This window comes from Ornithinimicrobium sp. CNJ-824, assembly GCF_001942405.1.
Classification (GTDB): Bacteria; Actinomycetota; Actinomycetes; order Actinomycetales; family Dermatophilaceae; genus Ornithinicoccus; species Ornithinicoccus kibberensis.
Genome location: NZ_MKKA01000004.1, coordinates 1 through 55,246 on the forward strand (window position 1 = coordinate 1; position 55,246 = coordinate 55,246).

The 55,246-nt window shown below is 71.0% G+C and carries 55 protein-coding genes, 3 tRNA genes, 1 rRNA gene and 7 pseudogenes (1 of these 66 cut by a window edge); 5 read left to right on the plus strand and 61 right to left on the minus strand.

The annotated features are described in order from the left end of the window. The 43 genes and pseudogenes from BJF81_RS01575 to rplJ form a co-directional block, all read right to left on the minus strand. Window positions 1–133 (minus strand): 16S ribosomal RNA (locus tag BJF81_RS01575); the annotation flags it as partial. 452 nt (window positions 134–585) lie between these two features. Further along, on the minus strand, window positions 586–1,569 hold the full coding sequence (locus BJF81_RS01580) for a zinc-binding dehydrogenase (RefSeq protein ID WP_075956882.1): 984 nt from the start codon (window positions 1,567–1,569) through the stop codon (window positions 586–588). Between the two features lie 10 nt (window positions 1,570–1,579). Then, the gene (truA, locus tag BJF81_RS01585) at window positions 1,580–2,437 is read right to left on the minus strand and encodes a tRNA pseudouridine(38-40) synthase TruA (protein WP_075956953.1); all 858 of its coding nucleotides are present in this window, start codon (window positions 2,435–2,437) and stop codon (window positions 1,580–1,582) included. A 107-nt stretch (window positions 2,438–2,544) separates the two neighbouring features. Beyond that, window positions 2,545–3,249 (minus strand): 50S ribosomal protein L17, encoded by a 705-nt coding sequence (rplQ, locus tag BJF81_RS01590; protein ID WP_083663916.1) that lies wholly within the window; start codon window positions 3,247–3,249, stop codon window positions 2,545–2,547. Between the two features lie 31 nt (window positions 3,250–3,280). Further along, window positions 3,281–4,303 carry a DNA-directed RNA polymerase subunit alpha gene (locus BJF81_RS01595; protein WP_075956883.1) on the minus strand — a complete coding sequence of 341 codons (1,023 nt, stop codon included), beginning with the start codon at window positions 4,301–4,303 and terminating at the stop codon, window positions 3,281–3,283. Between the two features lie 171 nt (window positions 4,304–4,474). Then, window positions 4,475–5,083, minus strand: coding sequence for a 30S ribosomal protein S4 (rpsD, locus tag BJF81_RS01600; protein ID WP_075956884.1), 609 nt, complete (start codon window positions 5,081–5,083; stop codon window positions 4,475–4,477). 27 nt (window positions 5,084–5,110) lie between these two features. Continuing rightward, window positions 5,111–5,515: a 30S ribosomal protein S11 gene (gene rpsK / locus BJF81_RS01605; RefSeq protein WP_075956885.1), complete on the minus strand. Its 405-nt coding sequence runs from the start codon at window positions 5,513–5,515 to the stop codon at window positions 5,111–5,113. Window positions 5,516–5,624: 109 nt separating this feature from the next. Further along, window positions 5,625–6,002, minus strand: coding sequence for a 30S ribosomal protein S13 (rpsM, locus tag BJF81_RS01610; RefSeq protein WP_075956886.1), 378 nt, complete (start codon window positions 6,000–6,002; stop codon window positions 5,625–5,627). Between the two features lie 213 nt (window positions 6,003–6,215). Next, a complete protein-coding gene (rpmJ, locus tag BJF81_RS01615; RefSeq protein ID WP_022925314.1) occupies window positions 6,216–6,329 on the minus strand; it encodes a 50S ribosomal protein L36 in 114 nt (37 codons plus the stop codon). A gap of 88 nt (window positions 6,330–6,417) precedes the next feature. Continuing rightward, window positions 6,418–6,639, minus strand: coding sequence for a translation initiation factor IF-1 (infA, locus tag BJF81_RS01620; RefSeq protein WP_022925313.1), 222 nt, complete (start codon window positions 6,637–6,639; stop codon window positions 6,418–6,420). A 111-nt stretch (window positions 6,640–6,750) separates the two neighbouring features. Further along, window positions 6,751–7,617, minus strand: a complete 867-nt coding sequence (map, locus tag BJF81_RS01625; protein WP_075956887.1) for a type I methionyl aminopeptidase — start codon at window positions 7,615–7,617, stop codon at window positions 6,751–6,753. Window positions 7,618–7,633: 16 nt separating this feature from the next. Beyond that, window positions 7,634–8,212 carry an adenylate kinase gene (locus BJF81_RS01630; RefSeq protein WP_075956888.1) on the minus strand — a complete coding sequence of 193 codons (579 nt, stop codon included), beginning with the start codon at window positions 8,210–8,212 and terminating at the stop codon, window positions 7,634–7,636. After that, the gene (secY, locus tag BJF81_RS01635; RefSeq protein WP_075956889.1) at window positions 8,212–9,537 is read right to left on the minus strand and encodes a preprotein translocase subunit SecY; all 1,326 of its coding nucleotides are present in this window, start codon (window positions 9,535–9,537) and stop codon (window positions 8,212–8,214) included. Before secY ends, BJF81_RS01630 begins: the two co-directional genes overlap by 1 nt. Before the next feature lie 234 nt (window positions 9,538–9,771). Continuing rightward, window positions 9,772–10,244 (minus strand): annotated as a pseudogene (rplO, locus tag BJF81_RS01640) (50S ribosomal protein L15). A 2-nt stretch (window positions 10,245–10,246) separates the two neighbouring features. Then, window positions 10,247–10,429 carry a 50S ribosomal protein L30 gene (gene rpmD / locus BJF81_RS01645; RefSeq protein WP_075956890.1) on the minus strand — a complete coding sequence of 61 codons (183 nt, stop codon included), beginning with the start codon at window positions 10,427–10,429 and terminating at the stop codon, window positions 10,247–10,249. Further along, on the minus strand, window positions 10,429–11,106 hold the full coding sequence (gene rpsE / locus BJF81_RS01650; protein ID WP_075956891.1) for a 30S ribosomal protein S5: 678 nt from the start codon (window positions 11,104–11,106) through the stop codon (window positions 10,429–10,431). The genes rpmD and rpsE overlap by 1 nt, the downstream gene beginning before the upstream one ends. A gap of 30 nt (window positions 11,107–11,136) precedes the next feature. Then, window positions 11,137–11,511 (minus strand): 50S ribosomal protein L18, encoded by a 375-nt coding sequence (rplR, locus tag BJF81_RS01655; protein ID WP_075956892.1) that lies wholly within the window; start codon window positions 11,509–11,511, stop codon window positions 11,137–11,139. Window positions 11,512–11,514: 3 nt separating this feature from the next. Continuing rightward, window positions 11,515–12,054, minus strand: a complete 540-nt coding sequence (gene rplF / locus BJF81_RS01660; protein ID WP_075956893.1) for a 50S ribosomal protein L6 — start codon at window positions 12,052–12,054, stop codon at window positions 11,515–11,517. A 22-nt stretch (window positions 12,055–12,076) separates the two neighbouring features. Beyond that, window positions 12,077–12,475, minus strand: coding sequence for a 30S ribosomal protein S8 (rpsH, locus tag BJF81_RS01665; protein ID WP_075956894.1), 399 nt, complete (start codon window positions 12,473–12,475; stop codon window positions 12,077–12,079). Between the two features lie 124 nt (window positions 12,476–12,599). Beyond that, complete coding sequence (locus BJF81_RS01670; protein WP_075956895.1) at window positions 12,600–12,785, minus strand: type Z 30S ribosomal protein S14; 186 nt, start codon at window positions 12,783–12,785, stop codon at window positions 12,600–12,602. 2 nt (window positions 12,786–12,787) lie between these two features. Beyond that, window positions 12,788–13,381, minus strand: a complete 594-nt coding sequence (rplE, locus tag BJF81_RS01675) for a 50S ribosomal protein L5 (RefSeq protein ID WP_075956954.1) — start codon at window positions 13,379–13,381, stop codon at window positions 12,788–12,790. A 5-nt stretch (window positions 13,382–13,386) separates the two neighbouring features. After that, on the minus strand, window positions 13,387–13,734 hold the full coding sequence (gene rplX, locus BJF81_RS01680) for a 50S ribosomal protein L24 (protein WP_075956896.1): 348 nt from the start codon (window positions 13,732–13,734) through the stop codon (window positions 13,387–13,389). A 3-nt stretch (window positions 13,735–13,737) separates the two neighbouring features. After that, a complete protein-coding gene (rplN, locus tag BJF81_RS01685; protein ID WP_075956897.1) occupies window positions 13,738–14,106 on the minus strand; it encodes a 50S ribosomal protein L14 in 369 nt (122 codons plus the stop codon). Between the two features lie 76 nt (window positions 14,107–14,182). Beyond that, complete coding sequence (gene rpsQ / locus BJF81_RS20170) at window positions 14,183–14,527, minus strand: 30S ribosomal protein S17 (RefSeq protein WP_269087294.1); 345 nt, start codon at window positions 14,525–14,527, stop codon at window positions 14,183–14,185. 2 nt (window positions 14,528–14,529) lie between these two features. Further along, window positions 14,530–14,787 (minus strand): 50S ribosomal protein L29, encoded by a 258-nt coding sequence (rpmC, locus tag BJF81_RS01695; protein WP_075956898.1) that lies wholly within the window; start codon window positions 14,785–14,787, stop codon window positions 14,530–14,532. Beyond that, on the minus strand, window positions 14,787–15,206 hold the full coding sequence (rplP, locus tag BJF81_RS17120) for a 50S ribosomal protein L16 (protein WP_141339053.1): 420 nt from the start codon (window positions 15,204–15,206) through the stop codon (window positions 14,787–14,789). Before rplP ends, rpmC begins: the two co-directional genes overlap by 1 nt. A gap of 30 nt (window positions 15,207–15,236) precedes the next feature. Continuing rightward, window positions 15,237–15,950: pseudogene (gene rpsC / locus BJF81_RS17125) on the minus strand (30S ribosomal protein S3); the annotation flags it as partial. After that, window positions 15,950–16,318 (minus strand): 50S ribosomal protein L22, encoded by a 369-nt coding sequence (gene rplV, locus BJF81_RS01710; protein ID WP_075956899.1) that lies wholly within the window; start codon window positions 16,316–16,318, stop codon window positions 15,950–15,952. The pseudogene rpsC and the gene rplV, both read right to left, overlap by 1 nt. Before the next feature lie 26 nt (window positions 16,319–16,344). After that, on the minus strand, window positions 16,345–16,626 hold the full coding sequence (gene rpsS, locus BJF81_RS01715) for a 30S ribosomal protein S19 (protein WP_075956900.1): 282 nt from the start codon (window positions 16,624–16,626) through the stop codon (window positions 16,345–16,347). 17 nt (window positions 16,627–16,643) lie between these two features. Continuing rightward, complete coding sequence (rplB, locus tag BJF81_RS01720) at window positions 16,644–17,474, minus strand: 50S ribosomal protein L2 (protein WP_075956901.1); 831 nt, start codon at window positions 17,472–17,474, stop codon at window positions 16,644–16,646. Window positions 17,475–17,510: 36 nt separating this feature from the next. Further along, window positions 17,511–17,810 carry a 50S ribosomal protein L23 gene (rplW, locus tag BJF81_RS01725; protein WP_075956902.1) on the minus strand — a complete coding sequence of 100 codons (300 nt, stop codon included), beginning with the start codon at window positions 17,808–17,810 and terminating at the stop codon, window positions 17,511–17,513. Beyond that, window positions 17,807–18,463: a 50S ribosomal protein L4 gene (gene rplD, locus BJF81_RS01730; RefSeq protein WP_075956956.1), complete on the minus strand. Its 657-nt coding sequence runs from the start codon at window positions 18,461–18,463 to the stop codon at window positions 17,807–17,809. Before rplD ends, rplW begins: the two co-directional genes overlap by 4 nt. 5 nt (window positions 18,464–18,468) lie before the next feature. Further along, entirely contained in the window at window positions 18,469–19,137 is a 669-nt protein-coding gene (rplC, locus tag BJF81_RS01735; RefSeq protein ID WP_075956903.1) for a 50S ribosomal protein L3, read from the minus strand. Window positions 19,138–19,139: 2 nt separating this feature from the next. Further along, window positions 19,140–19,448, minus strand: coding sequence for a 30S ribosomal protein S10 (rpsJ, locus tag BJF81_RS01740; protein WP_006946210.1), 309 nt, complete (start codon window positions 19,446–19,448; stop codon window positions 19,140–19,142). Window positions 19,449–19,822: 374 nt separating this feature from the next. Next, window positions 19,823–20,377 carry a YceI family protein gene (locus BJF81_RS01745; protein ID WP_237769954.1) on the minus strand — a complete coding sequence of 185 codons (555 nt, stop codon included), beginning with the start codon at window positions 20,375–20,377 and terminating at the stop codon, window positions 19,823–19,825. Window positions 20,378–20,551: 174 nt separating this feature from the next. After that, the gene (gene tuf / locus BJF81_RS01750; RefSeq protein WP_075956904.1) at window positions 20,552–21,745 is read right to left on the minus strand and encodes an elongation factor Tu; all 1,194 of its coding nucleotides are present in this window, start codon (window positions 21,743–21,745) and stop codon (window positions 20,552–20,554) included. A gap of 120 nt (window positions 21,746–21,865) precedes the next feature. Next, a pseudogene (fusA, locus tag BJF81_RS01755) lies at window positions 21,866–23,969 on the minus strand (elongation factor G). A gap of 114 nt (window positions 23,970–24,083) precedes the next feature. Further along, the gene (gene rpsG, locus BJF81_RS01760) at window positions 24,084–24,554 is read right to left on the minus strand and encodes a 30S ribosomal protein S7 (RefSeq protein WP_075956905.1); all 471 of its coding nucleotides are present in this window, start codon (window positions 24,552–24,554) and stop codon (window positions 24,084–24,086) included. After that, complete coding sequence (rpsL, locus tag BJF81_RS01765; protein WP_075956906.1) at window positions 24,554–24,928, minus strand: 30S ribosomal protein S12; 375 nt, start codon at window positions 24,926–24,928, stop codon at window positions 24,554–24,556. The genes rpsG and rpsL overlap by 1 nt, the downstream gene beginning before the upstream one ends. Before the next feature lie 436 nt (window positions 24,929–25,364). Then, a pseudogene (locus tag BJF81_RS18450) lies at window positions 25,365–29,289 on the minus strand (DNA-directed RNA polymerase subunit beta'). Window positions 29,290–29,415: 126 nt separating this feature from the next. After that, window positions 29,416–32,889: a DNA-directed RNA polymerase subunit beta gene (rpoB, locus tag BJF81_RS01775; protein WP_075956907.1), complete on the minus strand. Its 3,474-nt coding sequence runs from the start codon at window positions 32,887–32,889 to the stop codon at window positions 29,416–29,418. Between the two features lie 389 nt (window positions 32,890–33,278). Further along, window positions 33,279–33,674 carry a 50S ribosomal protein L7/L12 gene (rplL, locus tag BJF81_RS01780; RefSeq protein ID WP_075956908.1) on the minus strand — a complete coding sequence of 132 codons (396 nt, stop codon included), beginning with the start codon at window positions 33,672–33,674 and terminating at the stop codon, window positions 33,279–33,281. Window positions 33,675–33,744: 70 nt separating this feature from the next. Then, a pseudogene (rplJ, locus tag BJF81_RS01785) lies at window positions 33,745–34,355 on the minus strand (50S ribosomal protein L10). Window positions 34,356–34,687: 332 nt separating this feature from the next. Between rplJ and BJF81_RS01790 the strand changes: the two are divergent. Then, a complete protein-coding gene (locus tag BJF81_RS01790; RefSeq protein ID WP_075956909.1) occupies window positions 34,688–35,647 on the plus strand; it encodes a P1 family peptidase in 960 nt (319 codons plus the stop codon). A gap of 60 nt (window positions 35,648–35,707) precedes the next feature. Here the strand turns inward: BJF81_RS01790 and BJF81_RS01795 are convergent, their stop codons facing one another. The 7 genes from BJF81_RS01795 to BJF81_RS01825 all read right to left on the minus strand — a co-directional run bounded on the left by BJF81_RS01795 (window position 35,708) and on the right by BJF81_RS01825 (window position 40,940). Beyond that, on the minus strand, window positions 35,708–37,114 hold the full coding sequence (locus BJF81_RS01795; RefSeq protein WP_237769955.1) for an MFS transporter: 1,407 nt from the start codon (window positions 37,112–37,114) through the stop codon (window positions 35,708–35,710). Continuing rightward, complete coding sequence (locus BJF81_RS01800; RefSeq protein ID WP_075956910.1) at window positions 37,111–38,136, minus strand: GTP pyrophosphokinase; 1,026 nt, start codon at window positions 38,134–38,136, stop codon at window positions 37,111–37,113. Before BJF81_RS01800 ends, BJF81_RS01795 begins: the two co-directional genes overlap by 4 nt. Before the next feature lie 198 nt (window positions 38,137–38,334). Then, complete coding sequence (rplA, locus tag BJF81_RS01805) at window positions 38,335–39,045, minus strand: 50S ribosomal protein L1 (protein ID WP_075956911.1); 711 nt, start codon at window positions 39,043–39,045, stop codon at window positions 38,335–38,337. A gap of 70 nt (window positions 39,046–39,115) precedes the next feature. Then, complete coding sequence (gene rplK, locus BJF81_RS01810; protein ID WP_075956912.1) at window positions 39,116–39,544, minus strand: 50S ribosomal protein L11; 429 nt, start codon at window positions 39,542–39,544, stop codon at window positions 39,116–39,118. Window positions 39,545–39,636: 92 nt separating this feature from the next. Continuing rightward, window positions 39,637–40,482 (minus strand): transcription termination/antitermination protein NusG, encoded by an 846-nt coding sequence (nusG, locus tag BJF81_RS01815; protein ID WP_075956913.1) that lies wholly within the window; start codon window positions 40,480–40,482, stop codon window positions 39,637–39,639. 68 nt (window positions 40,483–40,550) lie between these two features. Next, a complete protein-coding gene (secE, locus tag BJF81_RS01820) occupies window positions 40,551–40,799 on the minus strand; it encodes a preprotein translocase subunit SecE (protein WP_075956914.1) in 249 nt (82 codons plus the stop codon). A gap of 68 nt (window positions 40,800–40,867) precedes the next feature. Next, window positions 40,868–40,940, minus strand: a tRNA-Trp gene (locus tag BJF81_RS01825). 108 nt (window positions 40,941–41,048) lie between these two features. Between BJF81_RS01825 and BJF81_RS01830 the strand changes: the two genes are divergently transcribed. After that, a complete protein-coding gene (locus BJF81_RS01830) occupies window positions 41,049–42,272 on the plus strand; it encodes a pyridoxal phosphate-dependent aminotransferase (protein WP_075956915.1) in 1,224 nt (407 codons plus the stop codon). A gap of 103 nt (window positions 42,273–42,375) precedes the next feature. On the opposite strand, the pseudogene argG reads toward BJF81_RS01830, so the two are convergent. Continuing rightward, a pseudogene (gene argG, locus BJF81_RS01835) lies at window positions 42,376–43,826 on the minus strand (argininosuccinate synthase). Between the two features lie 85 nt (window positions 43,827–43,911). Between argG and BJF81_RS01840 the strand changes: the two are divergent. Next, window positions 43,912–44,952 (plus strand): adenosine deaminase, encoded by a 1,041-nt coding sequence (locus BJF81_RS01840; RefSeq protein ID WP_075956916.1) that lies wholly within the window; start codon window positions 43,912–43,914, stop codon window positions 44,950–44,952. A 45-nt stretch (window positions 44,953–44,997) separates the two neighbouring features. Here the strand turns inward: BJF81_RS01840 and BJF81_RS01845 are convergent, their stop codons facing one another. The 9 genes from BJF81_RS01845 to BJF81_RS01885 all read right to left on the minus strand — a co-directional run bounded on the left by BJF81_RS01845 (window position 44,998) and on the right by BJF81_RS01885 (window position 51,314). Continuing rightward, window positions 44,998–46,074 carry a UDP-N-acetylmuramate dehydrogenase gene (locus BJF81_RS01845; protein ID WP_237769961.1) on the minus strand — a complete coding sequence of 359 codons (1,077 nt, stop codon included), beginning with the start codon at window positions 46,072–46,074 and terminating at the stop codon, window positions 44,998–45,000. Window positions 46,075–46,163: 89 nt separating this feature from the next. Then, window positions 46,164–46,574, minus strand: a complete 411-nt coding sequence (locus tag BJF81_RS01850; protein ID WP_075956918.1) for a MaoC/PaaZ C-terminal domain-containing protein — start codon at window positions 46,572–46,574, stop codon at window positions 46,164–46,166. Continuing rightward, window positions 46,574–47,020 (minus strand): FAS1-like dehydratase domain-containing protein, encoded by a 447-nt coding sequence (locus BJF81_RS01855; RefSeq protein ID WP_075956959.1) that lies wholly within the window; start codon window positions 47,018–47,020, stop codon window positions 46,574–46,576. Before BJF81_RS01855 ends, BJF81_RS01850 begins: the two co-directional genes overlap by 1 nt. Before the next feature lie 129 nt (window positions 47,021–47,149). Further along, window positions 47,150–47,317: a 50S ribosomal protein L33 gene (rpmG, locus tag BJF81_RS01860; protein WP_075956919.1), complete on the minus strand. Its 168-nt coding sequence runs from the start codon at window positions 47,315–47,317 to the stop codon at window positions 47,150–47,152. A gap of 42 nt (window positions 47,318–47,359) precedes the next feature. After that, a tRNA-Met gene (locus BJF81_RS01865) sits at window positions 47,360–47,436 on the minus strand. 33 nt (window positions 47,437–47,469) lie between these two features. Continuing rightward, window positions 47,470–47,542, minus strand: a tRNA-Thr gene (locus tag BJF81_RS01870). Between the two features lie 165 nt (window positions 47,543–47,707). Continuing rightward, window positions 47,708–48,598: a MaoC/PaaZ C-terminal domain-containing protein gene (locus tag BJF81_RS01875; protein ID WP_075956920.1), complete on the minus strand. Its 891-nt coding sequence runs from the start codon at window positions 48,596–48,598 to the stop codon at window positions 47,708–47,710. Beyond that, window positions 48,598–50,019, minus strand: a complete 1,422-nt coding sequence (locus BJF81_RS01880) for a 3-oxoacyl-ACP reductase (protein ID WP_075956960.1) — start codon at window positions 50,017–50,019, stop codon at window positions 48,598–48,600. Before BJF81_RS01880 ends, BJF81_RS01875 begins: the two co-directional genes overlap by 1 nt. A gap of 2 nt (window positions 50,020–50,021) precedes the next feature. Continuing rightward, window positions 50,022–51,314 (minus strand): acetyl-CoA C-acetyltransferase, encoded by a 1,293-nt coding sequence (locus tag BJF81_RS01885; protein ID WP_075956921.1) that lies wholly within the window; start codon window positions 51,312–51,314, stop codon window positions 50,022–50,024. A 106-nt stretch (window positions 51,315–51,420) separates the two neighbouring features. Here BJF81_RS01885 and BJF81_RS01890 point away from each other — a divergent pair, with 106 nt between their 5' ends. Continuing rightward, a complete protein-coding gene (locus BJF81_RS01890; protein WP_083663919.1) occupies window positions 51,421–52,089 on the plus strand; it encodes a TetR/AcrR family transcriptional regulator in 669 nt (222 codons plus the stop codon). Window positions 52,090–52,118: 29 nt separating this feature from the next. Beyond that, window positions 52,119–54,188: an acyl-CoA dehydrogenase family protein gene (locus BJF81_RS01895; protein ID WP_083663920.1), complete on the plus strand. Its 2,070-nt coding sequence runs from the start codon at window positions 52,119–52,121 to the stop codon at window positions 54,186–54,188. Between the two features lie 74 nt (window positions 54,189–54,262). Here the strand turns inward: BJF81_RS01895 and rocD are convergent. Further along, window positions 54,263–55,246, minus strand: a pseudogene (rocD, locus tag BJF81_RS01900) (ornithine--oxo-acid transaminase) (it continues 239 nt past the right edge of the window).

Genomic DNA, 55,246 nt, shown 5'->3' on the forward strand with positions numbered 1-55,246 from the left:
AGGGCAGGTTACTCACGTGTTACTCACCCGTTCGCCACTAATCCACCCAGCAAGCTGGGCTTCATCGTTCGACTTGCATGTGTTAAGCACGCCGCCAGCGTTCGTCCTGAGCCAGGATCAAACTCTCCGATAAAAACCAAAACTCTTACCAAAGAATCCAGTTTCCTGACAAACAAACCACCACGCCCCACCGGGGGGCAGGAACGCGATGGCCAAACAAATACATGGCATCAATAAACTGACACGCTGTTGAGTTCTCAAGAATCGGACACACACCACCAGAAACCCACACAACCGTGCAAGCCTCATCCGGGGCAACCTCTCCAGCCTACCCGATCTGCGCTCCACCTCCAAATCCGCTCTGCGGACGGGATGAGGTGGGGGGAGACCAAGGGGCTGGTCCGCCGCTCCGCTTGCGCGGTGCGGCGAGGGGATACATTACACAGACCGAGCGGCCAGGTCCAAATCGGACCTGCGGACCCGGAGCGGGAGCGCAGGTCGGCGGGGACGAGGATCGGTCCCGGGCGAGCGTTCCCGCAGGTCAGCCGCCCTCATGGGCCGCGCCCTCGGCCGGTGGCCGGCAGCTCAGGACCCTGCGCGCACCGTGATGCCGACCTTCCCGCGGACGTCCCCCGAGGCGAGGTGCGCGAGCGCGTCGGCGGTGCGCTCCAACGGATACGTGCTGTCCACCGCCGGGCGCAGTCCGGCCGTCTCCACGAAGCGGCACAGCCCACGGAGCTCGTCCAGGGTGCCCATGGTCGACCCCACCACACGGAGCTGCTTGAAGAAGATCTTCGTCAGCTCGGCCTTCTCAGGCGCATCGCCTGAGGTCGCACCGCAGATCACCACGGTGCCGCCCGGCCGGAGCGCGTTGATCGAGTGCGACCACGTCGCGGCGCCGACGCTCTCGAGGACGGCGTCCACCCGCTGCGGCAGCCGCTCCCCGCTCTCGAAGGCACGTGCGGCGCCGAGCTCGACGGCCGCCCTGCCCTTCTCCTCGTCCCTGCTGGTCACCCACACGGTCAGGCCGGCAGCGGACCCGAGCTGGACGAGCGCGGTCGCCACCGCGCCCCCGGCCCCCTGGACCAGCACGGTGTCCCCCGGACGGACCCCGGCGTTGCGGAAGAGCATGCGGTAGGCCGTGAGCCAGGCCGTGGACAACGCCGCCGCCTCGACGGGTGACAGGTGGGCCGGCATGGGGGCCCAGCTTCCGTCGGGGACGGCCACCTGCTCGGCCAGCGTCCCCTGGTGCAGCTCCGAGAGCAGGGTCCGGCGCGGGTCGAGGGTGATGTCCCCGGTCCAGCCGGGGGTCCCGGAGATCACCGGCAGCACCACGACCGGCCCGTCCTCGGGGTGGTCCGCCACGGCGTCGCACCCCAGGGTCATCGGCAGCCGGTCCGCCGGCAGGCCCACGCCCTTGAGCGACCACAGGTCGTGGTGGTTCAGGCCCGCGGCGACGACGTCGAGCACCGTCCACCCGGGTCGGGCCTCCGGTTCGGGCCGGTCCCCCACCACGAGCCCGCTCAGGGGGTCCTCGGCGTTGATGGCGTCGACGTAGGCAGCCAGCATGGCCCCCAACCTAGCGTGCGTCGCCTCCCGACCGGTGGACCGGTCCCCGCAGGGCCCGGGCCTCGTCGGCACGGGACTCCAGCCCCTCCCGGGTGGACGGGTAGTCGATCTGCTCCAGGCACAGCCCGTGGGCGGGCATCACCTGCACGCCCGGGTCGCGCACCCGGCCGTCCAGCACCTCGCGCGGCCAGGCCCCTGACCGCCGCCCCTCCCCCACCGGGACCAGGCCCCCGACGAGGGCCCGGACCATGCTGTGGCAGAAGGCGTCCGCCACGAGGGTGGCCCGGACCGTCCCGTCGGCCTCGCGCGTCCAGTCGAAGGACTTCAGCTGGCGGACCGTGCTCGCCCCCTCGCGCGGCCGGCAGTAGGCGGCGAAGTCGTGCAGCCCCACGAGCGTCTCGGCCGCCGCGGCCATCGCGTCGACGTCCAACGGTCGTCGCCAGACCACGGTGTCCCGCCGCCTCAGGGGGTCCAGACGCGGCGGGTCGTCGCAGATCCGGTAGGTGTACCGGCGCCCCGTCGCGGAGAAACGCGCGTCGAACACCGCCGGCACCTCCGCCGCCCGCCGGACGACGACATCGGGGGGAAGCACCCCACGGAGCCTGCTCACCAGGGCCTCCGACGGCGTCCGTCCAGACCGCCCCGGGACCGCCGCCCACGCGTGGGGATCCACGTCCAGGTGGCAGACGGACCCGCGCGCGTGCACCCCGGCGTCCGTGCGTCCCCCTACGGTCAGCCGGACGTCGGGAGCGCGCAGCACGGTGGCCAGGGCCCGACCGAGCTCGTCCTCGACCGTCCGGCGACCGGGCTGACGGGCCCAGCCGGAGAAGTCCGTCCCGTCGTAGGCCAGATCGATCCTGATGCGCACGCGTCCCATCCTGCCCTGCCCTTCTCCTCGGGACGACGAAGGCCGCCCACCCCGGATCGGGATGGGCGGCCTCGAGGTCGCACGTCAGCGCGGGGAGGGGACGGACCTCACTTGGAGGTGTCGTCCTCCTCGGTCGCGTCGGCGGCGGGCTCCTCGGCGTCGTCGGCGCCGCCGGAGACCATGGCGGCCTCGGTGGTGTCGTCGGCCGTCTCGTTCTCGCTCACCTCGGCGACCTCACCGGCCGCGGCGACGTCCGCGCCCTGCTCGGCGGCGCTGTCCGCGGCCTCCACCTCGGCCTGGGTCTGCTCGACCTCGGCGGCGTCGTCGGTGGTGGGCTCCTCCGCCGCCAGCTCGGCGTCGGTGATCGCCGCAGCGTCGGCCTCGGCGGCCTTGCGGTCCTTGGCGGACCGCTTGGTGGCGCCCTCGGCCTGGGTCACGACCGCCTTGCGGGCGACGGGCTCCCGGACCAGCTCGATCACGGCCATCGGAGCGTTGTCGCCCTTGCGGGGGGCGATCTTGGTGATCCGGGTGTAACCGCCCTCGCGGTCGGCCATGTCCGGGGCGATCTCGGTGAACAGGCGGTGCACGACCCCCTTGTCCCGGATGGTGCTCAGGACCTTGCGGCGGTTGTGCAGGTCACCGCGCTTGGCGAAGGTCACCAGGCGCTCGGCCAGCGGCCGGAGGCGGCGTGCCTTGGGCTCGGTGGTGGTGATCCGGTCGTGCTCGAACAGGGCGGTCGCCAGGTTCGACAGCATGAGGCGCTCGTGGGCGGCTCCGCCGCCGAGGCGCGGGCCCTTCTTGGGTGCAGGCATGAGAATGACTCCTGGGGTGAAAAATGCGGTATCAGTACTGCTCGTCCTCGACGAAGGCGGCGTCGCCGTCGTCGTCGTAGGACCCGTCCTCGTAGGAGCTCGCACCCTCGAACCCGGGCGGGCTGTCCTTGAGCGCCAGGCCCATCTCGGCCAGCTTGTCCTTGACCTCGTCGATGGACTTGGCGCCGAAGTTGCGGATGTCCAGCAGGTCCGCCTCGCTGCGGCCGACGAGCTCGCCCACCGAGTGGATGCCCTCGCGCTTGAGGCAGTTGTAGGAGCGGACGGTCAGGTCCAGCTCCTCGATCGGCAGCGCCAGGTCGGACGCCAGCGCGCCGTCCCCGGCGGAGGGACCGATCTCCACGCCCTCGGCCTCGGTGTTGAGCTCACGGGCCAGGCCGAAGAGCTCCACCAGGGTCTTGCCGGCCGAGGCCATGGCGTCGCGGGGGCTGATCGAGCTCTTGGTCTCGACGTCGACCACGAGGCGGTCGAAGTCGGTGCGCTGCTCGACACGGGTGGCCTCGACCTTGTAGGTCACGGCCAGGACCGGGGAGTAGATCGAGTCGACCGGGATCCGGCCGATCTCCTGCTCTCCGGACTTGTTCTGCTGGGCCGAGACGTAGCCACGACCGCGCTCCACGGTCATCTCGATCTCGATCGTGCCGGACTCGTTGAGCGTGGCCAGGTGCAGGTCGGGGTTGTGCACCTCGACCCCGGCGGGCGGGGCGATGTCGGCGGCGGTGACCGCGCCGGCGCCCTGCTTGCGCAGGTACATCACGACCGGCTCGTCGTGCTCGCTGGAGACGACCAGGCGCTTGAGGTTGAGGATGATCTCGGTGACGTCCTCCTTGACCCCGGGGATCGTGGAGAACTCGTGCAGCACGCCGTCGATCCGGATGCTGGTCAGCGAGGCGCCCGGGATGCTCGAGAGCAGGGTCCGGCGCAGGGAGTTGCCGAGGGTGTAGCCGAACCCGGGCTCGAGCGGCTCGATGGAGAACCGGGAGCGGGAGTCGGTGACGACCTCCTCGGAGAGGATGGGGCGCTGTGCGATGAGCACTGTTCATGTCCTTTCCACGGGCGACCGCTATATGACGCCTCGTGAGTCCGCCGGCCCGAAGAGCCGGCTGTCGGGACCGCCTCGGTCCGTGGTCCCGACGGCGAGGGGGCAGGTATGACGAGGGACGCCATACCTGCCCGCTCAGGTGTCCCGGGGGCGGGCCCCCGGGGATCAGTTCTTCGAGTAGAGCTCGACGATCAGCTGCTCGGTGAGGATCGTGTCGATCTGCTCACGGGTGGGCAGCTGGTGGATGAGGATCGTCAGCGAGCCGGGCAGCACCTTCATCCAGGCCGGGACCGGGCGGTCGCCGTAGGTCTCGCGGGCCAGCTGGAAGGGGAAGGTCTCCACCGACTGCGGGCGGACCTCGATGATGTCGTACTTCTCGACGCGGTAGGACGGGACGTCCACCCGGCGGCCGTTGACCATGAAGTGGCCGTGGGTCACCAGCTGGCGGGCCGCACGACGGGTGCGGGCCAGACCGGCGCGGTAGACCACGTTGTCGAGGCGGGACTCGAGGATGACGAGCAGGTTGGCACCGGTCTTGCCGGGGCGGCGCGCGGCCTCCTCGTAGTACCGACGGAACTGCTTCTCCATGACGCCGTAGGTGAAGCGGGCCTTCTGCTTCTCCTGCAGCTGGGTCAGGTACTCCTTCTCCTGCGACCGGCGGCGGCCGTGCTGCCCCGGGGGGAAGGGACGCAGGTCGAAGTTCTTGTCGCCGCCGACGAGGTCGACCTTGAGCCGGCGGGACTTCTTGGTGATGGGTCCGGTGTAACGGGCCATGTCTGTTTACCTAGATCCTTCCGGGGCTCAGTTGCGGCGCTTCTTGGGCGGGCGGACGCCGTTGTGCGCCTGGGGCGTCACGTCGTTGATCGTCCCGACCTCCAGGCCGGCGGCGGTCAGCGAACGGATGGCCGTCTCGCGGCCCGAGCCCGGACCCTTGACGAAGACGTCCACCTTGCGCATGCCGTGCTCCATCGCACGACGGGCGGCGGCCTCGGCAGCCATCTGCGCGGCGTAGGGGGTCGACTTGCGCGATCCCTTGAAGCCGACCTGGCCCGAGGAGGACCAGGCGATGACGGCCCCGGTGGGGTCGGTGATGGTGATGATGGTGTTGCTGAACGTGCTCTTGATGTGGGCGTGCCCGACGGCGACGTTCTTCTTCTCCTTGCGGCGCACCTTGCGCGCGCCGGCCTGACGGCTCTTGGGGGGCATTGTCTCTCCTGACGAGGAAGCTGTTCTCTAGGCGTGGGGCCAACGGGCCGGACACGGGGTCCGGGGCGCAGCCCCAGCGGGGGCAGTCGGGGGCAGGGCCCCCGACCGGTTACTTGCCGGCCTTCTTCTTGCCGGCGACGGTGCGCTTGGGGCCCTTGCGGGTCCGCGCGTTGGTCTTCGTGCGCTGACCGTGCACCGGGAGGCCGCGGCGGTGCCGCATCCCCTGGTAACTGCCGATCTCCACCTTGCGGCGGATGTCGGCGGCCACCTCACGGCGCAGGTCGCCCTCGAGGCGGTAGGCGCCCTCGAGGTGGTCACGCAGAGCGACCAGCTGCTCCTCCGTCAGGTCCTTGACGCGGGTCGACGGGTCCACACCCGCGGCCGCCAGCGTCTGGTCGGCGCGGGTGCGGCCCACGCCGAAGATGTAGGTGAGGGCGACCTCGACGCGCTTGTCGCGCGGGAGGTCGACACCGATGAGTCGTGCCATGTGGCAGATGCTCCTAGGAATCGTGCGAGAGTCTGGTGCAGCACCGGTCCGCATCCTCTGAAGTGGGCCGGAGCCCGCGGTCCCCGGCTCTCGCGGCCGGGGGTGACGTCCCGTGTCGACGGGGGTCGGGTGCTGCTTGCTGCTTCGGTATGAAGTTGTGTCGCTCTTCTCGACGTGGCGGGAAGCCCTGCGAGCCGTGCGGTCGTGCTCTGCTCAGCCCTGGCGCTGCTTGTGGCGCAGGTTGTCGCAGATCACCATGACCCGGCCGTGGCGGCGGATCACCTTGCACTTGTCGCAGATCTTCTTCACGCTCGGCTGAACCTTCATGGCCTGCCTGCTTTCGGATCTTCGGGTGGTGGATGTGGTGCGGGTGCAGCGGGGCCCGTCCCTGCCGTGACCGGCAGGGCCCGGGACGTCAGCGGTAGCGGAAGACGATGCGTCCACGGGTGAGGTCGTACGGGCTGAGCTCCACCACGACCCGGTCCTCGGGGAGGATCCGGATGTAGTGCTGACGCATCTTCCCGGAGATGTGGGCCAGCACAACGTGTCCGTTGGTCAGCTCCACCCGGAAGTTCGCGTTCGGAAGGGCTTCGACTACCGTGCCCTCGATCTCGATGACGCCGTCCTTCTTCGCCATGTCCTCCACTTTTCGCGTGACTGCACTGCGTCGACCCAGTCCGGGCCGACGCACCATCGTACGGGAACCGGGCAAGGGAAGGCCAATCCGCCCGGCGGACGGGCAGGGCGGTCAGTCGGCGAGCGGGGCGAAGGGGGCCCCGCGGGCGCGCAGCTGCTCCTCGCCGCCGTCGTGCGCGGTCAGCACCCACAGCCCGGCGTCGGTGACGGCCACCGTGTGCTCCCAGTGCGCGGCCCTGGACCCGTCGGTGGTGACGACCGTCCAGTCGTCGTCCAGCGTGCGGGTCTCGATCGTGCCGAGCGTGACCATCGGCTCGACGGCGAACGTGGCTCCGGAGGGCACGGTGGGGCCGGTCGAGGTCACGGCGTAGTTCGGGACGTGGGGGTCCATGTGCATCTGCCGGCCGATCCCGTGGCCGACGTAGTCCTCGAGGATCCCGTAGGCGGACACCCCCTGGTCGGCGCGCCGCGGGAGGGCCGACTCGACGGCCGCCTCCACGGCGTCGCCCACGGCATACAGCCGGCCTCCGGCGCGCAGGGCGGCGATCCCGTCCCACAGGGCGTCCTCGGTGTCGTCCATGAGGGCGAGGTCCTCGGGCCGCCCCCGGTCCCGTCCACCGACGACGAGGGTGATCGCGGCGTCGCCGTGCCACCCGTCGACGATCGCGCCGCAGTCGACCGAGAGCAGGTCACCCTCCCGAAGGACCCGCGACCCCGGGATCCCGTGCACGACCTCGTCGTTGACCGACGTGCACAGGCTCCCCGTGAAGCCGTGGTAGCCGAGGAAGCTGGGCTGGGCGCCGGCGGAGCGGATGAGCTCCTCGGCGGCGGCGTCGAGCTCGCCGGTGCTGACCCCGGCGGCCGCACGTCCGCGGACGAGGGCGAGGGTGTCGGCCACGACCAGCCCGGCGCGACGCATGGCGCGCAGCTGGTCGGGCGTCTTGGCCTCGATGGAGGAACGATGACGGAAGAGCGACATCGGGTGGCGCCGCGGGTCAGGACCGGCCGGCGGAGGAGGGCAGGACCGCCTCGATCCGCGCGGTGACCTCCTCGACGGTCCCCATGCCGTCGACCACCCGGAGCAGCCCCCGGTCGCGGTAGACGGCCGCCAGGGGGGCGGTCTCCTCGGCGTAGATCCGCATCCGTTCCCGGATGACGTCCTCGGTGTCGTCGGCCCTGCCCTGCTCCTGCGCCCGCGCCAGCAGCCGCCCGACCACCTCGTCGGTGTCCACGGTCAGCTCGACCACGGCGTCCAGGGCGGTGCCCTGCTCGGCCAGCATCGCGTCCAGGGCCTCGACCTGGCCGGTCGTGCGCGGGTACCCGTCCAGGAGGAACCCCTGGGCGGCGTCGGGCTCGGCGAGGCGGTCCCGCACGATGGCGTTGGTGATCTCGTCCGGGACGTAGCCGCCGGAGGCCGTGATCTCCTTGACCTGCAGCCCCAGCGGCGTCTCGTTCTTGATGTTGGCGCGGAAGATGTCGCCGGTCGAGATGGCCGGGACGCCGTGGGCGGCGGACACCAGGGCGGCCTGGGTGCCCTTGCCGGCACCGGGAGGACCGAGCATGATCAGACGCATCAGCGGAGGAACCCTTCGTAGTCGTGCTGCTGGAGCTGGGACTCGATCTGCTTGACCGTCTGCAGACCGACACCCACGATGATGAGGATCGAGGCGCCGCCCAGCGGGAAGTCCGCCACCTGGAGCGCGTTGAACGCGATCAGCGGGATGAGGGACAGCCCCGCCAGGTAGAGGGCACCCGGGGTGGTGATCCGGTTGATCACGTACTCAAGGTACTCGGCCGTGGGCCGGCCCGCACGGATGCCCGGGATGAACCCGCCGTAGCGCTTCATGTTGTCCGCCACCTCGGTCGGGTTGAAGGTCACGCCGACGTAGAAGAACGTGAAGAAGATGATCATCGCCACGTAGAGCAGCATGTACACCCAGTGCGTGCCCTGCCCGGTCATCCCCATGGACAGGTAGCGGTCCACGAAGGTCACCCACTCGGGGGCCTGCTGGGCGGGGTCCGTGGGACGGGCGAAGTTCCCGGCCAGCTGCGGCAGCATGAGGATCGAGCTGGCGAAGATGATCGGGATGACGTTGGCCATGTTGAGCTTGAGCGGGATGTAGGTCGAGGTGCCGCCGTACTGGCGGCGGCCGATCATCCGCTTGGCGTACTGCACCGGGATCCGGCGCTGGCACTGCTCGACGTAGACGACGGCGGTGATGATGGCCAGCCCCATGAGCATGACGAGCACGAAGGTCGTCACCGACTTCTGGTAGATGACCGACAGCGAGGAGGGGAAGGTCGCCGCGATCGAGACGAAGATCAGCAGGGACATCCCGTTGCCGACCCCCTTCTCGGTGATCAGCTCGGCCAGCCACATGATCAGCCCGGTGCCGGCGGTCATCGTCAGCACCATGAGGACCAGCACCGGGATGCTGTCGTCGGGCATCACCGTGGTGCAGGTGCCGCCGAACAGCCGGGCCGGGTCGCGGGCGATCACCACCAGAGTGGAGGCCTGCAGCACCGCCAGCCCGATCGTCAGGTAGCGGGTGTACTGCGTCATCTTCGTCTGCCCGGCCTGCCCCTCCTTCTTCAGCTCCTCGAAGCGGGGGATGACCACGGTCAGCAGCTGGGTGATGATGGCGGCCGTGATGTAGGGCATGATGCCCAGCGCGAAGATGGACAGCTGCATCATCGCGCCCCCGGAGAAGAGGTTGGCCATGCCGAGCACGCTGCCCGCGGCCGTCGCGTTCTGCTGGCACTGCTGGACCAGGCCGTAGTCGATGCCCGGGCTGGGGATGTGCGTGCCCAGGCGGTAGATCGCCATGATCGCGAGCGTGAAGAGCAACTTGGTGCGCAGGTCCGGGGTCCGGAACGCACGCACGAAGGCGGAGAGCATAGGGAGGGTCCTCCTGTGGTCCCCGGGGCACGTCGTGCCCGGGGGCGGACTGGCGCCGGGTGCGGGCGTGATCGCCGACGACGATAACACCCGGCGCTGGGGGTGGGAACGGCCGGACCGGGGCGCCCGGCCCGCCGAACGCGTCGGGCCCCGGGCCGCTGACAGCGACTCGGGGCCCGACGTGTGGGGGGCGGAGCGATCGAGGTCGCCCCGCGGTTCCCCGCGGGGAAAGGCTCAGGCCTCGGTGGCGCTGCCGCCGGCGGCCTCGATCTTCGCCCTGGCCGAGGAGCTGAACCGGGTGGCGGTGACGTCGACCTTCACGTCGATCTCGCCCTCCCCCAGCACCTTGACCGGCTGGTTCTTGCGGACCGCACCGCGGGCCACGAGGTCCTCGACGGTCACGGTCCCGCCCTGGGGGAACAGGGCCGCGATGTCGGCGACGTTGACGACCTGGAAGGTCGTCTTGAACGGGTTCTTGAACCCGCGCAGCTTCGGCAGCCGCATGTGCATGGGCGTCTGGCCACCCTCGAAGGTCTCGGGCACCTGGTAGCGGGCCTTGGTGCCTTGGTGCCACGACCGGCGCTCTTGCCCTTGGACGCCTCGCCACGCCCCACGCGGGTGCGGGCGGTGCGGGCCCCCGGGGCGGGGCGCAGGTGGTGGACCTTCAGCGCGGCGCCACCCTCGGTGGGCTTCGTGCTGTCAGCCATGGTCAGTCAACCTCCTCGACGGTCACCAGGTGGGCGACCGTGCGGACCATCCCGCGGAACTCGGGGCGGTCCTCCTTGATGACGGTGTCACCGATGCGCTTCAGGCCGAGGCTCCGAACCGTCTCCCGGTGCATGTGCTTGGTGCCCACCGTCGACTTGCTCTGGGTCACCTTCAGACGTGCCATCACGCACCTGCCTTCTGCTCGGCACGCGCGGCGGCGCGGGCACGGAGCATGGCGGCGGGGGCCACGTCCTCGACGGACTTGCCCCGTCGGGCGGCCACGGCCTCCGGCTGCTCCAGCCCCTTGAGGGCGGCCACGGTGGCGTGCACGATGTTGATCGAGTTGTCCGAGCCGAGCGACTTGCTCAGCACGTCGTGGATGCCCGCGCACTCCAGGACCGCACGCACCGGACCACCGGCGATGACACCGGTACCGGGGCTGGCCGGCCGGAGCATGACCACGCCTGCGGCGGCCTCGCCCTGGACCGGGTGCGGGATGGTGCCGCCGATGCGGGGGACGCGGAAGAAGTTCTTCTTCGCCTCCTCCACGCCCTTGGCGATCGCCGCGGGCACCTCCTTGGCCTTGCCGTAGCCGACACCGACGGATCCGTCGCCGTCACCCACCACGACGAGCGCGGTGAAGCTGAACCGACGGCCGCCCTTGACGACCTTGGCCACGCGGTTGATGGTGACGACCCGCTCCAGGTACTGGTTGCGGTCGTCGTCACGGCCCCCGGAGCGCCGCGAGTCGCGGTCGCGTCCGGTGCTGCGGTTGTCGCGGTTGCCGCCCCGACGGTTGTCGCGGGCGTCGCCGGCGGTGTTGCTGTCGCCGGTGCCGCGGCGCTGGAAGTCACCAGCCATGGTTGTTCCTCTTTCCGTTCGTCGGGGTGGTCACAGGGACAGGCCGGACTTGCGGGCGCCGTCGGCGATCGCGGCGACGCGACCGGCATACCGGTTGCCGCCGCGGTCGAAGACCGCGGAGTCCACGCCGGCCGCCTTGGCACGCTCGGCGAGCAGCTCGCCCACGCGCCGGGCCTTGGCGGTCTTGTCACCCTCGAGCGCGCGCAGGTCGGCCTCCATCGTCGAGGCGGAGGCCAGCGTGCGGCTCGCGGTGTCGTCGACCAGCTGGACGAAGACGTGGCGCGAGGACCGGTTGACGACCAGGCGGGGGCGCTCGGCGGTGCCGGTGACCCGCTTGCGCAGGCGCACGTGGCGACGGTTGCGCGCCGCGAGCTTGGTCTTGGAACGCTTGACGATCTGTGCCATGGCTTACTTACCAGCCTTTCCGACCTTGCGGCGGATGTGCTCACCCTCGTAGCGCACGCCCTTGCCCTTGTAGGGGTCCGGCCTGCGCAGCTTGCGGATGTTCGCAGCGACCTCGCCGACCTGCTGCTTGTCGATGCCCGTGACCGAGAACCGGGTGGGGTTCTCGACCGCGAAGGTGATCCCCTCCGGGGCCTTGATCAGGATCGGGTGCGAGTAACCGAGGGCGAACTCCAGGTCGCTGCCCTTGGCGGTCACGCGGTAACCGGTGCCGTGGATCTCGAGCTTCTTGGTGTAGCCGTTGGTCACACCCTCGACCATGTTGGCGATGAGGCTGCGCGTCAGGCCGTGACGGGAGCGCGAGTCGCGCTCGTCGTCGGGACGGGAGACCTGGAGGGCCCCGTCCTCGGCCTTGGCCACGGAGATGGGCTCGACCACGTCGAGCGCCAGCTGGCCCTTGGGGCCCTTGACGGTGACGGTGGACCCGTCGATGGTCACGTCCACACCCGAGGGGATGGTGACGGGGAGTCGTCCGATACGAGACATGTCTGTGGAGCTCCTTCCCTGCTCACCAGACGTAGGCGAGGACTTCCCCACCCACGCCCTTCTGGGCCGCCTGCCGGTCCGTCAGCAGACCGGAGGACGTGGAGATGATCGCCACGCCCAGGCCGCCGAGGACACGAGGCAGGTTGGTGGACTTGGCGTACACGCGCAGGCCCGGCTTGGACACCCGGCGGACGCCGGCGATGGAACGCTCACGGTTCGGCCCGTACTTCAGGTCGATGACGAGCGTGCTGCCAACCTCGGCCTCCTGCTCGGACCAGGAGGCGATGTAGCCCTCGGCCTTGAGGATGTCGGCGATGTTGGACTTGAGCTTGGAGTACGGCATGCGGACCTGGTCCTTGTGCGCCGAGTTGGCGTTCCGGATCCGGGTCAGCATGTCCGCGATCGGGTCGGTCATGGTCATGGGGCTTCAGGCCCTTTCTCATCGCGGTTTCCCCACGGCCGGCGGAGCCGGTCGGGCGACCTTCGATGTTCCAGGTGGTGCGTGATGAGGTTTCGGGTATGCCGTGCGTCAGCGCTGCCGACGGTCACCAGCTCGACTTGGTCACGCCGGGCAGCTCGCCGGCGTGCGCCATCTCGCGCAGGCAGATCCGGCACAGGCCGAACTTGCGGTAGACCGAGTGGGGCCGGCCGCACCGCTGGCAGCGGCTGTAGGCGCGGACCTTGAACTTCGGCTTGCGGTTGGCCTTGTTGACGAGTGCGGTCTTCGCCATGGTCAGTTCTCCTTGAACGGGAAGCCCAGCCGCTTCAGCAGCGCCCGGCCCTCGTCGTCGGTGGTGGCGGTGGTCACGACCGTGATGTCCATGCCGCGGACCCGGTCGATCCTGTCCTGGTCGATCTCGTGGAACATGGACTGCTCCGTCAGACCGAAGGTGTAGTTGCCGCGACCGTCGAACTGCTTGGGCGAGAGCCCGCGGAAGTCGCGGATGCGCGGCAGCGCCAGGGACAGCAGCCGGTCGAGGAACTCCCACATGCGGTCGCCGCGCAGCGTGACGTGCGCGCCGATCGGCATGCCCTCGCGCAGCTTGAACTGCGCGATGGACCGGCGGGCCTTGGTCACCGATGGCTTCTGCCCGGTGATGGTGGCCAGGTCGCGGATGGCGCCCTCGATCAGCTTGCTGTCGCGGGCCGCCTCGCCGACGCCCATGTTCACGGTGATCTTGACCAGGCCGGGCACCTGCATGACGTTGCCGTAGCCGAACTCCTCGACCAGCGCCGGCTTGATCTCGTCGGCGTAGCGCTGCTTGAGGCGCGGGGTGGGGCGGGCCTCGGGGGCCGCGTCCTGGGTCTCGTTGATGGTGTCAGTCATGTCGCTCACAGGTCCTTACCCGAGCGCACCGCAACGCGGCTGCGCACCGTCTTGGTCCGACCGTCCTCCTGCTCGACGGTCTCGACGCGGGTGCGCACACGGGTGGGACGCTTGTCCTCGGGGTCGACCACCATGACGTTGGACACGTGCACGGCAGCCTCCTGGACCTGGATCCCTCCGGTGCTGACACCGCGGTCGCCGCCGGCGCGGGTGTGCTTGGTGATGCGGTTGACGCCTTCCACCAGCACCCGGTCGGTGTCGGTGTTGACGGCGATGACGCGGCCCTGCAGGCCCTTGTCCTTGCCCGCGATGACCTGCACGAGGTCGTTCTTCTTGATCTTCATCTTCGCCATGGCTCAGATCACCTCCGGCGCGAGCGAGACGATCTTCATGAACTTCTTGTCACGCAGCTCGCGGCCCACCGGGCCGAAGATGCGGGTGCCCCGAGGGTCACCGTCGGTCTTGAGGATCACCGCTGCGTTCTCGTCGAAACGGATGTAGCTGCCGTCGGGCCGACGGCGCTCCTTGCGGGTGCGCACGACGACCGCCTTGACGACGTCGCCCTTCTTGACGTTGCCGCCGGGGATGGCGTCCTTGACGGTGGCCACGATGGTGTCCCCGATGCCTGCGTAGCGGCGGCCGGAGCCACCGAGCACGCGGATGCACAGGAGCTCCTTGGCACCGGTGTTGTCGGCGACGCGAAGTCGCGACTCCTGCTGGATCACTGTTCGTTCTCCTAGGTGCCGGCTGGTTCTCGCCCCGGGGGGCCGAGCCTGGCCGAACGTTGTGGACGGTTGTTGCTTACTTGGCCTTCTCGAGGATCTCCACCACGCGCCAGCGCTTGGTGGCGCTGAGCGGGCGGGTCTCCATGATGAGGACGCGGTCGCCGACGCCGGCCGTGTTGGCCTCGTCGTGCGCCTTCACCTTGTGGCTGCGACGCATGACCTTGCCGTAGAGGGCGTGCTTGACGCGGTCCTCCACGACGACCACCACGGTCTTGTCCATCTTGTCGCTGACCACCAGGCCCTGACGGGTCTTGCGGTAGTTGCGGTCGCCGCCGTGGCCCAGGGCGCTCTCGTCGGGCTGGTGCGCCTCGACGGTCGGCTCCGGGGTGGCCTCGACCTCGGTCGTGGTGTTCTCGCTCATCCTCAGCCCACCTTCTCGCTGGTCTCGGTCTGGACGGCCTCGCGGCCGATGCCGAGCTCACGCTCGCGCATCTCGGTGTAGATCCGCGCGATGTCCCGACGGACGGCGCGCAGGCGGCCGTGGTTGTCCAGCTGGCCGGTGGCCGACTGGAACCGGAGGTTGAACAACTCCTTCTTGGCCTCGGCCAGGGCGTCGGCCAACGGGCCGTCCTCCAGGCCGCGGAGCTGCTCGGGGGTCAGGTTCGAGGAACCGAGTGCCATCAGATGTCACCACCCTCACGCGTGACGAAGCGGGCCTTCATGGGAAGCTTGTGCATCGCCAGCCGGAGCGCCTCGCGGGCGATCTCCTCGGAGACGCCGGAGAGCTCGAACATGACGCGGCCCGGCTTGACGTTGGCGACCCACCACTCGGGCGAGCCCTTGCCGGAACCCATGCGGGTCTCTGCCGGCTTCTTGGTCAGCGGACGGTCGGGGTAGATGTTGATCCACACCTTCCCGCCTCGCTTGATGTAGCGGGTCATGGCGATACGGGCCGACTCGATCTGCCGGTTCGTGACGTAGGCGGGCTCCAGGGCCTGGATGCCGTAGTCGCCGAAGGCGACGGTCGTGCCGCCCTTGGCCATGCCGCTGCGCTTGGGGTGGTGCTGCTTGCGGTGCTTGACGCGACGCGGAATCAACATCAGGACTGCTCTCCCTCGGTGGTGGCAGGGGCGGCCTCCGTCGCCGCCCCGACGCCGGTCGCCACGGGGGCGCTCGGCCTGGGCCTCCTCGCGGGCCAGCTCCTTGGCGGTCAGGTCGCCCTTGTAGATCCAGACCTTCACGCCGATGCGGCCGAAGGTCGTCTTGGCCTCGTAGAAGCCGTAGTCGATGTTCGCCCGGAGGGTGTGCAGGGGCACGCGGCCCTCGCGGTAGAACTCCGAGCGCGACATCTCGGCACCGCCGAGGCGGCCCGAGACCTGGATCCGGATGCCCTTGGCGCCGGCGCGCAGGGACGACTGCAGGCCCTTGCGCATGGCGCGCCGGAAGGTCACGCGGGCAGCGAGCTGCTCGGCGACGCCCTGGGCGACGAGCTGGGCGTCGACCTCGGGGTTCTTGACCTCCAGGATGTTCAGCTGGACCTGCTTGCCGGTGAGCTTCTCGAGCTCGCCGCGGATGCGGTCGGCCTCGGCGCCGCGGCGGCCGATGACGATGCCGGGGCGCGCGGTGTGGATGTCGACCCGCACGCGGTCCCGGGTGCGCTCGATCTCGACCTTGGAGATGCCGGCGCGGTCCATGCCCGTGGACAGGAGGCGGCGGATGGCCACGTCCTCCTTCACGTAGTCGCGGTAGCGCTGACCCGGCTTGGTCGAGTCGGCGAACCACCGGCTGCGGTGGTCCGTCGTGATGCCCAGGCGGTAGCCGTTCGGGTTGATCTTCTGCCCCATCAGCGGGCACCTCCCTTGTGGGTACGCGGAGCGACGATCACGGTGATGTGGCTCGTCCGCTTGTTGATGCGGCTGGCGCGGCCCTGGGCGCGCGGCCGGAACCGCTTCATCGTCGGACCCTCGTCCACGTACGCGGACGAGACCACGAGCTCGCTCTCGTCGAAGGCGGTGCCCGTCTGGTCGGCGGCGAACCGCGCGTTGGCCACGGCGCTGTTGAGCACCTTGAGCACCGGGTCGCTGGCGCTCTGCGGCGCGAACCGCATGAGCGCGACGGCCTCGGGGATGCTCTTGCCGCGGATCAGGTCGACCACGCGGCGCGCCTTCATCGGCGTCACGCGGACGAACCGGGCCTGCGCCCTGGCTTCCATGGTCTGTCCTTCGCTGGTAGTGGTGCTCAACGTCGGCGGCCCTTCTTGTCGTCCTTCTCGTGACCCTTGAACGTGCGGGTCGGAGCGAACTCGCCGAGCTTGTGGCCGACCATCGACTCGGTCACGAAGACCGGGACGTGCTTGCGGCCGTCGTGCACGGCCAGCGTGTGGCCGAGCATCTCGGGGGTGATCATCGACCGGCGGGACCAGGTCTTGATGACGTTCTTGGTTCCGGCCTCGTTCTGGGCGTCCACCTTCTTGGTGAGGTGGTCGTCGACGAACGGGCCCTTCTTCAGGCTGCGAGGCATCTGTCGTTACTCCTAGCTCAGCGCTTCTTGCCGCGACGACGCACGATGAGCTTGTCGCTGGGCTTGTTGGGCTTGCGGGTGCGGCCCTCGGGCTGACCCCACGGGCTGACCGGGTGCCGGCCGCCGGAGGTCCGGCCCTCGCCACCACCGTGCGGGTGGTCGACCGGGTTCATCACGACACCGCGGACGGTGGGGCGCTTGCCCTTCCACCGCATCCGGCCCGCCTTGCCCCAGTTGATGTTGCTCTGCTCGGCGTTGCCGACCTCGCCGACGGTGGCGCGGCAGCGCGCGTCGACGTTGCGGATCTCCCCGGAGGGCATGCGCAGCTGCGCCATCTTGCCCTCCTTGGCGACCAGCTGGACGCGGGTCCCGGCGGACCGGGCGATCTTGGCGCCGCCACCGGGCCGCAGCTCGATGCAGTGCACGACGGTGCCGACCGGGATGTTGCGCAGCGGCAGGTTGTTGCCGGGCTTGATGTCGGCGGAGGGACCGTTCTCGATCACGTCGCCCTGGCGCAGCTTGTTCGGCGCGATGATGTAGCGCTTCTCGCCGTCGGTGTAGTGCAGCAGCGCGATGCGGGCGGTGCGGTTCGGGTCGTACTCGATGTGCGCGACCTTGGCGTTGACGCCGTCCTTGTCGGCCCGGCGGAAGTCGATCACGCGGTAGGCACGCTTGTGGCCACCACCGATGTGGCGGGTGGTGATCCGGCCGGAGGCGTTGCGGCCGCCGGTCTTGCTCAGCGGGCGGACCAGCGACTTCTCCGGCGTGGTGCGGGTCACCTCGACGAAGTCCGCCACGCTGGAGCCGCGTCGGCCCGGCGTCGTCGGCTTGTACTTACGGATAGCCATGTGGGTTGCAGTCCTTTAGCTCTAGACCCTCGGCGCTCAGAGCGTGCCGAAGATGTCGATGGTGCCGTCCTTGAGCGTGACGATCGCGCGCTTGACGTCCTTGCGGCGGCCCGTCCCGAACCGCGTGCGGCGCGACTTGCCCGGGCGGTTCAGGGTGTGGACCGAGGAGACCTTGACACCGAAGACGTTCTCGACGGCCTTCTTGATCTCGGACTTGTTGGCGCGCGGGTCGACCAGGAAGGTGTACTTGCCCTGGTCCAGCAACGCGTAGGACTTCTCGGAGACGACCGGCGACAGCAGGATGTCGCGGGGGTCCTTCTGCACGGGGGTGCTCACTTCTCCTCCTCGGTGGCCGGGGCGGCCGTGCCGGCGCGGGACACGTAGGCGTCCAGCGCGGCCTGGGTGAAGACCACGTCGTCGGCGCACAGCACGTCGTAGGTGTTGAGCTGGTCGACGAAGAGCACGTGCACGTCGGCGAGGTTGCGCAGGCTCTTGAGCCCGACCTCGTCCGCACGGTCGATGACCACCAGCAGGTTGGGCCGCTCGGTCAGGCCCGACAGGGCCGCCCAGGCGGCGCGGGTCGAGGGGGCCTCCCCCTCCACCAGGGCGGACAGGACGTGGATGCGTCCGTGGCGGGCCCGGTCGGACAGGGCGCCGCGCAGCGCGGCGGCCTTCATCTTCTTGGGCGTCCGCTGGGCGTAGTTGCGCGGCTGCGGGCCGTGGACGATGCCACCGCCGGCGAACTGCGGGGCGCGCACCGAGCCCTGGCGGGCGCGGCCGGTGCCCTTCTGGCGGTAGGGCTTGCGCCCGCCGCCGCGGACCTCGCCGCGCGTCTTGGTGGCGTGCGTGCCCTGGCGGGCCGCGGCGAGCTGGGCCACGACGACCTGGTGGATCAACGGCACGTTGGTCTGCACGTCGAAGAGCTCGGCGGGCAGCTCCACGGTGCCCGCCTCACCGCCGGTCGGCTTGGTGATGGAGACAGTCGTCATCGAGGTCACGCCCCCTTCGCGGCCGTGCGGACCAGGACGATGCCGCCGCGGGGGCCGGGGACGGCACCCTTGATCAGCAGCAGACCCTTGTCGGCGTCCACGGCGTGGATGGTCAGGTTCGGGGTGGTCTGGCGCACGCCGCCCATGCGGCCGGCCATGCGCAGACCCTTGAAGACCTTGCCCGGGGTGGCGCAGCCACCGATCGAGCCAGGCTTGCGGTGGTTGCGGTGGGCACCGTGGGAGGCGCTGACGCCGGAGAAGCCGTGCCGCTTCATGACGCCGGCGAAGCCCTTGCCCTTGGTGGTGCCGGTCACGTCGACCCGCTGCCCACCCTCGAAGGCCTCGACGGTGATCTCCTGACCGAGCTGGTAGTCGCCCGCGTCGGAGGTGCGCAGCTCGACGAGGTGGCGGCGAGGGGTGACCCCGGCCTTCTCGAAGTGCCCGCGCAGCGGCTGGGTGACCTTGCGGGGGTCGACGGCGCCGAAGCCGATCTGCACGGCGTCGTACCCGTCGGTCTGCTGGTCGCGGACCTGGGTGACGACGCACGGGCCGGCCTTGACGACCGTCACGGGCACGAGGCGGTTGTCGGCGTCCCAGACCTGGGTCATGCCGAGCTTCTCGCCGAGGACGCCCGTGACGGCGCGCGTGTTCGTGGTGGTAGCAGTCATCGTCATACTCACAGCTTGATCTCGATGTTGACGTCCGCCGGCAGGTCGAGGCGCATCAACGAGTCGACCGCCTTGGGCGTCGGGTCGACGATGTCGATGAGCCGCTTGTGGGTGCGCATCTCGAAGTGCTCGCGGCTGTCCTTGTACTTGTGGGGCGACCGGATGACGCAGAAGACGTTCTTCTCCGTCGGGAGCGGCACCGGGCCGACCACGGTGGCGCCGGCACGGGTCACCGTGTCAACGATCTTGCGCGCCGAGCTGTCGATGACCTCGTGGTCATAAGACTTCAGCCGGATGCGGATCTTCTGTCCCGCCATCGCTTGTCTGACTCTCTCTCGTCGTCCTACAGAACATTCCTGGACCGTCGGCCGCCCTGGACCAGGCACCGACCCCCGCGGTCGGGCGTGTCGCGCCTCCTGCGGAGGTGTCCCACGCTCGCTCGCGCTACTTCATCGGGCTGGTGTCCGTCCCGGCGACCACCGGGGCTTGCGCTGCCGTCGCCCGCGCTCCTTCCGTGTCCCGGGGCAGCTGCCCCGACCACGACGATCGCGCGTGCCGGACGGCTGGCGACGCACACACGGGTGCGCGTCACGCGTCAAGCAACCTGCCTAGTGTGCCACGAAGCGGTGGCGCACCCCAAATCCGCCCGGCCGGGCCCCCGGGAGGGTGGGTCGTCCGGGTGTCCGCCCGGTCAGCTCTCCTGCTTGATGGCGGAGATCTCGAACTCGAGGCTCACCTTCTCCGACACCAGCACCCCGCCGGTGTCCAGGGGCATGTTCCAGTGCAGCCCGAAGTCCCTGCGGTTGAGCCGGCGGGTGGCCTCGAAACCGGCCCGCAGGTTGCCCATGGGGTCGCGCTGCACCCCGAGCAGGGCGATCGGGATGGCCACCTGCTTGGTGACCTCCTTGATGGTCAGGTCCCCCACGACCATGAAGTTGCCCTCCTCGACCTCGTCGATGGTCGAGGAGACGAACCGGATGTCGGGGTAGCGCTCGGCGTCGAAGAAGTCGATGGAGCGCAGGTGCTCGTCCCGCTGCTCGTTGTTCGTGGTGACGCTCGCCGTGCCCAGCCGTACCTCCACCCGGGACGCGGAGACGCTCTCGGCGTCGACGTGGATGGTCCCCTCCACGTCGGTGAACGTGCCCCGCACCGTGGTGACCATGGCGTGCCGGGCGGAGAAGCCGATGCGCGTGTGGCCCGGGTCGAAACGCCACACGCCCGCCATCGCTGGGTCGAGGTCGGCCACGAGACTCCTCCTGTTGTCATGGTCGCCCGCACCCGTTCCGGCGCGGTACTGCTGTCCTTGGGCAGCGTACCTGCCAGCGGCCCGGAAGACCGGGAGGACACCAGGACCAGGACATGCAGCAGGCCCCCGCCACCGGGTGGGTGGCGGGGGCCTGCTGGACCGGGAGGGGGCAGGTCACTTGAGGATCTTGGTGACCCGGCCGGCGCCGACGGTGCGGCCACCCTCGCGGATGTTGAACATCAGGCCCTCCTCCATGGCGATCGGCTGGATCAGCTCGACGCGCATGTCGGTGTTGTCACCGGGCATGACCATCTCGGTGCCCTCGGGCAGGTGGCACACGCCGGTGACGTCGGTGGTCCGGAAGTAGAACTGCGGACGGTAGTTGTCGTAGAACGGGGTGTGCCGGCCGCCCTCGTCCTTGGACAGGATGTAGGCCTGCGCCTCGAACTCGGTGTGCGGGGTGATCGAGCCCGGCTTGACGACGACCTGGCCGCGCTCCACCTCCTCGCGCTTGGTGCCGCGCAGCAGCAGGCCGACGTTCTCGCCCGCACGGCCCTCGTCGAGCAGCTTGCGGAACATCTCGATGCCGGTGACGGTGGTCTTCATCGAGGCGTCCTTGATGCCGACGATCTCGACCTCCTCGTTGACCTTGAGGATGCCGCGCTCGATACGACCGGTGACGACGGTGCCACGACCGGTGATCGTGAAGACGTCCTCGACCGGCATCATGAACGGCTTGTCCAGGTCGCGCTCCGGCTCCGGGATGTACTCGTCGACGGTGTCCATGAGCTCCAGGACGCTGTCGACCCACTTCTGCTCGCCCTCGAGGGCCTTCAGCGCCGAGACGCGCACGACCGGCAGGTCGTCGCCGGGGAACTCGTAGGAGGACAGCAGCTCGCGGACCTCCATCTCGACGAGCTCCATGATCTCCTCGTCGTCGACCATGTCGGACTTGTTGAGCGCCACGACGATGTAGGGGACGCCGACCTGGCGGGCCAGGAGGACGTGCTCCTTGGTCTGCGGCATCGGGCCGTCGGTGGCGGCGACCACGAGGATCGCGCCGTCCATCTGGGCCGCGCCGGTGATCATGTTCTTGACGTAGTCGGCGTGCCCCGGGCAGTCGACGTGCGCGTAGTGCCGCTTCTCGGTCTGGTACTCGATGTGCGCGATCGAGATCGTGATCCCGCGCTGCTTCTCCTCGGGCGCCTTGTCGATGCTGTCGAAGGGCGACGCCTCGTTCAGGTCGGGGTACTTGTCGTGCAGCACCTTGGAGATGGCGGCGGTCAGCGTGGTCTTGCCGTGGTCGATGTGACCGATCGTTCCGATGTTGACGTGCGGCTTGCTCCGCTCGAACTTGGCCTTGGCCACTGGGGTCCTCCTGTTGGACGGGTTGTGCTCGTCACCGGCTGGATGCCGCGACGACGTTCACTGGTTTGCTGGAAAGGTGGTGCGTCGGTCCGTCACTCCGCGGGCGGAGTGGTGGTCAGCTCACTCGCCGCGGACCTTCTTGATGATCTCCTCCGCGACGTTCCGGGGAACCTCGGCGTAGGAGTCGAACTGCATCGTGTAGTTGGCACGACCCTGGGTCTTGGACCGGAGGTCACCAACGTACCCGAACATCTCGGACAGGGGCACGACGGCCCGGACCACCTTGGCCCCGGAGACGTCTTCCATCGCCTGGATGTGCCCGCGACGGGAGTTGAGGTCGCCGATGACGTCGCCCATGTAGTCCTCGGGCGTGCGCACCTCGACGGCCATGACCGGCTCGAGCAGGACCGGGTCGGCCTTGCGTGCGGCCTCCTTGAAGGCCATCGAACCGGCGATCTTGAACGCCATCTCCGAGGAGTCGACGTCGTGGTAGGCGCCGTCGAGCAGGGTCGCCCTGACGCCCACGACCGGGTAGCCGGCCAGGATGCCCAGCTGCATGGCGTCCTGGATGCCGTGGTCGACCGAGGGGATGTACTCCTTCGGCACGCGGCCGCCGGTGACGACGTTCTCGAAGGCGTAGAGCTCGCCCTCGCCGGTGTCCATCGGCTCCAGCGCGATCTGGATCTTGGCGAACTGGCCCGACCCACCCGTCTGCTTCTTGTGGGTGTAGTCGAACTTCTCGACCTTGCGCCGGATGGTCTCGCGGTAGGCGACCTGGGGCGCGCCCACGTTGGCCTCGACCTTGAACTCGCGCTTCATCCGGTCCACGAGGATGTCGAGGTGGAGCTCGCCCATGCCGCCGATGACGGTCTGGCCGGTCTCCTCGTCGAGGCGGACGGTGAAGGTCGGGTCCTCCTGCGCCAGCTTCTGGATCGCGGTGCCCAGCTTCTCCTGGTCGCCCTTGGTCTTGGGCTCGATCGCGACGTGGATGACCGGCTCGGGGAAGGTCATCGACTCGAGGATGATCTGCTCGCTCATGTCGCAGAGCGTGTCGCCCGTGGTCGTGTCCTTGAGCCCGATCACCGCGTAGATGTGCCCCGCGGAGACCTTCTCGACCGGGTTCTCCTTGTTGGCGTGCATCTGGAACAGCTTGCCCAGCCGCTCCTTGCGCCCCTTGGTCGCGTTCATCACGGGCTGGCCCGCGCTGATCTCGCCGGAGTAGACCCGGATGTAGGTCAGGGTGCCGAAGAAGGGGTGCGTGGCGATCTTGAACGCCAGCGCCGCGAACGGCTCCTTGGTGTCGGGGGTGCGGGTGATGACGGTCTCCTCGTCGCCCGGCTTGTGCCCCTCGGTGGGGGGCAGGTCGACCGGCGAGGGCAGGTACTCCACGACGGCGTCCAGCAGGGGCTGGACGCCCTTGTTCTTGAACGCCGTGCCGCAGAAGACCGGGTTGACCTCGCCGGCCAGGGTCAGCGCACGGACGCCGGCCTTGATCTCGTCCTCGGTCAGCTCCTCGCCGCCGAGGTACTTCTCGAGCAGCTCCTCGTCGGACTCGGCGACCTTCTCGACGAGGGCGTTGTGGTACTCCTCGGCCTTGTCCTTAAGGTCCTCGGGGATCTCGCCGGTCTCGTAGGCCTCGCCCAGCGGCGTCTCCTTGGACCAGGTCAGCGCCTTCATGCTCACCAGGTCGATCATGCCGACGAAGTCGGCCTCCGACCCGATGGGAAGCTGCATGACCAGGGGGGGTCGCACCGAGCCGGTCGACGATCGTCTTGACCGAGAAGTAGAAGTCCGCGCCCATCTTGTCCATCTTGTTGATGAAGCACATGCGGGGGACGCCGTACTTGTCGGCCTGGCGCCACACGGTCTCGGACTGGGGCTCGACACCCTCCTTGCCGTCGAAGACGGCGACGGCGCCGTCGAGCACGCGCAGGTTGCGCTCCACCTCGACGGTGAAGTCCACGTGGCCGGGCGTGTCGATCAGGTTGATCTGGGTGCCCTTCCAGAAGCTGGTGACGGCCGCGGAGGTGATGGTGATCCCCCGCTCCTTCTCCTGGTCCATCCAGTCGGTCGTCGACGCGCCGTCGTGCGTCTCGCCCATCTTGTGCTTGACACCCGTGTAGAACAGGATGCGCTCGGTGGTCGTCGTCTTGCCGGCATCGATGTGCGCCATGATGCCGATGTTGCGGACCTTCGTCAGGTCCGTCAGGACGTCCTGTGCCACGGTCTCTCTCTCTGCTTGGTCGTGCTCGTCGTCGTGTGCGGCGGTCCGGGGGCGAGGGGCGAGGGGCGCGCGGCGCCCGGCGGGCGCGCGCGGCATACCCTCACCCCCGGGACGTCACCAGCGGTAGTGCGCGAAGGCCTTGTTGGCCTCGGCCATCTTGTGCGTGTCCTCGCGGCGCTTCACCGCGGCGCCGAGGCCGTTGCTGGCGTCGAGGATCTCGTTCATCAGGCGCTCGGTCATCGTCTTCTCCCGACGCTGACGGGCGTAGCCGACCAGCCAGCGCAGGGCCAGCGTGGTGCTGCGGCCCGGCTTGACCTCGATCGGCACCTGGTAGGTGGCGCCACCGACACGGCGGGACTTGACCTCCAGGGCCGGCTTGACGTTGTCCAGCGCACGCTTGAGCGTCTGCACCGGGTCCGTGCCGGTCTTGGCGCGGCAGCCCTCGAGGGCGCCGTAGACGATGCGCTCGGCGGTGGACTTCTTGCCGTCCATGAGGATCTTGTTGACGAGCTGGGTGACCAGCTGGCTGCCGTAGACCGGGTCCTGGATCAGCGGGCGCTTGGGAGCGGGGCCCTTACGAGGCATTACTTCTTCTCCTTCTTCGCGCCGTAGCGGGAGCGGGACTGGTTGCGCCCCTTGACGCCCTGGGTGTCCAGGGACCCGCGGATGATCTTGTAGCGGACGCCGGGAAGGTCCTTCACACGGCCGCCGCGGACGAGCACGATCGAGTGCTCCTGCAGGTTGTGGCCGACGCCCGGGATGTAGGCCGTCACCTCGACGCCGCTGGTCAGGCGCACACGGGCGACCTTGCGCAGGGCGGAGTTCGGCTTCTTGGGGGTGGTCGTGTAGACGCGGGTGCAGACGCCGCGGCGCTGCGGGTTGCCCTTGAGGGCCGGGGAGTCGGACTTCTTCGCCTTGTCCGAGCGGCCCTTGCGGACGAGCTGGTTGATCGTGGGCACTGAATCTCCGTCAGTCGTTGGTCTTCCGCGCTCCCCCGGGTCTGGCCGAGGGTCGCGCTCCTTGGGTTGCGCCTGTCCGGTTCCTCCGGGTCGGAGGGCCGGACACGCTGCTCTCCCCTGCACTTCCCGTCCGGACCGCCGTGGTGCATGATGAGCCCCACGGGGACCGGGCGGACTGCCCGGCGAGAGATGGTCGCTCCGGGGCCGGTCGAGGACCGGGCCACCGGCAAGCGTGCAGGGCCTGGGGCCACACACAGTTCTCCAGGGTACCGGCTGGCGGGCGCCCCGGACAAATCCCGGTGCCCGGCCCCGGTCCCCCGTCACGCCACCGCGCCCGCGCCCCCACCCGCGACGCGCGAGGGGCGGGTATGCCGTGTGCACGGCATACCCGCCCCTGGCGGTGCGTCACGCGGCCGGCCGGAGCCGACCCGTGACGTCAGTAGCGCTCGTCGCCCGCGGGCAGGTCGTCGAGGCGGACGGCCTCGCCGGTACCCTGGCCGAACGCGCCGGCGTAGTCGAAGTCCTCGTAGACCGGCGGTGCGTAGGCCTCGGCCTTGGCCTCCTCGGTCGGCTCCACCGGCAGGTTCCGGTAGCGCGGCAGGCCGGTCCCCGCGGGGATCAGCTTGCCGAGGATGACGTTCTCCTTCAGGCCGAGCAGCGGGTCGCTCTTGGCCTCCATGGCCGCCTCGGTGAGCACCCGGGTGGTCTCCTGGAAGGAGGCCGCCGAGAGCCACGAGTCGGTCGCCAGCGAGGCCTTGGTGATGCCCATGAGCTCGGGCCGGCCGGAGGCGGGGCGGCCGCCCTCGGACACGACCCGGCGGTTCTCGGCCTCGAACCGGCCGCGCTCGACGAGGGTGCCCGGCAGCAGCTCGGCGTCGCCGGCCTCGATGACCGTGATCCGGCGCAGCATCTGCCGCACGATGACCTCGATGTGCTTGTCGTGGATCGAGACACCCTGCTGGCGGTAGACGTGCTGGACCTCGTCGACCAGGTGCTGCTGGGTGGCCCGGGGGCCCAGGATGCGCAGCACCTGCTTGGGGTCGATGGCACCGGTGACCAGCTGGGCGCCGACCTCGACGTGCTCGCCGTCCTTGACCAGCAGGCGGGCCCGCTTGCTCACCGGGTAGGCGTGCTCCTCGGAGCCGTCGTCCGGGGTGAGCAGGAGGCGGCGGGTCTTGTCGGTGTCCTCGATCTCGATCCGGCCGCTGGCCTCGGCGATCGGGGCGACCGCCTTGGGGGTGCGGGCCTCGAACAGCTCGACGACACGCGGCAGACCCTGGGTGATGTCGTCACCGGCCACACCACCGGTGTGGAAGGTGCGCATCGTCAGCTGGGTGCCGGGCTCACCGATCGACTGCGCGGCGATGATGCCGACCGCCTCGCCGATGTCGACGAGCTTGCCGGTGGCCAGCGAGCGGCCGTAGCACCTGGCGCAGGTGCCGACGAGCGACTCGCAGGTCAGGACCGAGCGGACCTTGACCTGCTCGACGCCGGCGGCGACCAGACGGTCGATGACGACGTCGCCGAGGTCGATCCCGGCCTCGGCCAGCACCTCGCCGTCCTCGGAGGTGACCGACTCGGCCAGGGTGCGGGCGTAGACGGCCGTCTCGACGTCGTCGTGCTCGCGCAGCCCGCCGCTGGGGGTCCGGACCGCGATCGGCATGACGAAGCCGCGCTCGGTGCCGCAGTCGTCCTCACGGATGATGACGTCCTGCGACACGTCGACGAGACGACGGGTCAGGTAGCCGGAGTCGGCGGTCCGCAGCGCGGTGTCCGCCAGCCCCTTGCGGGCGCGTGCGTGGAGATGAAGAACTCCAGCACGGACAGGCCCTCGCGGAAGTTGGACTTGATCGGCCGCGGGATGATCTCGCCCTTGGGGTTGGCCATGAGGCCGCGCATCCCGGCGATCTGCCGCAGCTGGAACCAGTTGCCTCGGGCCCCGGAGGTCACCATCCGGTAGATGGTGTTGTCCTTGGGCATCGTGGTCTCCAGCTCCTTGGCGACCTCGTTGGTCGCCTGGGTCCAGATCTCCACGAGCTCCTGGCGACGCTCGTCGTCGGTGATCAGGCCGCGCTCGTACTGCAGCTGCACCTTGGCGGCCTTGGACTCGTAGCCGGAGAGGATCTCCGTCTTGCGCTCCGGCGTCTGCACGTCGGAGATGGCCACCGTGGTGCCCGACCGGGTCGCGAAGTGGAAGCCGAGGTTCTTCAGCGCGTCGAGGCTCGCCGCGACCTGCACCTTGGTGTAGCGCTCGGCCAGGTCGTTGACGATCGCCGAGAGCCGCTTCTTCTCCACGACCTCGTTCACGTAGGCGTAGTTCGGCGGCAGCGCGTCGTTGAAGATGGCCCGGCCCAGGGTCGTCTCCAGCTCGAAGGCGTCCACCACCCCGTCCTCGGTGGCGACGGCGCTCGGGCAACTCGTGGCCCAGCGGGGGCGCGGTGTCCGTCAGCCGCAGCCGGATCGGGGTCGCCAGTGCGATCTGCCCCGCGTCGAAGGCCATCTGGGCCTCGGCCACCGAGCTGAAGGACCGCAGGTGGCCCTGGCCGTCGGCACCCTCGACCATGCCGTCGCCGGCCTGGCCGGTCTCGTCGCGGAGGTCAGGTGGAACAGCCCGATCACCATGTCCTGGGTGGGCATGGTCACCGGACGCCCGTCCGCCGGCTTGAGGATGTTGTTGGAGGACAGCATGAGGATGCGTGCCTCCGCCTGGGCCTCGGCCGACAGCGGCAGGTGGACGGCCATCTGGTCGCCGTCGAAGTCGGCGTTGAAGGCGGTGCACACCAGCGGGTGGATCTGGATGGCCTTGCCCTCGACCAGCTGCGGCTCGAAGGCCTGGATGCCCAGGCGGTGCAGGGTGGGTGCACGGTTGAGCAGCACGGGGTGGTCGGTGATGACCTCCTCGAGCACGTCCCACACCACGGAGCGGCCGCGCTCGACCATCCGCTTGGCGGACTTGATGTTCTGCGCGTGGTCCAGGTCGACCAGCCGCTTCATGACGAACGGCTTGAACAGCTCCAGGGCCATCTGCTTGGGCAGGCCGCACTGGTGCAGCTTCAGCTGCGGGCCGACGACGATGACCGAACGGCCGGAGTAGTCGACGCGCTTGCCCAGCAGGTTCTGGCGGAACCGGCCCTGCTTGCCCTTGAGCATGTCGGACAGCGACTTCAGCGGCCGGTTGCCCGGGCCGGTGACGGCGCGACCGCGACGGCCGTTGTCGAACAGCGAGTCGACGGCCTCCTGCAGCATCCGCTTCTCGTTGTTGACGATGATCTCCGGCGCGCCCAGGTCCAGCAGCCGCTTGAGGCGGTTGTTCCGGTTGATGACGCGGCGGTAGAGGTCGTTGAGGTCGGAGGTCGCGAACCGACCGCCGTCCAGCTGGACCATCGGGCGCAGGTCCGGCGGGATGACCGGGACGCAGTCCAGGACCATGCCGGCGGGCTCGTTCTTGGTCTGCAGGAACGAGGTGACGACCTTGAGCCGCTTGATGGCGCGGGTCTTGCGCTGCCCCTTGCCGGTGGCGATGGTCTCGCGCAGCGAGGCGGCCTCGGCGTCCAGGTCGAAGGTCTGCAGACGCTTCTGCAGCGCCGCGGCGCCATCCCGCCCTCGAAGTACATCCCGAAGCGGTCCCGCATCTCGCGGTAGAGCACCTCGTCGCCCTCCAGGTCCTGGACCTTGAGGTTCTTGAAGCGGTCCCAGACCTGCTCCAGGCGCTCGATCTGCTGGTCGGCGCGGCGGCGGATCTGGTTCATCTCCCGCTCGGCGCCGTCCTTGACCTTGCGCCGCGCGTCGGCCTTGGCGCCCTCGGCCTCGAGCTCGGCGAGGTCGGACTCCAGCTTCTTGGCCCGCTCCTCCACGTCGCTGTCGCGACGGTTCTCCAGCGCCTTCTTCTCGGTCTGGATCTGCGCCTCGAGGCTGGGCAGGTCGGCGTGCCGCTGCTCCTCGTCGACGTGCGTGATCATGTAGGCCGCGAAGTAGATGACCTTCTCCAGGTCCTTCGGAGCCAGGTCCAGCAGGTAGCCCAGGCGGGAGGGGACGCCCTTGAAGTACCAGATGTGGGTGACGGGGGCGGCGAGCTCGATGTGGCCCATCCGCTCGCGGCGCACGCCGGCGCGGGTCACCTCGACGCCGCAGCGCTCGCAGATGATGCCCTTGAAGCGGACGCGCTTGTACTTGCCGCAGTAGCACTCCCAGTCCCGGGTGGGACCGAAGATCTTCTCGCAGAAGAGCCCGTCCTTCTCCGGCTTCAGGGTGCGGTAGTTGATGGTCTCGGGCTTCTTGACCTCGCCGTGGCTCCACGCGCGGATGTCGTCCGCGGTCGCCAGGCCGATGCGCAACTCGTCGAAGAAGTTGACGTCCAGCACTGTGTGCTTCCTTTTCCTCGGTATGCAGTGAAAAGTTGAGTTGGGGGGTGGGCCGCCGGGCGGGCGGTCGGGCGACGCCCGGCGGCCTGACGTTCCGGGGGGCACGCGCGCGGCGTGCCCTCCCGGTCAGACCTCTTCGACGGAGGAGGGCTCGCGACGGCTCAGGTCGATGCCGAGCTCCTCGGCCGCGCGGAACACCTCGGTGTCGGACTCCCGCAGGTCGATCTGGGTGCCGTCGGAGGAGAGCACCTCCACGTTCAGGCAGAGCGACTGCATCTCCTTGATGAGCACCTTGAACGACTCCGGGATGCCGGGCTCGGGCACGTTGTCGCCCTTGACGATCGACTCGTACACCTTGACGCGGCCGGTGACGTCGTCGGACTTGATCGTCAGCAGCTCCTGCAGGGCGTAGGCGGCGCCGTAGGCCTCCAGGGCCCAGACCTCCATCTCGCCGAAGCGCTGGCCGCCGAACTGCGCCTTGCCGCCCAGCGGCTGCTGGGTGATCATCGAGTACGGCCCCGTGCTGCGCGCGTGGATCTTGTCGTCCACGAGGTGGTGCAGCTTGAGGATGTACATGTAGCCGACCGACACCGGGTCCGGGTAGGGCTCGCCGGACCGGCCGTCGAACAGCCGGGCCTTGCCGCTGGAGCCGATGAGCCGCTGACCGTCCCGGGCCGGGGTGGTCGAGTCGAGCAGACCGGAGATCTCCTCCTCGCGGGCGCCGTCGAAGACCGGGCTGGCCACGCGCGTGCGGGGCTCCGCCTCCCGGGCGTCGCCGGGGATGAGCTCGGCCCACTCCGGCTCGCCCTCGATCTTCCAGCCCTGCGCCGCGGCCCAGCCGAGGTGCAGCTCGAGGATCTGGCCGATGTTCATCCGGCCGGGCACGCCCAGCGGGTTGAGCACGACGTCGACCGGGGTCCCGTCCTCGAGGAAGGGCATGTCCTCCACCGGGAGGATCTTGGAGATGACGCCCTTGTTGCCGTGGCGGCCGGCGAGCTTGTCGCCGTCGGTGATCTTGCGCTTGTTGGCCACGTAGACGCGCACCAGCTGGTTGACGCCCGGGGGCAGCTCGTCGCCCTCCTCGCGGTCGAACACCTTGACGCCGATGACGGTGCCGGTCTCGCCGTGCGGGACCTTCATCGAGGTGTCGCGCACCTCACGGGCCTTCTCCCCGAAGATGGCGCGCAGCAGTCGCTCCTCCGGCGTCAGCTCGGTCTCCCCCTTGGGGGTCACCTTGCCGACGAGCAGGTCGCCGTCGCGGACCTCGGCCCCGATGCGGATGATGCCCCGCTCGTCGAGGTCGGCCAGGACCTCGTCGGAGACGTTGGGGATGTCCCGGGTGATCTCCTCGGGGCCCAGCTTGGTGTCCCGGGCGTCCAGCTCGTGCTCCTCGATGTGGATCGAGGAGAGCACGTCGTCCTGGACGAGACGCTGGGAGAGGATGATCGCGTCCTCGTAGTTGTAGCCCTCCCACGGCATGAACGCCACGAGGAGGTTGCGCCCCAGCGCCATCTCGCCGCCGTCCGTGGCCGGGCCGTCGGCGATAAGACCGCCGGCCTCGACCCGCTGGCCGGTGTCGACCCGCACCTGCTGGTTGTAGCAGTTGCCCTGGTTGGACCGGGTGAACTTGCCGATGCGGTAGGAGGTGTAGGTGCCGTCGTCGTTGGCCACGGTGACCAGGTCGGCCGAGACCTCCTGGACCACGCCCGGCTTGCCGGCACGCACGACGTCGCCGGAGTCCAGCGCGGCGCGGTGCTCCATCCCCGTGCCCACGAGCGGGGCCTCGGCCCGCACGAGCGGGACGGCCTGACGCTGCATGTTGGCGCCCATGAGCGCGCGGTTCGCGTCGTCGTGCTCGAGGAAGGGGATCATCGCGGTCGCAGCCGAGACCATCTGCCGGGCGGAGACGTCCATGTACTCGACCTCGCTGGCCGGCACGTCGACGGCCTCGCCGTCGCGGGCCCGCACGAGCACGCGCTCGTCGAGGAAGGTGCCGTCGTCGCCCAGCTGCGCGTTGGCCTGGGCGATGACGAAGCGGTCCTCCTCGTCGGCGGACAGGTAGTCGACCTCGTCGGTGACCTTGCCGTCCTTGACCCGGCGGTAGGGGGTCTCGACGAAGCCGAACGGGTTGATGCGGCCGTAGGAGGCCAGCGACCCGATCAGACCGATGTTCGGACCCTCGGGGGTCTCGATGGGGCACATCCGGCCGTAGTGGCTCGGGTGCACGTCCCGGACCTCCATGCCGGCGCGGTCACGGGACAGACCGCCCGGGCCCAGGGCCGAGAGACGACGCTTGTGCGTCAGGCCCGAGAGCGGGTTGTTCTGGTCCATGAACTGGGACAGCTGGCTGGTGCCGAAGAACTCCTTGATGGAGGCGACGACCGGCCGGATGTTGATCAGCGTCTGCGGCGTGATGGCCTCGACGTCCTGGGTGGTCATCCGCTCGCGCACGACCCGCTCCATCCGGGACAGGCCCGTGCGGACCTGGTTCTGGATGAGCTCGCCGACGCTGCGCAGGCGACGGTTGCCGAAGTGGTCGATGTCGTCGACCTCGACCGGCAGCTCGCCGACCGGCGCCTGCATCGTGGTCTCGCCGGCGTGCAGCGCGACGATGTAGTGGATCGTGGCGACGATGTCGTCCAGCCCCAGCACGGACTCGCCGAGGGGTGCCTGCAGGCCCAGCTTCTTGTTGATCTTGTAGCGGCCGACCTTGGCCAGGTCGTAGCGCTTGGGGTTGAAGTAGAGGTTGTCCAGCAGGGTCTGGGCGGCCTCCTTGGTGGGGGGTTCGCCCGGGCGCAGCTTGCGGTAGATGTCCAGCAGCGCCTCGTCCTGGTCGGCCGTGTGGTCCTTCTCCAGGGTGGCCCGGATCGACTCGTAGTCGCCGAACTGCTCGAGGATCTCGGCCTCGGTCATGCCCAGCGCCTTGAGCAGCACGGTGACGCTCTGCTTGCGCTTGCGGTCCACGCGCACGCCGACCTGGTCACGCTTGTCGATCTCGAACTCCAGCCAGGCGCCCCGGCTGGGGATCACCTTGGCGGAGAAGACGTCCTTGTCAGAGGTCTTGTCGAGGCTGCGCTCGAAGTAGACCCCCGGGGACCGGACGAGCTGGGAGACGACGACCCGCTCGGTGCCGTTGACGATGAACGTGCCGCGCGGCGTCATGAGCGGGAAGTCGCCCATGAAGACCGTCTGGCTCTTGATCTCGCCCGTGGAGTTGTTGATGAACTCCGCGGTCACGAAGAGCGGCGCGGAGTAGGTCATGTCCTTCTCCTGGCACTCCTCGACGGAGTACTTCTGCTCCTCGAACCGGTGGTCGCGGAAGCTCAGCGACATGGAGCCGGAGAAGTCCTCGATCGGGGAGATCTCCTCGAAGATCTCCTCCAGACCGGAGGTGGTGGGGATGTCGTCGCGCCCGTCGGCCTGGGCGGCGGCGACACGCGCCTGCCACGCCTCGTTGCCGAGCAGCCAGTCGAAGCTCTCGGTCTGGAGGGCGAGCAGGTCGGGAACCTCGAGAGGCTCCCTGATCTTAGCGAAGCTCAGACGGCCGGAAGCCGTACGAGCGGTGGACACAGTCTTCTTCGCAGTGCGCGAGGCAGCCAAGGATTGGTCCTTCCACGGGCCTGGGGGCGGCTAGGTTCATCACGGCCAGGACCTGAGCCCCTCGCGGCACGTGCCGGACCGGGGTCGCATCGAGGGGCTCGACGCGGGCAGCGGTCAGCGGTGGGCGGGAGACAGGTGCAGGGCAGCGCAAAGCGACAGCATACACGTCCAGGCACACGTCGTCCAACCCCTGCGTGACCCCCCACCGCAGACGACGTCGTCGTGGCAGCAACTGTGCCCCTCCCGGGCACGTTCGTCAAGCGTGCGCGCCGCGCACGGGGCACGCGGCGCCGGGAACGCCGAACGGGCGGGGCCGGACCAGCGTGCGCTGGTGCGACCCCGCCCGTGGCGGAGCATGTTCCCGGACGGTCGGACCGTCCGGGAGGGGCTCACTTGAGGGTGACGGTGGCGCCGGCGCCCTCGAGCTGCTCCTTGGCCTTCTCGGCAGCGTCCTTGTCGACCTTCTCCAGGACCGGCTTCGGGGCCCCGTCGACGAGGTCCTTGGCCTCCTTCAGGCCGAGGGAGGTCAGCGCGCGGACCTCCTTGATGACCTGGATCTTCTTGTCGCCCGCGGCCTCGAGGACGACGTCGAACTCGTCCTGCTCCTCGGCGGCGTCCGCGCCGTCGCCGCCGGCGGCGGCCGGCGCACCGGCGGCCGCGACGGCGACCGGGGCGGCAGCGGTGACCTCGAAGGTCTCCTCGAAGGCCTTGACGAACTCGGACAGCTCGATGAGGGTCATCTCCTTGAAGTGGTCAAGGAGCTCCTCGGTGCTCAGCTTCGCCATGATGGCGTCCTTTCTCTTGGTGCCGTGAGTGGCGTGTAGGGGTTGTGCGCTGACCGGACCGGGCGGTCGGTCAGCTCTCGTCGCCACCCTCGGCGACGTCGGTGGGCGCCTCGGCCGGAGCCTCGGCGGGAGTGTCCTCGGCCGCGGCCTCGGGTGCCTCGTCGGCAGGTGCCGACCCGGCGGTGGAACCGCCCTGCTCCTCGACCTTCGCCCGCAGCGCGTCGACGACCCGGGCGGTCTGCGACAGCGGTGCGGCGAAGAGGGAGGCGGCCTTGCTCAGGTTCGCCTTCATGCGCCCGCGAGCTTGGCCAGCAGGACCTCGCGGGACTCCAGGTCCGCGAGCTGGGTGATCTCCTCGGGGGACAACGGCTTGCCGTCGAGCACCCCCGCCTTGATGACCAGGGCCGGGTTGGCCTTGGTGAAGTCACGCAGACCCTTGGCGACCGCGACCGGGTCGCCCTCCACGAAGGCGATCGCGGTGGGGCCGACCAGGTGCTCGTCGAGTCCCTCGATCCCGGCCTCGGCGGCTGCCCGCTTGGTCAGCGTGTTCTTCACCACGGCGTAGGTGGCGTGCTCGCGCATGGAACCGCGGAGCTCGGTGAGCTGGCTCACCGTCAGTCCGCGGTAGTTCGTCAGCACGGCCGCACCGGAGCTGCGGAACTTCTCCGTCAGCTCGGCAATGGCTGCGGCCTTCTCGGGCGTCGCATGGTGGCCTCCTTCGTCACGTGGTGCCGGCTACCCCCGGGCCGCACGACAGGAGCCCCGGCGCAGGCGCGCACGGGGCTCGGACGCTGCAGGGGCGACCTGGGGTCGCGCCGCTGAGCGAGGCTCGCTACACATCCTGCGCTGGTCGCTCCGACGTGGAGGCCTTCGGTCGGTGCACCGTGGCTGCTCTCGTCGAGCTCCGGGCACACCGACGACCGGCGGTCATGGGTATGGAGCAAGCGTACGGCACCCCGGGGCGGGGGCCCAAATCCGGCCCCGGGCCGTCCGCCACCTGTCAGGCTGGTGGCATGACCTCCGGCATCACCGACGTCCCCGGCGTGCGCGTGGCCCACGTGACGCTGAGCCAGGACGCACCGGTCGTGCGGACCGGGGTGACCTGCGTCCTTCCCCACCACCGCGACCTCCTCGCCCACCCGGTCCCCGCGGCGGTCCACGTGGTCAACGGATACGGCAAGCCCGTGGGGCTGAGCCAGGTCGTCGAGCTGGGTGAGCTCGAGGCTCCCGTGCTGCTGACCGGGACGCTGGCCGTGGGCGCGGTCCACGAGGGCGCGGTGCGCGAGCTGCTGGGACGCCACCCGGACCTCGGGCGTCCGGCGACCGTCAACCCGGTGGTCCTGGAGTGCAACGACGGGCGGCTCCACGACGCGCGCACCCTGGCGGTACGGCCGGCCCACGCGGAGGCCGCGGTCCGCGCCGCACGGACGGCCGGCGAGGGGCACCCGGTCGGGCAGGGCGCCGTCGGGGCGGGCACCGGGATGGTCGCCTTCGGCTGGAAGGGCGGCATCGGCACCGCCTCGGTGCCGGTGCAGGACGACGGCGGTGTCCGCGCGACGCTCGGCGCCCTGGTGCTGACCAACATGGGTCGGCCGGAGGACCTCGTCGTGCACGGACGACGGGTCGGCGCCCGGGGCGGGGAGCCGGTCGCCGGCCCCGCCGACGGGTCCGTCGTGGTCCTGCTGGCCACGGACGCCCGGCTCGACGCCCGGCAGCTGGGCCGCCTGGCCCGCCGGGCGCAGAACGGGCTGGCCCGCACCGGGGTGCCGACGGCGCACGGGTCCGGCGAGTTCGTCCTCGCCTGGAGCACCGGCTCGACGACCGACGCGCCCCGACGGGACGGAGGCTGGCTCACGCCCTGGTTCGACGCCGTCGCCGAGGTCGTCGAGGAGGCCGTCCTGAGCTCGCTGCGGCACGCCTGCGCGACCACCGGCCTGGACGGGCTCGTCGCGGACCGCTGCCCGCACGTGTGAGCAGCCCGGTCGGAACCGGCTCGGCGAGGATCCGGCCCGCGCGGCGTCCCCCGGGGGACCTCAGGCCTGCCGGCCGGAGACCTCCGGCAGGCGCCAGGACACCACGGCGCCGACGAGCCCGAGCACGGCCAGGAAGACCAGCGCCGGCACCTCCCCCAGGGTGGCCAGCCCGGCGCTGACCGCCCCGGTCACCAGCAGGATCACCCCCATCGCGGTGTTGGCCGTGGCCACGTAGCGCGTGCGCAGGTCCCCCTCGGCCATGTCGACCACGTAGGTCTTGCGGGCCACCCGTACCCCCACGTGGACGAGGCTGATGACGAGGTAGCCGCCGACCAGCGTCGGCAGCACGAGCCCGTCGGCCCCGGCGACCACAACGGCGACCACGAGCAGCACGACCAGCGAGGCCGCCACGGCCCCGACGGTCATCACGAGCCGGCTGGACCGGTCGGCCAGGCGCCCGAAGACCCGGCCGCCGACGACGGAGGCGACGCCCTGGGCGATGACGAACGCGCCCAGGCCGGCCAGCCAGGAGGTGCCCCGGTCCGCGGCCAGGGTCACGAGGAACGGCGGGGCCAGGGCGGAGACCAGCAGGAGCGCCCGGGCGGTGACGAACCAGCGGAAGTCGCGGTCGGTGCGCAGCAGGTCCAGCGTGTCCCGCACCCACGAGGCCCGGCCGTCGCCGCCGTCCTCCTCCTCGCCGGACCGTCCACCCGCCGCCCGGGCCCGTCCGTCGGTCCGCTCCGGGATCCCGGCGTAGACCACGACCCCGACGAACCAGGTCAGGGCCGCCCCGACGAGCAGGCCCGCCAGGACGGCGACGTCCAGGTCCTGGCCCAGCCGCTGGAGCACGACGCCCAGGAGCACGGCCACGACCCCGGAGACCGCGGTGGCGATGCCCGTCACCTGGCCGCGCTGGCCCTTGGGGACGGCCCGCCCCTGGACGTCCTTGGACGCCATCGAGCACAACGCCCGGGAGAGCGCGAAGACCGCCAGGGCGGCGACGACGAGCACGCCCGCGAGCAGCCCGTCGGCGAGCGCGGCGGCGGCGGCCATCCCGAGCGTGGCCACTCCCTGACCGGTCGCGCCGACCATCCACACCCGGGTGCGTCGGGGCGCCTTCAGCACCCACGGGGTCAGGGCCGCCTGGGGCAGCATCGAGCCGGACTCGCGGACGGGGACGAGCAGGCCCACAAGGGCCGCCGGCGCCCCGAGGAGCGAGAGCAGCCAGGGCAGCACGGTCTTGGCGTTGACCACCTGGTCGCCGGCGCTCTGCAGGGCGTTGGCGGTGATGAGCCGCAGGCCCCCGGCGGCGACCCGCTGCGGACCACCCAGCGCGTCCTCGGCCTCCCGGTCAGCCGTGACCAGCCGGTGGTACCAGCGCACGGAGGCCGGCTCCTGCTCCGCGGGTCCCCGGCCGGGCGGGGTGGTCCCCCCGGCGGGCGGGTCCGTCCCGCTGCGGTGGTTCACGGCCTGCCTCCCGGCTCGACCCCCGCCGCCCGCAGGGTGGCCAGCCGCTCGCGCAGCTGCTCGACCCGGTGGGCGTTGCCGTGCAGCCCGAGGTAGTCGCCGCCGTGCAGGCTCAGCAGCGCGTCGTCCAGGCGGCGGACGGCGGCCGGCGGGTAGCGGTAGCCCATCGCCTCGTTCACCGCGGTGGTGTCCACGGTCGAGAGCTGGGTGCCCAGCTCGTCCAGGGAGGTGATCCCCAGCTCCAGGAGCAGCCCCGAGATCCAGCCGTAGTGCTCCGTGCGCGACCACCCCGCCCCGGGGAAGCGGCCGGCGAGGAAGGTGGCCAGGTCCTGGGCCCCGATCCGGGGGTCGTCCCCGTCCGGCTCGGCCGGGACCGCAGGCATCGCCTGGAGCCGGTCGCGGATGGCCGAGAACTCCCGGTCCGCCAGCTCCAGCAGCCCGGCGGCCAGCGTGAACCGGCGGTTCAGGTCCGAGGCGTGCTCCACCGGCACCGTCCCCTTGTAGCGGATGTCGTGCTCGAACTCGGCCCAGGCGTGCTGCAGCACCGTCCGCACCTGGACCGAGGCGGCGTAGGGCCGGAGCAGCTCACGCTCGGGCGTCAGGGAACGTGAGGCGTCGACGGCGACGAGCAGGTGCCGGCTGGCGTAGCCGAAGGCGCCCTGGTCGGCGGTCTCCCGACCCATGTCGCGGTCCTCGAGCACGGCCAGCGAGGAGGCCAGCAGCTCGGCGACGATCTCGACGTCGTCCCGCACGTAGGTGATGACCCGCAGCCCGATCTGGTCGGTGATCTCGGCGAGCGGCCGCAGGAAGACGGGGCGACCGTCCCGGGTGCGGCCGGCCTTGGCGGCGAAGGACTGCACGCTCTTGGTCCGGCCGGAGACCGACAGGTAGTTGACCCCCGCGTCGTCGAGCAGGTCGGTCACCAGCCGGACGAACCCCTGCGTGGCCACCTCCAGCTCCGGCAGTCGGGCGACGTAGGCGTCCACGGCGGCCCGCAGGTCCTGGGGGTCGCGTCCGCTCATGGGCCCCATCCTGCCGCACCGGTCCGTGCACCCGTCGCGGCGACCCGCGTCCGGGATCGAGCCCGCGTCCGGGATCGAGCCCGCGTCCGGCGGCGTGGGCGGGACTCCCCCGGCACCCGCCGCGGACGCGCCGGGGCCCGGGGAGCAGCGCGCTCCCCGGGCCCCGGGACGTCGTGGCCGGTCGTCACCGGCCGGTGCTCACTCGCCGTCGGTGGCCGTGCTGCCCACGCGCGAGGGGTCGACCGGGATGCCCGGGCCCATCGTGGTGGCCACGGTCGCCTTGGTGACGTAGCGGCCCTTGGAGCTGGACGGCTTGAGTCGCAGCACCTCGTCGATGGCGGCGCCGTAGTTCTGCACGAGCGCGGCCTCGTCGAAGGAGACCTTGCCGATGATGAAGTGCAGGTTGGCGTGCTTGTCCACGCGGAACTCGATCTTGCCGCCCTTGATCTCGGTCACGGCCTTGGCGGTGTCCATCGTCACGGTGCCGGTCTTGGGGTTCGGCATCAGGCCGCGGGGACCCAGCACCTTGCCCAGCCGACCGACCTTGCCCATGAGGTCGGGGGTGGCAACGACCGCGTCGAAGTCGGTCCAGCCGCCAGCGATCTTCTCGATCATGTCGTCGGACCCGACGAAGTCCGCCCCGGCCTCGCGGGCGGCCTCGGCCTTGTCCCCGTTGGCGATGACCAGGACCCGGGCGGTCTTGCCGGTGCCGTTGGGCAGGTTCACCGTGCCACGGACCAGCTGGTCGGCCTTGCGCGGGTCGACGCCCAGGCGCAGGGCGACCTCGATGGTCGCGTCGTACTTCGTGGTCGCGGTCTCCTTGGCGAGACGGACGGCCTCGACCGGGGTGTAGAGCCGGCCGTCCTCGATCTTCTCGGCGGCGGCCAGGTAGGCCTTGCTGCGCTTCATGCGAACTCCTTGGTGGTGGTGGGAGCTGTGGTCGGACGGGCCGCGCGAGACCCTGCCACAGGAAGGTCGGTCACTGGACGGTGACGCCCATCGACCGGGCGGTGCCGGCGATGATCCTCTTGGCCATCTCGATGTCGGTGGCGTTGAGGTCCTGCATCTTCATCTCGGCGATCTCGGTCAGCTGGGCGTCCGAGATGCTGGCGACCTTGGTCTTGTGCGGCTCGCCGGAGCCCTTGGGCACACCGGCGGCCTTCTTGATCAGCTCGGCGGCCGGCGGGGTCTTGGTCACGAAGGTGAACGAGCGGTCCTCGTACACCGTGATCTCGACCGGGATGACGTTGCCGCGCTGGGACTCCGTCGCGGCGTTGTACGCCTTGACGAACTCCATGATGTTGACACCGTGCTGGCCCAGCGCGGGGCCGACGGGGGGCGCGGGGGTGGCCGCACCGGCCTGGATCTGCAGCTTGATGAAGCCGGAGACCTTCTTCTTGGGGGGCATGTGCCTCTCCTTGGGGGTCGTGGGCCGACGCCGTGGGCGATGACCCGGTTGCATGCCCGGCGCCGGTCGGCGTCGGGCGGAGGTCGCAGCGGCTAGAGCTTGGCGACCTGGTTGAAGGACAGCTCGACCGGGGTCTCGCGGCCGAAGATGGACACGAGCACCTTGAGCTTGTTGCTCTCGGGGATGATCTCGGAGATCGTCGCCGGCAGGGTCTCGAAGGGCCCTTCCATGACGGTGACGGACTCGCCGACCTCGAAGTCCACCGGGGTGCCGGTCGCGGCACCGCCCGCAGCGGCGCCGGAGGCGGCTGCGCCGGAGGCGCCGGCGGTCCCGCCTGCCGAGGGGGTCTCGAAGGTGGGCGCCAGCATGGAGACGACCTCGTCGATGCTCAGCGGCACCGGCTGGTGGGCGTTGCCGACGAAGCCGGTGACGCCCGGCGTGTGCCGCACGGCGCCCCAGGACTCGTCGGTGAGGTCCATCCGGACCAGCACGTAGCCGGGCATCCGCACGCGGCGCACCTGCTTGCGCTGGCCGTTCTTGATCTCGGTGACCTCCTCCATGGGGACCTCCACCTCGAAGATGTAGTCCTCCATGTTGAGGCTGGTGATCCGGGTCTCGAGGTTGTGCTTGACCCGGTTCTCGTAGCCGGCGTAGGAGTGCACGACGTACCAGTCGCCGAACTTGCCCCGCAGGACGGACTTGAACTCCTCCAGCGGGTCGGCCGGTTCGTCGTCGGCGACCTCCGCGTCGTCGGCGGCGTCCTCGTCCTCGACGGTCTGCGGGTCCTCCTCGGCGGTCTGGGGGTCGTCCTCGGCGTCGTCGAAGCGCTCGGCCGCCGCCAGGTCGGCCTCCTGCACGGACTGCTCGGCGCTGCCCTCGTCGACGGAGGGGTCGCCGGCGCCCAGGCGGACGTCGGTCTCGGGGGTCTGCTCGGCCATGCCCTACTTCCTCATACGGTGTCGTCGTCGCGACCACGGTCGCGGCGCGGGTGCTCGGGTGCTGCTGGTCAGGAGGCGAACACGACGCCCATCAGCCAGCGGAAGATCTGGTCCAGGCCGAACACGTAGCCCATGACCGCCGCGACGAAGACGAGCACCACGATGGTGTAGGTGATCAGCTCCTGCCGCGTCGGCTGGACGACCTTGCGCAGCTCGGCCAGAACCTGCTCGACGAAGGACGACGGGCGGGCAGGCTGACCGGTGCCGGTCGGGCCGCCACGCGCGACACCCTCGGTGTCGTGGGCCGGGTTCGCCACGGATCGCCTCTCCTCGTGCTGTAGATGATGCGCGGCCGGCGTCCGGACCTCGGACCCGACCGCTCGCGCAGGGCATGAGGGACTCGAACCCCCAACCGCCGGTTTTGGAGACCGGTGCTCTACCAATTGAGCTAATGCCCTTCACCGGGTGCGCTGCGCCGACCGCCGCGGGGTGGCAGGCTGGCGCACGGTGCGAACACCCGAACAGGCAGTCTACGTGAGCCCCTCCCCAGGTGCAAAGATGGGCGGGTGAGCGAGCAGACCCAGACCCCCAGGACCCGCATCTCCGCCCGGATCGGCTCCATCGCCGAGTCCGCCACCCTGGCGGTGGACGCCCGGGCCAAGGCGCTCAAGGCCGAGGGCCGACCGGTCATCGGTTTCGGCGCGGGCGAGCCCGACTTCCCCACCCCCGACTACGTCGTGGAGGCGGCGGTCCAGGCGGCCCGCAACCCGGTCAACCATCGCTACTCCCCCGCCGGCGGCCTGCCCGACCTGAAGAAGGCTGTCGTGGCCAAGACGCAGCGCGACTCGGGGTATGCCGTGGAGCCGGCGAACGTGCTCGTCACCAACGGCGGGAAGCAGGCGGTCTACAACACCTTCGCCACCCTGCTCGACCCGGGCGACGAGGTCGTCCTGCCCACCCCCTACTGGACCACCTACCCGGAGGCGATCCGTCTCGCGGGCGGGGTTCCGGTGGAGGTCTTCGCCGGGGCCGACGCGGCATACCTGGTCACCGTCGAGCAGCTCGAGGCCGCCCGCACCGACCGCACCAAGGTGCTGCTCTTCTGCTCCCCGTCCAACCCCACCGGTGCGGTCTACCCGCCCGAGCAGGTCGAGGCGATCGGCCGGTGGGCCCTGGAGCACGGCATCTGGGTGGTCACCGACGAGATCTACGAGCACCTCCTCTACGACGGGGCGCAGGCGCCCTCGATGCCGGTCGTCGTGCCCGAGCTGGCGGACACCTGCGTCGTGCTCAACGGGGTGGCCAAGACCTACGCGATGACCGGCTGGCGGGTGGGCTGGATGATCGGCCCGACGGATGTCGTCAAGGCGGCGACCAACCTGCAGAGCCACGCCACCTCCAACGTCGCCAACGTCTCCCAGCGGGCGGCGATCGCCGCGCTGGAGGGGTCGCTGGACGCCGTCGACGAGATGCGCACGGCCTTCGACCGCCGGCGACGTCTCATGGTCGACATGCTCAACCAGATCGAGGGGGTGCACTGCCCCGTGCCCCAGGGCGCCTTCTACGCCTACCCCTCGGTCGAGGGCGTGCTCGGCAAGGAGATCCGTGGCCGTACGCCGCGGACCTCCGCCGAGCTGGCCGCCCTCATCCTCGACGAGGTCGAGGTCGCGGTCGTGCCCGGCGAGGCGTTCGGACCCAGCGGCTACCTGCGGCTGAGCTACGCCCTGGGCGACGACGACCTCACCGAGGGCGTCGGCCGGATCCAGGCGCTGCTGGGCGAGGCCCGCTGACCCGGTCGGGCGACCGGAGGCCGGACGGCCCGAGGCAACGAAAGTCGCCCGGAGCAGGGGAAATCTCCCCCGTTCCGGGCGACTTTCGTCGTTTCCAGCGATGTCAGTCCGTGCCGAACTCCATCGCGGCCCAGTCGAGGGCCTCCTCCTCGTCCTCGGTCGGCCCCACGCCGCCGGCGATGCGCTCGGCGCCGCCGGGGGTCAGCTCCCCGACGAGCGAGGTGGTGGCCAGCCCCATCGCGGACGCGGCCGCCCCGCCGCTGCCGAGCAGGCCCATCCCGACGTACTGCTCCAGGCGCGCCCGCGAGTCCGCGATGTCCAGGTTGCGCAGGGTCAGCTGACCGATCCGGTCGGTCGGCCCGAAGGCGGCGTTGGTGACCCGCTCCATCGAGAGCTTGTCCGGGTGGTAGGAGAACGCCGGCCCCTCGGTGCCCACGATCGAGTAGTCCTCCCCCCGCCGCAGCCGCAGGGTGACCTCGCCGGTGACCGCCGAGGCGACCCAGCGCTGCAGGGACTCGCGGATCATCAGCGCCTGCGGGTCCAGCCAGCGGCCCTCGTACATGAGCCGGCCCAGCCTCCGGCCCTGGTCGTGGTAGGCCGCGATCGTGTCCTCGTTGTGGACCGCGTTGACCAGGCGCTCGTAGACGATGTGCAGCAGCGCCATCCCCGGTGCCTCGTAGATCCCGCGGGACTTGGCCTCGATGATGCGGTTCTCGATCTGGTCGGCCATCCCCAGCCCGTGCCGGCCGCCGATCTCGTTGGCCCTCATGACGAGCGCGACCGCGTCCCCGTCGAAGTCGTCGCCGTCGATGGCGACCGGACGCCCGTCCTTGAAGGCGATCGTGACGTCCTCGGTGGGGATCTGGACCTCCGGGTCCCAGAAGCGCACGCCCATGATCGGCTCGACGAGCTCGATCCCGACGTCGAGGTGCTCCAGCTTCTTGGCCTCGTGGGTGGCGCCCCAGATGTTGGCGTCGGTCGAGTAGGCCTTCTCCTTGCTGGCCCGGTAGGGCAGGTCGCGCTCGGAGAGCCACTGGCTCATCTCGTCGCGGCCGCCCAGCTCGTGCACGAAGGCCTCGTCCAGCCACGGCTTGTAGATGCGCAGCTGGGAGTTGGCCAGGAGGCCGTAGCGGTAGAACCGCTCGATGTCGTTGCCCTTGAAGGTGGAGCCGTCGCCCCAGATGTTGACGCCGTCCTCCTTCATCGCCCGGATGAGCATCGTGCCGGTCACGGCCCGGCCCAACGGCGTGGTGTTGAAGTAGGTCCGACCGCCGGAGCGGATGTGGAAGGCGCCGCAGGCGAGGGCGACCAGGCCCTCCTCGACCAGCTCGGGGCGCAGTCGACCATGCGGGCGATCTCGGCGCCGTACTCCTGCGCTCGCGCCGGGACGGTGTCGATCTCCGGCTCGTCGTACTGGCCGATGTGGGCCGTGTAGGTGCAGGGCACGGCGCCCTTCTCCCGCATCCACGCGACCGCCACCGAGGTGTCCAGACCGCCGGAGAAGGCGATCCCGACACGTTCACCGACAGGGATGCTCGTCAAGACCTTGGACATGCACCACAGTGTATGCGTTGTCGCGCATAGATATGCAATCCGCAGGTCAGCGGCACCCGAGGGGGTGAGCAGGTATACATGGCTCATGGTCGAGAGGTCCGTCGCGGAGCTGCCCAAGGCGCACCTGCACCTGCACTTCACCGGGTCGATGAGGGTCTCCACCGTGCGCGAGATGGCGCAGCGGCACGGGATGCGGCTGCCGCACGCCTTCACCACGGACTGGCCCCCGCGGCTCTCGGGGCAGGACGAGCGCGGCTGGTTCCGCTTCCAGCGGCTGTACGACTCCGCCCGGGCCTGCGTCCGCACCGAGGACGACCTGCGACGGATCGTCCGCGAGGCGGCCGAGGACGACGCGGCCGAGGGCTCGCGGTGGCTGGAGCTCCAGGTCGACCCGACCTCCTACGCACCGTACGTCGGCGGCCTGACGCCGGCCCTGGAGATCGTCCTCGACGAGGCCCGGGCCGCGAGCGCCACGACCGGCACCCAGGTCGCGGTCGTGGTCGCCGCCAGCCGGATGCGCCACCCGCTCGAGGCACGGACGCTGGCCCGGCTGGCGGCCCGCCACGCCGGGGAGGGTGCGGGGACGGTGGTCGGGTTCGGGCTGTCCAACGACGAGCGTCGGGGGACGACCAGCGAGTTCGCCGCGGCCTTCCGGATCGCAGCCCGGGCCGGGCTCTCCAGCGTGCCGCACGCCGGTGAACTGCTCGGCGCCGACCACGTGGACGTCGCCCTCGAGCACCTGGTGCCGGACCGCCTGGGGCACGGGGTCCGTGCGGTCGAGGACCCGGCCGTCCTGCGCCGGGTGGTGCAGGAGCAGGTCACCCTCGAGGTGTGCCCGACGAGCAACGTCGCGCTGGGCGTCTACCCGACCCTGGCCGACGTGCCGCTGCGGGGATTGCTGGAGGCGGGGGCCCGGGTCGCCCTCGGCGCGGACGACCCGCTCCTGTTCGGCCACCGCCTGGTCGCGCAGTACGACAGCGCCCGCCAGGACCACGGCCTGACCGACGAGCAGCTGGCCGAGCTGGCCCGTGGGTCCATCCGCGGGTCGTCGGCCCCCGTGGCGGTGAAGGCCGAGCTGCTCGGCGCGGTCGACGCGTGGCTCGGCGACAGGCCGGTCACGGGCTGACGGCACCGAGGAGCACCGTGGGTGGCCCCGCGGACGGGGCGGACCTCAGAGCTGCAGACCGACCAGCACCGGCTCGTTGACCAGGCGCACGCCGAACGCCTCGTCGACGCCGTCGCGCACCTCCCGCGCCACCTGGAGCACGTCCTCGGCCCGCGCGGAGCCGCGGTTGGTCAGGGCCAGGGTGTGCTTGGTCGACAGCCCGGCCGACCGCCCGTCGCGGGTGGCGTACCCCTTGCCGAAGCCGGCCCTCTCGATCAGCCAGGCCGCCGAGGTCTTGACGTGCTCCTCGTCGCCGCCGGGGAACTCCGGCGGGGCGGGCGCGTCGGGGCCGAGCCGTGCGGCCGCCCGTGCCCGCAGCCGGGCCATCTCGTCGAGCCCGAGGACCGGGTTGGTGAAGAACGACCCGCAGGACCAGGTGTCGTGGTCGCCCGCCTCGAGCACCATGCCGCGGCGCCGCCGCTGCTCGAGCACGGCGGCCCGGGCGTCGGCCAGGGGGACTCGCTCCCCCAGGGCGATCCCCAGGCCGTCCGCGAGCGCGGCGTACCGGACCGGCTGGGACAGCTCGGTCGGGCGCAACGAGAAGGTGACCGAGAGGACGACGTGGCGCGGCGTGACGGCACCGCCGGGCGCGCCCTCCCCCAGCATCGACTCCTTGAGGACCGAGTGCCGGTAGGAGAACTGCAGGTCCGCGGCGAAGAGGGTCCGGACCCGTTGCTCGACGCGGTCCCATACCCGGACCGAGGCGATGGTCTGCGCGACCTCCTGGCCGTAGGCACCGACGTTCTGCACGGGGGTCGCCCCGGTGGAACCGGGGATGCCGGAGAGGGCCTCGATGCCCGACCACCCGTGCTCGACCGCGTGCGCCACCACGTCGTCCCAGACCTCGCCGGCGGCGACCGTGGCGGTCACTCCCCCGCAGGCGCTGTCGTGGGGCACCTCGATCCCCGACGTGCGGACGTGGACGACCGTCCCGGGGAAGCCCTCGTCGGCCACCAGCAGGTTGGACCCGCCGCCGACGACCAGCAGCGGCTCGCCCGCCGCGTCGACCTCCCGCACCGCCTCGACCAGCTCGGTCTCGGTGGTGACGGGGACGAGCCGGCGCGGCGGCCCGCCGACGTGCATCGTGGTCAGGTCGGCGAGGGAAGGGTATGCCGTGCCGCCCCCTCCGGCGGCGGTGCCGGGGTCCACGGGGGCGGATCCCTGGGGAGCGGTCATGCGCGGACCACGGCCTGGCACCGGCCGAGGACCTTCCGTCCTCCGCTGGTGACGGTCAGCTCGAGGGTCTGGGTGCCCGCGGCCTCGTCGGTCCTCTTCACGGCTCCCTCGACGTGGATCTCGACCGTCGCGTCCTCGGGCACCACGACCATGCCGGTGAACTTCGTGGAGCAGGACAGCACCCTGCCGGGGTCGCCGCCGACGTAGGCGGTGACGACGTCGAGCGCGGCGCCCATCGTCCACATGCCGTGCGCGATGACGTCCTCGAGCCCGGCCGCGCGGGCGGCGGCGGTGTCCTGGTGGATCGGGTTCTGGTCCCCGGAGGCGGCGGCGTAGTCGAGGAGGCGGGCGCGGTCGACGGGGACCGTGCGGGTCAGCGCGGCAGCGTCGGTGGTCAGCTCGCTCATCAGGACTCCCCCCGGACGACGATCGTGGAGGTGACGGTCGTCACCGGCCGACCGCCGTCGTCGGTCAGCTCGACGCGGGTGGAGACCATGCCGTGCCCACCGGCCTCGCGCATGCGGTCCACGTGCAGCACGCCGGTGAGGACGTCGCCGGCGACGATCGGCCGGTGGTGGGTGAAGCCCTCCTCGCCGTGGACGACCCGGGTGAAGTCGATGCCGGCCTCGGGGTCCTGGACGAGCTGCGCCTCGCACCGCTGCGCGAGCCGGACGGCGAAGGTCGGCGGGGCGACGACGTCGCGGTGCCCCAGCGCCTGCGCGGCCGCCGGGTCGCGGTGGGCCGCAGCGGTGGCGCCGACGGCGGCGGCGAAGTCGGCGATCTCCTCGCGGCTGACCGGGAACGGTCCGGCCGGCGGGTACTCCCGGCCGGCGAAGTCGGTGTTGAGGGCCATGCGCGTCAGCCTATCGGGGCGGGTGCGGCGGTCCCGGTGCGACGTCGACGCCCGGCGGCGCACGTCATACCCGGGGACGACGAAGGCCGTCACCCTCCTGGGGTGACGGCCTCGTGTGGCGCAGCAGCGTCAGCGGGTCTCGCGGTGGGCGGTGTGCTTGCCGCAGCGGGGGCAGAACTTCGCCATCTCGAGCCGGTCGGGGTTGTTGCGCCGGTTCTTCTTGGTGATGTAGTTCCGCTCCTTGCACTCGGTGCACGCCAAGGTGATCTTGGGGCGGATGTCGGTGCTCTTGGCCACGGTGCAACCTGCTCTCGAGACGATGGGGTGGTGCTGTCGGGGTGGTAGCGGGAGCGGGGCTCGATCCCGCGACCTCACGATTATGAGTCGTGCGCTCTAACCAGCTGAGCTATCCCGCCTCGGGCGGCGATCCTGACGGATCGTCCTGCCAGAGCCCCCAAACGGAATCGAACCGTTGACCTTCTCCTTACCATGGAGACGCTCTGCCGACTGAGCTATGGGGGCGGGCTGTCGTTCCTGCCGGCCAACCGGCCCGCAGGCAGCGATCCGCAACTTTACACGACCGTGCCGGGCAGTCCAAAACCCGACCGCCCGGCACGGTCGCCGGCCCGGATCAGCCGTGCTCGGCGTCCCGGCCGGTGGCCGCGGGAGCCGCGGTGACCTGCATGGTCAGGTGCAGCCTGCCCCCGTCACGGTCGGTGACCGCGAACCGGCCGCCGTCGCCTGGAGCTCGCCGCGCAGGACGACGGTCGAGGGCAGCAGGACCGGCTTGACGAACTGCACCTCGACGGTGGCCACCTCCGGGACCCTCGACCTGGCCGCGGCGAGGACCCGGGCGTGGGTCCACATGCCGTGGGCGATCGCGCGCGGGAAGCCGAGCGCCTTGGCGGTCAGCCCCGTGAGGTGGATCGGGTTGGCGTCGCCGGAGACGGCGGCGTAGCGGCGCCCCAGGCCGGCCGGCAACCGCCAGCGGGCCATCTCGGTGGTCGGCAGCCCACGGTCCTCGGCCTCCGCGCCCGCCACCTCCGGGGCGGCGCCTCCGTCGGATCCCCCCTGGCCCACGGACGTGGCCTCCTGGGGGGAGGACGTGCGGGCCAGGTAGGTGCTGCGGCCCTCCCAGACCACCTCGTCGCCCACGCGGACCTCGCCGCACAGGTCGACGGTGCTGCCCCGGCGGTGCGGCCGGACGTTCTCGGCCCAGCTGGACAGCACCAGGGTCTCGGCGGCCCGCACCGGTCGGTGCAGCGTCATGGTGTTGGCCACGTGCACCATCCCGACCATCGGAAACGGGAACGACCGGTCGGCCATCAGCTGCACCTGGAGGGGGAAGGTGAGCACGGGCAGCCACGTGGCCGGCACGGTGTCGCCCAGGACGTCGCCGGTGACCTCGCAGTAGTCCCGCAGGCGGGCGAGGTCCTGCTCGACGCCGGGCAGGACGAGCCGGTGGCTCGGCAGGGCCCCGTCGGCCCCCGTGCGGCCGCGGCTGGTGACCACGGCCCGGGCCAGGAGCGCGGGGATGCGGGGCGGTCCGTCGAGCAGACGGACGTCGACGTCGGTCATCACGCCCCCAGCTGCGACTGGCCGCAGACCCGCAGCACCCGGCCGGTCACGGCGGCGCTGGCGGGCTGGGCGAACCAGGCGATCGTCTCGGCGACGTCGACCGGCCGGCCGCCCTGCTGCAGGGAGTTGATCCGTCGGCCGATCTCCCGGGTGGCCACCGGGATCTTCGCCGTCATCTCGGTCTCGATGAACCCGGGAGCGACGGCGTTGACGGTGATGCCACGGGCGCCCAGCCGCTCGTCCGCGCCCATCGCCCGGACCAGGCCGATCACGCCGGCCTTGGAGGCAGCGTAGTTGGCCTGGCCGCGGTTGCCGGCGATGCCGGAGGTGGAGGCGACGCCGACGATCCGTCCGCCGTCGTCCAGCCCGCCGGGCAGGTCGGGGTCGAGCAGGACCTCGTTGATCCGGACCTGGGCTGCCAGGTTGACCTCCAGCACGCTGCCCCACCGCTCCTCGTCGGTGTTGACCAGCAGGCGGTCGCGGGTGATGCCCGCGTTGTGCACGATCGTGTGGATGCGTGCGGCGTCGCCGAACCGCTGGGCCACGTGGCCGGCGATGCGCTGCCCGGCGCCGGCGGCGGTGATGTCCAGCTGGAGGGCGGTGCCGCCGATGCGGTTGGCCACCTGGGACAGGCCCTCGCCGCCGGCCGGGACGTCGACCGCCACGACCATGGCCCCGTCCCGGGCGAAGGTCTCGGCGATGCTCGCGCCGATGCCACGACCGGCGCCGGTGACCACGACCACCTGGCCCTCGAAGGGCCGCTGGGAGGTGATCTCGCGGACGCGTGCCTCGTCGGCGTGGCCGACGTGCAGCACCTGCCCGGAGACGTAGGCCGACCGTCCCTCCAGGAGGAAGGACAGGGTCGAGGCCAGGTCGGTCGCGGTGGTGGGGGCGTCGGTGAGCAGGTCGACGCGCACCAGGTTGGCGGTCGCGCCCTTGCGCAGCTCCTTGCCCACGCTGCGGACCACGCCCTCGAGGGCCTGCTGGACGGCGACCGCCACGGGACCGCCGGCCGTCTCCGGCTCGACGCCCACGACGACCACCCGGCCGGAGGCCTCGAGGGCCCTGAGCGCGGGACGCAGGACCCCCCGGAGAGCCTCCAGGTCCTCGATGGCGGTCGCGGCGGTCGCGTCGACGAGCACCGCGCCGACCGCGCCGGGGTAGGGCGCCGGCACCTGCCGGGTCCTGCCCTCGTCGGTCGTCTCGGTCACCCGCGTCTGCGGCGTGTCGACCAGCGCGTCGTCGGCGGCCACCCCCAGGACGTCCAGGGTCCGGCGCACGAGGGTCGGCGCCCCGCCGGCGGCACCGACGACGACCGGGCCGGTCGGCAGGTCCCGGCCGCGGCGCAGCCGGGTGGGCTGGGGGACGCCCAGCTGACGGGCGAGCGGGTTGGACGTGAGCAGCTGCACGAGGTCGGCCATGGTCAGCACCCTTCCAGGATCGCGACGACGCCCTGGCCGCCGGCGGCACAGATGGAGACGAGCCCGCGCGAGCCCGGGCCCTTCTCGTGGAGCAGCTTGGCCAGGGTGGCCACGATGCGGCCGCCGGTGGCGGCGAAGGGGTGCCCCGCGGCGAGCGAGGACCCGTGGACGTTGAGCCTGGAGCGGTCGATCGAGCCCAGCGGGGCGTCCAGACCGAGCCGGTCGCGGGCGAACTCCTCGCTCTCCCACGCGGCCAGGGTGGCCAGGACCGTGGAGGCGAACGCCTCGTGGATCTCGTAGTGGTCGAAGTCCTGCAGGCTCATCCCCTGCCGGGCCAGCAGCCGGGGGACGGCGTAGGCCGGGGCCATGAGCAGACCCTCGTCGCCGGAGACGTAGTCGACCGCGGCGACCTCGGCGTCGACGAAGCGGGCCAGGACGGGCAGGTGCCGCTCCTGGGCCCACTCGCGGCTGGACAGCAGGACCGTGGCGGCCCCGTCGGACAGGGGCGTGGAGTTGCCCGCCGTCATGGTCGCGCCCTCGCCCTTGCCGAAGACCGGGCTGAGCGTGGCCAGCTTCTCCACGGAGGTGTCCGGCCGCAGGCCCTCGTCGCGGGAGAGCCGCAGGAATCCGGTGGCCAGGTCGTCGAAGAAGCCCGCGTCCCACGCGGCGGCCAGGTTGTGGTGGCTCGCGGCGGCCAGCTCGTCCTGGGCCTCCCGGGTGATGCCCCACTCCTTGGCCGTGCGGGCCTGGTGCTCGCCCATGGACAGCCCCGTGCGCACCTCGGCGTTGCGGGGGGTCTCCGGGGCGAGGTCGCCGGGCCGGATGCCGGCCAGCGCCTTGACCCGGTCCAGGGGGGTCTTGGCCGCGCCGGCCTTCAGCAGCGCCTTGCGCAGGCCCTCGCCGACGGCGATCGGGGCGTCGCTGGCCGAGTCGACCCCGCCGGCGATGCCGGCCTCGATCTGGCCCAGGGTGATCTTGTTGGCCACCTGGATGACGGTCTCCAGGCCGGTGCCGCAGGCCTGCTGCAGGTCGTAGGCCGGGGTGGTCGGGTCCAGGGCCGAGCCGAGCACGGCCTCGCGGGTGAGGTTGAAGTCGCGCGAGTGCTTCAGCACGGCGCCGGCGGCGACCTCCCCCATCCGCTCGCCGGCCAGCCCGAAGCGGGCGACGAGGCCGTCGAGGGCCGCGGTGAGCATGGCCTGGTTGGACGCGGCGGCGTAGGCCCCGTTGGCCCTGCCGAACGGGATGCGGTTGCCGCCGACGACGACGGCGTCTCGCGGGGTGGGCTGGTCGGGCATCGACTCTCCTCGGGACGGGCCGGCACCGGGCCGGCACGACATGGGCGGAACAGGTATCCGGTACCGACTGTAGCCGATACGGCCGGTACACGGTACTGTGAACCGCATGACCACCGTCGGCCGCCCTCGTCGCGCCCCCGTCCCTGGGGTGCGGGACGGACGCGACGTGCGCTGGGAGGCCCACCGCACGGAACGCCGCCGCCAGCTCGTCGAGGCCGCGCTGCGGGCCGTGCGGGCGCACGGGGCCGGCGTGGGGATGGACGAGATCGCCACCGAGGCGGGCACGAGCAAGACCGTGCTCTACCGGCACCTGGGCGACCGGGCCGGGCTCTACCGGGCCGTCGTGGAGGCGGTGGACGGCCGGATCCTGGCCGACCTGGCCCAGGCCCGGGCGACCGGCGACGACGTCGTCGAACGGATCGCGGCCATGGTCCGGTCCTACCTGCGTCTGGTCGAGCAGGACCCCGAGATCTACCGCTTCGTCATGACCCGTCCGCTGGAGACCACCGAGGTCGACCCGGCCGACCCGGTCCACCAGCTCACCGACCGCATCGCCGAGCAGCTGGGCGCCATCCTGCGGGAGCACCTCGAGACGGTCGGCCACCCCGACGCCGCCACGCTGGCCCCCCTGTGGGGGCACATGGTGGTCGGGATGGTGCGCTCGGCCTCCGAGCACCGGCTGACCCGTCCGGGCGAGGACGCCCAGGACGCCGAGACCCTCACCGGGGCGGTCGTGGCCCTGCTGCGCCCCGCCCTGACCGACACCCACCCGTGACCAGCTCCACGTCATACCGGAGGACCACGATGACCGAGACCACCACCCAGGCGACCAGCTCCCCCCAGGCCCCCGCGCCCCCCACCGACCCGGCAGCACCGGAGGTGCCGATGACGGCCGCGGCCGGCGAGGGCGCGACCACCGTGCGCACCACCGAGGAGCTGACCCCGCTCGGCGAGGGGCTGCGCCGGGCCACGGCCGGCCGCTACGGCCCCGTCCGGGAGCTGATGCGCAGCACCCTGCCGGCCGACCTCATGGTCCGCGACCCCTCGCTGTCGATGGAGGAGGCCCGCGACTGGACGGTGCAGACCCTGCGCTCGCTGCTGGAGCTGGGCCTGGGCGGCACCGGCTTCCCGACCTCGGTCGGCGGGCTGGACGACGTCGGCCGCTCCTGCGTCGACTTCGAGATGACCGCCCACGGCGACCTGTCGGTCACCGTCAAGTCCGGCGTGCACTTCGGGCTCTACGGCGGGGCGGTCACCTCCCTGGGCACCGACCGCCACCACGAGGAGTTCCTGCCGCCGGTCATCTCGACGGAGCAGATCGGCTCCTACGCGATGACCGAGTTCGGGCACGGGTCGGACGTGGCCTCCCTGGAGACGACGATCACCCACGACCCGCGGACCGACGAGCTGGTCGTGCACTCCCCCACCCCCTCGGCGACCAAGACCTACATCGGCGCCGCCGCCCGGGACGCCCGGATGGCGGCCGTCTACGGCCAGCTGGTCGTGGACGGCGTCTCGCACGGCGTCCACGTCGTGCTGGTGCCGGTCCGGGACGAGCAGGGTCGCCCGATGCCGGGGGTCACCCTCGGCGACAACGGCCACAAGGGCGGGCTGCTCGGCGTCGACAACGGGACGATGACCTTCGACCAGGTGCGGGTGCCCCGCCGGATGCTGCTGGACCGCTACGGCGGCATCGACGACGAGGGGCGCTACGTCTCCGACATCGAGGGGGACAGCAAGCGGTTCTTCACGATGCTCGGCACCCTGGTCCGGGGACGCATCTGCGTCGGCGTCGGCGCCGGGGTCGCCTCGCGCAAGGCCCTGTCGATCGCCACCCGCTACGCCCTGCGACGACGGCAGTTCGACGCGCCCGGCCGCGACGACGAGGTCCTCCTCATGGACTACCGGGCCCACCAGCGCAAGCTGCTGCCGGCGATCGCCACGACCTACGCGCACACCTTCGCCCTGAACGAGTGCGTCGACCGGCTCCAGGAGCTGCACGAGGCCTCCGAGAAGGTCCAGGTCGCCCAGCGCGAGCTGGAGACCCGGGCCGCCGGGCTGAAGGCCGTCGTCACCCGCTTCGCCAACGACACGATCCAGGTGTGCCGGGAGGCGTGCGGCGGGGCGGGGTACATGGCCGAGAACGGGCTGACCGTCCTGCGCGGCGACGCCGACGTCTTCGCCACCTTCGAGGGCGACAACACGGTCCTGCTGCAGCTGGTGGCCAAGGGCCTGCTCACGGGCTACCAGGAGATGTGGGGAGACCTGGACACCCGCGGCATGGTGGCCGCCGGCGCCCGGATGATCGGTGGGCAGGTCGTCGAGGCCACCGCGGTCCGGCCGCTGGTCAACCGGCTCGTCGCGGCCGCCGCCCGCCGGTCCGAGGACGAGACCCTGCTCGACCGGGGATGGCACCTGTCGATGTTCGTCGACCGGGAGAAGCACGTCCTGCAGACCCTCGCCAACCGGCTGCGGTCCCGGGCCAAGGACGAGGACTCCTTCGCGGCGTTCAACGACGCCCAGGACCACGTGCTCATGGCGGCCCGCACGCACATGGACCGGATCGTGCTCGAGGCCTTCGTCGAGGGCATCGAGGCCTGCGAGGACGGCGAGGTGCGCGACGTTCTCGAACGGCTGTGCACCCTCTACGCGTTGACCTCGATCGAGGCCGACTCCGGGTGGTTCCAGGCGCACAACCGGATGTCGGCGGCCCGCACCAAGGCGGTCACCGCCCAGATCAACACGCTGTGCGGCGAGCTGCGGCCGCACGCCCTGGGGCTCGTCGAGGGCATGGGCGTGCCCGAGGCCTGGCTGGGCTCGGCGATGCTGTCGCAGGACCCGGCCCGCTGGACCCCGGGCACCACCCCGGTCTGACCGGCCGACACGTCCGGCCGCACGGACCTGACGGGTTCAGGTGAGCCCGACGGGTCGGTGCGGCCGGGCGCGTCTCAGCCCTGGCGGGCCTCGGCGACCACCTCGGCCAGCGCGTCGGTGACGATCTTCAGCTCCTCTGCGGTGATCGTCAGCGGCGGGGCCAGCCGGATCGTCGAGCCGTGCGTGTCCTTGGCCAGCACGCCCTTGACCGCGAGCGCCTTGCAGGCCTCCTTGCCGGACAGCAGCCCGGGGTCGATGTCGACGCCGGCCCACAGGCCGCGCACCCGCACCTCCTCGACGCCCTGCCCGACGAGGGCCTCCAGGGCCTGGCGGAACTGGCCCTCCAGGCGCGGGCGTTCTCCTGGTGCCCACCCGAGGCGAGCAGGTCGCAGACAGCCTTGCCGACCGCCGCCGCGAGCGGGTTGCCCCCGAAGGTGGAGCCGTGGGTGCCCGGCGTGATGACCCCCATGACGTCGGCGTCCGCGGCGACCGCCGACACCGGCACGATGCCGCCGCCGAGCGCCTTGCCCAGGGTGTAGACGTCCGCTTCGACGCCCTCGTACTGGCAGGCCAGGGTGGTGCCCACCCGGCCCAGGCCGGCCTGGATCTCGTCGGCGACCATCAGCACGTTGCGGTCGGTGCACAGCTCGCGCAGACCGGGCAGGAAGCCCTCCTTGGGGATCTTCACGCCCTGCTCGCCCTGGATCGGCTCCACGAGCACCGCGACGGTGTTGTCGTGGATCGCGGCCTCCACCGCGGCCAGGTCGCCGTAGGGCACCGAGACGAAGCCCTGGGTGTAGGGGCCGTAGTGGTCGCGCGCCTCCGGGTCGTCGGAGAAGGAGATGATCGTGGTCGTGCGGCCGTGGAAGTTGCCGTCCATGACGATGATCTCGGCCATGTCCGCCTCCACCCCCTTGACGAGGTAGCCCCACTTCCGGGCGATCTTCAGCGCGGTCTCCACGGCCTCGGCCCCGGTGTTCATCGGCAGGATCATGTCCTTGCCCACGAGCTCGGACAGCGCGGCGCAGAACGGGCCCAGCTGGTCGTTGTGGAAGGCG

Bases quoted from the DNA above. Each gene is read 5' to 3' on its own strand.
- rplE (WP_075956954.1), bottom strand. From the start codon at position 13,381: ATGACTGACACCATCAACGAGACCCAGGACGCGGCCCCCGAGGCCCGC.
- BJF81_RS01840 (WP_075956916.1), top strand. From the start codon at position 43,912: ATGGTCGAGAGGTCCGTCGCGGAGCTGCCCAAGGCGCACCTGCACCTG.
- BJF81_RS01885 (WP_075956921.1), bottom strand. From the start codon at position 51,314: ATGCCCGACCAGCCCACCCCGCGAGACGCCGTCGTCGTCGGCGGCAAC.
- BJF81_RS01850 (WP_075956918.1), bottom strand. From the start codon at position 46,574: ATGAGCGAGCTGACCACCGACGCTGCCGCGCTGACCCGCACGGTCCCC.
- rplF (WP_075956893.1), bottom strand. From the start codon at position 12,054: ATGTCTCGTATCGGACGACTCCCCGTCACCATCCCCTCGGGTGTGGAC.
- BJF81_RS01875 (WP_075956920.1), bottom strand. From the start codon at position 48,598: ATGACCGACGTCGACGTCCGTCTGCTCGACGGACCGCCCCGCATCCCC.
- BJF81_RS01790 (WP_075956909.1), top strand. From the start codon at position 34,688: ATGACCTCCGGCATCACCGACGTCCCCGGCGTGCGCGTGGCCCACGTG.
- rplP (WP_141339053.1), bottom strand. From the start codon at position 15,206: ATGTTGATTCCGCGTCGCGTCAAGCACCGCAAGCAGCACCACCCCAAG.
- secY (WP_075956889.1), bottom strand. From the start codon at position 9,537: ATGCTCTCCGCCTTCGTGCGTGCGTTCCGGACCCCGGACCTGCGCACC.
- BJF81_RS01855 (WP_075956959.1), bottom strand. From the start codon at position 47,020: ATGGCCCTCAACACCGACTTCGCCGGCCGGGAGTACCCGCCGGCCGGA.
- rpsQ (WP_269087294.1), bottom strand. From the start codon at position 14,527: ATGAGCGAGAACACCACGACCGAGGTCGAGGCCACCCCGGAGCCGACC.
- BJF81_RS01670 (WP_075956895.1), bottom strand. From the start codon at position 12,785: ATGGCGAAGACCGCACTCGTCAACAAGGCCAACCGCAAGCCGAAGTTC.
- BJF81_RS01890 (WP_083663919.1), top strand. From the start codon at position 51,421: ATGACCACCGTCGGCCGCCCTCGTCGCGCCCCCGTCCCTGGGGTGCGG.
- rplC (WP_075956903.1), bottom strand. From the start codon at position 19,137: ATGACGATGACTGCTACCACCACGAACACGCGCGCCGTCACGGGCGTC.
- rpmD (WP_075956890.1), bottom strand. From the start codon at position 10,429: ATGGCACGTCTGAAGGTGACCCAGAGCAAGTCGACGGTGGGCACCAAG.
- rplD (WP_075956956.1), bottom strand. From the start codon at position 18,463: ATGACGACTGTCTCCATCACCAAGCCGACCGGCGGTGAGGCGGGCACC.
- BJF81_RS01630 (WP_075956888.1), bottom strand. From the start codon at position 8,212: ATGCGTCTGATCATGCTCGGTCCTCCCGGTGCCGGCAAGGGCACCCAG.
- rplR (WP_075956892.1), bottom strand. From the start codon at position 11,511: ATGGCACAGATCGTCAAGCGTTCCAAGACCAAGCTCGCGGCGCGCAAC.
- BJF81_RS01800 (WP_075956910.1), bottom strand. From the start codon at position 38,136: ATGAGCGGACGCGACCCCCAGGACCTGCGGGCCGCCGTGGACGCCTAC.
- rplQ (WP_083663916.1), bottom strand. From the start codon at position 3,249: ATGCCTGCACCCAAGAAGGGCCCGCGCCTCGGCGGCGGAGCCGCCCAC.
- rpsG (WP_075956905.1), bottom strand. From the start codon at position 24,554: ATGCCTCGTAAGGGCCCCGCTCCCAAGCGCCCGCTGATCCAGGACCCG.
- rpsM (WP_075956886.1), bottom strand. From the start codon at position 6,002: ATGGCACGACTCATCGGTGTCGACCTCCCGCGCGACAAGCGCGTCGAG.
- rplK (WP_075956912.1), bottom strand. From the start codon at position 39,544: ATGCCCCCCAAGAAGAAGGTCTCCGGCTTCATCAAGCTGCAGATCCAG.
- nusG (WP_075956913.1), bottom strand. From the start codon at position 40,482: ATGGCCGAGCAGACCCCCGAGACCGACGTCCGCCTGGGCGCCGGCGAC.
- rpmC (WP_075956898.1), bottom strand. From the start codon at position 14,787: ATGGCACTCGGTTCCTCGAACCTGACCCCCGAGCAGCTCCGCGGCCTG.
- rpsH (WP_075956894.1), bottom strand. From the start codon at position 12,475: ATGACCATGACCGACCCGATCGCGGACATGCTGACCCGGATCCGGAAC.
- rplV (WP_075956899.1), bottom strand. From the start codon at position 16,318: ATGGAAGCCAGGGCGCAGGCCCGGTTCGTCCGCGTGACGCCGATGAAG.
- rpsS (WP_075956900.1), bottom strand. From the start codon at position 16,626: ATGCCTCGCAGCCTGAAGAAGGGCCCGTTCGTCGACGACCACCTCACC.
- BJF81_RS01580 (WP_075956882.1), bottom strand. From the start codon at position 1,569: ATGCTGGCTGCCTACGTCGACGCCATCAACGCCGAGGACCCCCTGAGC.
- infA (WP_022925313.1), bottom strand. From the start codon at position 6,639: ATGGCGAAGAAGGACGGCGTCATCGAGATCGAGGGCACGGTAGTCGAA.
- rplX (WP_075956896.1), bottom strand. From the start codon at position 13,734: ATGGCGAAGATGAAGATCAAGAAGAACGACCTCGTGCAGGTCATCGCG.
- rpsK (WP_075956885.1), bottom strand. From the start codon at position 5,515: ATGCCCCCCAAGAGCCGTCAGGCCGGCGCGCGCAAGGTGCGCCGCAAG.
- rpmJ (WP_022925314.1), bottom strand. From the start codon at position 6,329: ATGAAGGTTCAGCCGAGCGTGAAGAAGATCTGCGACAAGTGCAAGGTG.
- rplL (WP_075956908.1), bottom strand. From the start codon at position 33,674: ATGGCGAAGCTGAGCACCGAGGAGCTCCTTGACCACTTCAAGGAGATG.
- rpsD (WP_075956884.1), bottom strand. From the start codon at position 5,083: ATGGCCCGTTACACCGGACCCATCACCAAGAAGTCCCGCCGGCTCAAG.
- rpsJ (WP_006946210.1), bottom strand. From the start codon at position 19,448: ATGGCGGGACAGAAGATCCGCATCCGGCTGAAGTCTTATGACCACGAG.
- BJF81_RS01845 (WP_237769961.1), bottom strand. From the start codon at position 46,074: ATGCACGTCGGCGGGCCGCCGCGCCGGCTCGTCCCCGTCACCACCGAG.
- rplB (WP_075956901.1), bottom strand. From the start codon at position 17,474: ATGGCTATCCGTAAGTACAAGCCGACGACGCCGGGCCGACGCGGCTCC.
- rpsE (WP_075956891.1), bottom strand. From the start codon at position 11,106: ATGGCTGGTGACTTCCAGCGCCGCGGCACCGGCGACAGCAACACCGCC.
- map (WP_075956887.1), bottom strand. From the start codon at position 7,617: ATGTCGCTCTTCCGTCATCGTTCCTCCATCGAGGCCAAGACGCCCGAC.
- BJF81_RS01880 (WP_075956960.1), bottom strand. From the start codon at position 50,019: ATGGCCGACCTCGTGCAGCTGCTCACGTCCAACCCGCTCGCCCGTCAG.
- rplA (WP_075956911.1), bottom strand. From the start codon at position 39,045: ATGAAGCGCAGCAAGGCCTACCTGGCCGCCGCCGAGAAGATCGAGGAC.
- BJF81_RS01895 (WP_083663920.1), top strand. From the start codon at position 52,119: ATGACCGAGACCACCACCCAGGCGACCAGCTCCCCCCAGGCCCCCGCG.